Origin of the sequence: Thauera phenolivorans, from assembly GCF_001696715.1 — a bacterium.
GTDB classification, from domain to species: Bacteria; Pseudomonadota; Gammaproteobacteria; order Burkholderiales; family Rhodocyclaceae; genus Thauera; species Thauera phenolivorans.
In genome coordinates this window covers 34532-91647 of the sequence record NZ_MBFM01000003.1, presented here as the reverse complement: position 1 = coordinate 91647, position 57116 = coordinate 34532, and the positions used below count along the sequence as shown (strand labels likewise).

General features: G+C 67.3%; 55 protein-coding genes and 1 tRNA gene (1 of these 56 cut by a window edge). 48 read left to right on the top strand and 8 right to left on the bottom strand.

Annotation, left to right across the window (positions count from 1 at the left end; translation table 11 throughout):
• Positions 1 to 849: the 5' portion of a transcription termination factor Rho gene (gene rho / locus BB334_RS07280; RefSeq protein WP_083200335.1), read on the bottom strand. It extends 606 nt beyond the left edge of the window; 849 of the gene's 1455 nt are visible here — the first part of the coding sequence; it begins with the start codon at positions 847 to 849; its stop codon lies off the left edge, out of view.
• On the bottom strand, positions 833 to 1159 hold the full coding sequence (trxA, locus tag BB334_RS07275; RefSeq protein ID WP_068806514.1) for a thioredoxin TrxA: 327 nt from the start codon (positions 1157 to 1159) through the stop codon (positions 833 to 835). The genes rho and trxA overlap by 17 nt, the downstream gene beginning before the upstream one ends.
• Before the next feature lie 261 nt (positions 1160 to 1420).
• On the opposite strand from trxA, the gene fdxA reads away from it, so the two are divergent.
• From fdxA to BB334_RS07145, 26 genes are all read left to right on the top strand, one after another.
• Positions 1421 to 1744, top strand: coding sequence for a ferredoxin FdxA (gene fdxA, locus BB334_RS07270; protein WP_068806511.1), 324 nt, complete (start codon positions 1421 to 1423; stop codon positions 1742 to 1744).
• 89 nt (positions 1745 to 1833) lie between these two features.
• Positions 1834 to 2283, top strand: a complete 450-nt coding sequence (locus tag BB334_RS07265) for a CBS domain-containing protein (RefSeq protein WP_068806508.1) — start codon at positions 1834 to 1836, stop codon at positions 2281 to 2283.
• 164 nt (positions 2284 to 2447) lie between these two features.
• Complete coding sequence (locus BB334_RS07260; protein WP_068806505.1) at positions 2448 to 4112, top strand: long-chain-fatty-acid--CoA ligase; 1665 nt, start codon at positions 2448 to 2450, stop codon at positions 4110 to 4112.
• A gap of 293 nt (positions 4113 to 4405) precedes the next feature.
• The gene (gene ilvB / locus BB334_RS07255) at positions 4406 to 6073 is read left to right on the top strand and encodes an acetolactate synthase large subunit (RefSeq protein WP_068807897.1); all 1668 of its coding nucleotides are present in this window, start codon (positions 4406 to 4408) and stop codon (positions 6071 to 6073) included.
• A complete protein-coding gene (ilvN, locus tag BB334_RS07250; RefSeq protein ID WP_068806500.1) occupies positions 6073 to 6390 on the top strand; it encodes an acetolactate synthase small subunit in 318 nt (105 codons plus the stop codon). Before ilvB ends, ilvN begins: the two co-directional genes overlap by 1 nt.
• A gap of 102 nt (positions 6391 to 6492) precedes the next feature.
• Positions 6493 to 7629, top strand: a complete 1137-nt coding sequence (aroC, locus tag BB334_RS07245) for a chorismate synthase (RefSeq protein WP_068806497.1) — start codon at positions 6493 to 6495, stop codon at positions 7627 to 7629.
• A gap of 103 nt (positions 7630 to 7732) precedes the next feature.
• Entirely contained in the window at positions 7733 to 7984 is a 252-nt protein-coding gene (locus BB334_RS07240) for a YdcH family protein (protein ID WP_068806494.1), read from the top strand.
• A gap of 76 nt (positions 7985 to 8060) precedes the next feature.
• A complete protein-coding gene (locus BB334_RS07235) occupies positions 8061 to 9218 on the top strand; it encodes an MFS transporter (protein ID WP_068806491.1) in 1158 nt (385 codons plus the stop codon).
• Positions 9219 to 9228: 10 nt separating this feature from the next.
• The gene (locus BB334_RS07230; protein WP_068806487.1) at positions 9229 to 10044 is read left to right on the top strand and encodes a M48 family metallopeptidase; all 816 of its coding nucleotides are present in this window, start codon (positions 9229 to 9231) and stop codon (positions 10042 to 10044) included.
• A gap of 78 nt (positions 10045 to 10122) precedes the next feature.
• Entirely contained in the window at positions 10123 to 11532 is a 1410-nt protein-coding gene (gene leuC / locus BB334_RS07225; RefSeq protein ID WP_068806484.1) for a 3-isopropylmalate dehydratase large subunit, read from the top strand.
• Positions 11533 to 11548: 16 nt separating this feature from the next.
• Positions 11549 to 11677: an entericidin A/B family lipoprotein gene (locus tag BB334_RS07220; protein ID WP_068806481.1), complete on the top strand. Its 129-nt coding sequence runs from the start codon at positions 11549 to 11551 to the stop codon at positions 11675 to 11677.
• Positions 11677 to 12315 (top strand): 3-isopropylmalate dehydratase small subunit, encoded by a 639-nt coding sequence (gene leuD / locus BB334_RS07215; RefSeq protein ID WP_068806478.1) that lies wholly within the window; start codon positions 11677 to 11679, stop codon positions 12313 to 12315. Before BB334_RS07220 ends, leuD begins: the two co-directional genes overlap by 1 nt.
• Before the next feature lie 29 nt (positions 12316 to 12344).
• A complete protein-coding gene (leuB, locus tag BB334_RS07210) occupies positions 12345 to 13409 on the top strand; it encodes a 3-isopropylmalate dehydrogenase (RefSeq protein WP_068806475.1) in 1065 nt (354 codons plus the stop codon).
• Positions 13410 to 13481: 72 nt separating this feature from the next.
• Positions 13482 to 14615 carry an aspartate-semialdehyde dehydrogenase gene (gene asd / locus BB334_RS07205; RefSeq protein ID WP_068806472.1) on the top strand — a complete coding sequence of 378 codons (1134 nt, stop codon included), beginning with the start codon at positions 13482 to 13484 and terminating at the stop codon, positions 14613 to 14615.
• Positions 14616 to 14827: 212 nt separating this feature from the next.
• Positions 14828 to 17389, top strand: coding sequence for a FimV/HubP family polar landmark protein (locus tag BB334_RS07200; protein ID WP_068806468.1), 2562 nt, complete (start codon positions 14828 to 14830; stop codon positions 17387 to 17389).
• Positions 17390 to 17396: 7 nt separating this feature from the next.
• A complete protein-coding gene (locus tag BB334_RS07195; protein ID WP_232756681.1) occupies positions 17397 to 18050 on the top strand; it encodes a CbiQ family ECF transporter T component in 654 nt (217 codons plus the stop codon).
• Positions 18047 to 18844 (top strand): tRNA pseudouridine(38-40) synthase TruA, encoded by a 798-nt coding sequence (gene truA / locus BB334_RS07190; RefSeq protein ID WP_068806465.1) that lies wholly within the window; start codon positions 18047 to 18049, stop codon positions 18842 to 18844. The genes BB334_RS07195 and truA overlap by 4 nt, the downstream gene beginning before the upstream one ends.
• Complete coding sequence (locus BB334_RS07185; RefSeq protein WP_068806462.1) at positions 18845 to 19468, top strand: phosphoribosylanthranilate isomerase; 624 nt, start codon at positions 18845 to 18847, stop codon at positions 19466 to 19468. It begins immediately after the preceding gene.
• On the top strand, positions 19455 to 20666 hold the full coding sequence (gene trpB, locus BB334_RS07180) for a tryptophan synthase subunit beta (RefSeq protein WP_068806458.1): 1212 nt from the start codon (positions 19455 to 19457) through the stop codon (positions 20664 to 20666). The genes BB334_RS07185 and trpB overlap by 14 nt, the downstream gene beginning before the upstream one ends.
• A 40-nt stretch (positions 20667 to 20706) precedes the next feature.
• Positions 20707 to 21531: a tryptophan synthase subunit alpha gene (gene trpA, locus BB334_RS07175; protein ID WP_068806455.1), complete on the top strand. Its 825-nt coding sequence runs from the start codon at positions 20707 to 20709 to the stop codon at positions 21529 to 21531.
• A complete protein-coding gene (gene accD / locus BB334_RS07170) occupies positions 21528 to 22403 on the top strand; it encodes an acetyl-CoA carboxylase, carboxyltransferase subunit beta (protein ID WP_068806452.1) in 876 nt (291 codons plus the stop codon). Before trpA ends, accD begins: the two co-directional genes overlap by 4 nt.
• A gap of 11 nt (positions 22404 to 22414) precedes the next feature.
• A complete protein-coding gene (gene folC / locus BB334_RS07165) occupies positions 22415 to 23722 on the top strand; it encodes a bifunctional tetrahydrofolate synthase/dihydrofolate synthase (protein ID WP_068806449.1) in 1308 nt (435 codons plus the stop codon).
• Positions 23723 to 23737: 15 nt separating this feature from the next.
• A complete protein-coding gene (locus BB334_RS07160; protein WP_068806446.1) occupies positions 23738 to 24469 on the top strand; it encodes an SPOR domain-containing protein in 732 nt (243 codons plus the stop codon).
• Between the two features lie 9 nt (positions 24470 to 24478).
• Positions 24479 to 24970, top strand: coding sequence for a CvpA family protein (locus BB334_RS07155; RefSeq protein WP_068806443.1), 492 nt, complete (start codon positions 24479 to 24481; stop codon positions 24968 to 24970).
• A gap of 10 nt (positions 24971 to 24980) precedes the next feature.
• Positions 24981 to 26525 carry an amidophosphoribosyltransferase gene (purF, locus tag BB334_RS07150; protein ID WP_068806440.1) on the top strand — a complete coding sequence of 515 codons (1545 nt, stop codon included), beginning with the start codon at positions 24981 to 24983 and terminating at the stop codon, positions 26523 to 26525.
• Between the two features lie 14 nt (positions 26526 to 26539).
• Positions 26540 to 27727, top strand: coding sequence for an O-succinylhomoserine sulfhydrylase (locus tag BB334_RS07145; protein WP_068806438.1), 1188 nt, complete (start codon positions 26540 to 26542; stop codon positions 27725 to 27727).
• Positions 27728 to 27754: 27 nt separating this feature from the next.
• Here the strand turns inward: BB334_RS07145 and BB334_RS07140 are convergent, their stop codons facing one another.
• The 3 genes from BB334_RS07140 to BB334_RS07130 are packed head-to-tail and all read right to left on the bottom strand — an operon-like array spanning position 27755 to position 29658.
• The gene (locus BB334_RS07140) at positions 27755 to 28519 is read right to left on the bottom strand and encodes a UDP-2,3-diacylglucosamine diphosphatase (protein ID WP_068806435.1); all 765 of its coding nucleotides are present in this window, start codon (positions 28517 to 28519) and stop codon (positions 27755 to 27757) included.
• A 43-nt stretch (positions 28520 to 28562) separates the two neighbouring features.
• On the bottom strand, positions 28563 to 29057 hold the full coding sequence (locus BB334_RS07135; protein WP_068806432.1) for a peptidylprolyl isomerase: 495 nt from the start codon (positions 29055 to 29057) through the stop codon (positions 28563 to 28565).
• Between the two features lie 16 nt (positions 29058 to 29073).
• Positions 29074 to 29658: a peptidylprolyl isomerase gene (locus BB334_RS07130; RefSeq protein ID WP_068806429.1), complete on the bottom strand. Its 585-nt coding sequence runs from the start codon at positions 29656 to 29658 to the stop codon at positions 29074 to 29076.
• Positions 29659 to 29839: 181 nt separating this feature from the next.
• Here BB334_RS07130 and cysS point away from each other — a divergent pair, with 181 nt between their 5' ends.
• Together cysS and BB334_RS07120 are read left to right on the top strand one after the other, a co-directional pair.
• Positions 29840 to 31225, top strand: a complete 1386-nt coding sequence (gene cysS, locus BB334_RS07125; RefSeq protein ID WP_068806427.1) for a cysteine--tRNA ligase — start codon at positions 29840 to 29842, stop codon at positions 31223 to 31225.
• Complete coding sequence (locus BB334_RS07120; protein ID WP_198531203.1) at positions 31218 to 32108, top strand: DNA/RNA non-specific endonuclease; 891 nt, start codon at positions 31218 to 31220, stop codon at positions 32106 to 32108. Before cysS ends, BB334_RS07120 begins: the two co-directional genes overlap by 8 nt.
• Positions 32109 to 32181: 73 nt before the next feature.
• On the opposite strand, the gene dnaJ is transcribed toward BB334_RS07120, so the two are convergent.
• The 3 genes from dnaJ to grpE all read right to left on the bottom strand — a co-directional run bounded on the left by dnaJ (position 32182) and on the right by grpE (position 36008).
• Positions 32182 to 33306 (bottom strand): molecular chaperone DnaJ, encoded by a 1125-nt coding sequence (gene dnaJ, locus BB334_RS07115; protein WP_068806424.1) that lies wholly within the window; start codon positions 33304 to 33306, stop codon positions 32182 to 32184.
• Positions 33307 to 33402: 96 nt separating this feature from the next.
• Positions 33403 to 35385 carry a molecular chaperone DnaK gene (gene dnaK / locus BB334_RS07110; RefSeq protein ID WP_269799001.1) on the bottom strand — a complete coding sequence of 661 codons (1983 nt, stop codon included), beginning with the start codon at positions 35383 to 35385 and terminating at the stop codon, positions 33403 to 33405.
• Positions 35386 to 35429: 44 nt separating this feature from the next.
• A complete protein-coding gene (gene grpE, locus BB334_RS07105) occupies positions 35430 to 36008 on the bottom strand; it encodes a nucleotide exchange factor GrpE (RefSeq protein WP_068806417.1) in 579 nt (192 codons plus the stop codon).
• A gap of 265 nt (positions 36009 to 36273) precedes the next feature.
• Here grpE and BB334_RS07100 point away from each other — a divergent pair, with 265 nt between their 5' ends.
• The 20 genes from BB334_RS07100 to infC form a co-directional block, all read left to right on the top strand.
• On the top strand, positions 36274 to 37212 hold the full coding sequence (locus tag BB334_RS07100; protein WP_232756680.1) for a hypothetical protein: 939 nt from the start codon (positions 36274 to 36276) through the stop codon (positions 37210 to 37212).
• Positions 37213 to 37330: 118 nt separating this feature from the next.
• On the top strand, positions 37331 to 39943 hold the full coding sequence (gyrA, locus tag BB334_RS07095; RefSeq protein ID WP_068806409.1) for a DNA gyrase subunit A: 2613 nt from the start codon (positions 37331 to 37333) through the stop codon (positions 39941 to 39943).
• Positions 39940 to 41037 (top strand): 3-phosphoserine/phosphohydroxythreonine transaminase, encoded by a 1098-nt coding sequence (gene serC, locus BB334_RS07090; RefSeq protein WP_068806406.1) that lies wholly within the window; start codon positions 39940 to 39942, stop codon positions 41035 to 41037. The genes gyrA and serC overlap by 4 nt, the downstream gene beginning before the upstream one ends.
• 59 nt (positions 41038 to 41096) lie before the next feature.
• Positions 41097 to 42161, top strand: a complete 1065-nt coding sequence (gene pheA / locus BB334_RS07085; protein ID WP_068806404.1) for a prephenate dehydratase — start codon at positions 41097 to 41099, stop codon at positions 42159 to 42161.
• A 17-nt stretch (positions 42162 to 42178) separates the two neighbouring features.
• Positions 42179 to 43276 (top strand): histidinol-phosphate transaminase, encoded by a 1098-nt coding sequence (gene hisC, locus BB334_RS07080; RefSeq protein WP_068806401.1) that lies wholly within the window; start codon positions 42179 to 42181, stop codon positions 43274 to 43276.
• A 17-nt stretch (positions 43277 to 43293) separates the two neighbouring features.
• Positions 43294 to 44187: a prephenate dehydrogenase gene (locus tag BB334_RS07075; RefSeq protein ID WP_068806398.1), complete on the top strand. Its 894-nt coding sequence runs from the start codon at positions 43294 to 43296 to the stop codon at positions 44185 to 44187.
• A 19-nt stretch (positions 44188 to 44206) separates the two neighbouring features.
• On the top strand, positions 44207 to 46162 hold the full coding sequence (locus tag BB334_RS07070) for a bifunctional 3-phosphoshikimate 1-carboxyvinyltransferase/cytidylate kinase (RefSeq protein WP_068806395.1): 1956 nt from the start codon (positions 44207 to 44209) through the stop codon (positions 46160 to 46162).
• A 103-nt stretch (positions 46163 to 46265) separates the two neighbouring features.
• Complete coding sequence (gene rpsA, locus BB334_RS07065; protein ID WP_068806392.1) at positions 46266 to 47972, top strand: 30S ribosomal protein S1; 1707 nt, start codon at positions 46266 to 46268, stop codon at positions 47970 to 47972.
• Between the two features lie 11 nt (positions 47973 to 47983).
• Complete coding sequence (locus BB334_RS07060) at positions 47984 to 48268, top strand: integration host factor subunit beta (protein ID WP_068806389.1); 285 nt, start codon at positions 47984 to 47986, stop codon at positions 48266 to 48268.
• A gap of 86 nt (positions 48269 to 48354) precedes the next feature.
• Entirely contained in the window at positions 48355 to 48648 is a 294-nt protein-coding gene (locus BB334_RS07055; RefSeq protein ID WP_068807889.1) for a LapA family protein, read from the top strand.
• Positions 48649 to 48665: 17 nt separating this feature from the next.
• Positions 48666 to 49841, top strand: a complete 1176-nt coding sequence (gene lapB, locus BB334_RS07050) for a lipopolysaccharide assembly protein LapB (RefSeq protein WP_068806385.1) — start codon at positions 48666 to 48668, stop codon at positions 49839 to 49841.
• A 76-nt stretch (positions 49842 to 49917) separates the two neighbouring features.
• Positions 49918 to 50808 (top strand): cysteine synthase CysM, encoded by an 891-nt coding sequence (cysM, locus tag BB334_RS07045; RefSeq protein WP_068806383.1) that lies wholly within the window; start codon positions 49918 to 49920, stop codon positions 50806 to 50808.
• A gap of 157 nt (positions 50809 to 50965) precedes the next feature.
• Entirely contained in the window at positions 50966 to 52888 is a 1923-nt protein-coding gene (locus BB334_RS07040; RefSeq protein ID WP_158014375.1) for a translocation/assembly module TamB domain-containing protein, read from the top strand.
• 43 nt (positions 52889 to 52931) lie between these two features.
• Positions 52932 to 53120, top strand: coding sequence for a hypothetical protein (locus BB334_RS07035; protein ID WP_068806376.1), 189 nt, complete (start codon positions 52932 to 52934; stop codon positions 53118 to 53120).
• On the top strand, positions 53117 to 53527 hold the full coding sequence (locus BB334_RS07030; RefSeq protein ID WP_068806373.1) for a YdbL family protein: 411 nt from the start codon (positions 53117 to 53119) through the stop codon (positions 53525 to 53527). Before BB334_RS07035 ends, BB334_RS07030 begins: the two co-directional genes overlap by 4 nt.
• The gene (locus BB334_RS07025; protein ID WP_068806370.1) at positions 53527 to 54315 is read left to right on the top strand and encodes a 3'-5' exonuclease; all 789 of its coding nucleotides are present in this window, start codon (positions 53527 to 53529) and stop codon (positions 54313 to 54315) included. Before BB334_RS07030 ends, BB334_RS07025 begins: the two co-directional genes overlap by 1 nt.
• 37 nt (positions 54316 to 54352) lie before the next feature.
• Complete coding sequence (locus tag BB334_RS07020; RefSeq protein ID WP_068806367.1) at positions 54353 to 54595, top strand: GlsB/YeaQ/YmgE family stress response membrane protein; 243 nt, start codon at positions 54353 to 54355, stop codon at positions 54593 to 54595.
• Positions 54596 to 54671: 76 nt separating this feature from the next.
• A tRNA-Val gene (locus BB334_RS07015) sits at positions 54672 to 54748 on the top strand.
• A gap of 176 nt (positions 54749 to 54924) precedes the next feature.
• Positions 54925 to 56844 (top strand): threonine--tRNA ligase, encoded by a 1920-nt coding sequence (gene thrS, locus BB334_RS07010; RefSeq protein WP_068806364.1) that lies wholly within the window; start codon positions 54925 to 54927, stop codon positions 56842 to 56844.
• Positions 56845 to 56871: 27 nt separating this feature from the next.
• A partial coding sequence (infC, locus tag BB334_RS17510; protein ID WP_083200370.1) for a translation initiation factor IF-3 occupies positions 56872 to 57116 on the top strand: 245 nt, incomplete at its 3' end.

Genomic DNA, 57116 nt, shown 5'->3' with positions numbered 1-57116 from the left:
CATCTCGGTCACTTCCTCGGGGCGCTCGTCGATCAACAGCACGATAAGCGCGACCTCGGGGTGGTTGGCGGTGATCGCATGGGCGATGTGCTGGAGCATGATCGTCTTGCCGGTCTTCGGCGGGGCGACGAGCAGGCCGCGCTGGCCCTTGCCGATCGGCGCGATCATGTCGATCACGCGGCTGGTGATGTTCTCCTCGCCGCGGATTTCACGTTCGAGCCTGAACACCTCCTGCGGATGCAGCGGTGTGAGGTTCTCGAACAGGATCTTGCTCTTGCACTCCTCGGGAGGGCGGCCATTGATCTTGTCGAGCTTTACCAGCGCGAAGTAGCGCTCGCCGTCCTTAGGCGTGCGGATCTCGCCCTCGATGGTGTCGCCGGTGCGCAGGTTGAAGCGGCGGATCTGCGACGGCGACACGTAGATGTCGTCTGTGCCCGCGAGATACGAGGTGTCGGGCGAGCGCAGGAAGCCGAAACCGTCGGGCAGTACCTCGAGGGCGCCGTCACCGTAGATCGGCTCTCCCTTGCGGGCGCGGTTCTTCAGCAGCGCGAAGACGAGTTCCTGCTTGCGCAGCCGGTTCGCGCCCTCGACGTCGTTCTCGATCGCCATCGCCAGCAGTTCGCTGACGTGCAGTGCCTTGAGCTCGGAAAGGTGGAGCGCGGCGGCCGCGGTCGATTCGGAGGAGGAGGCGTCGCCCTCCTCGAGCGAGGTGTCGACATCGAGCACTTCGCCGTCGGCGGGACCATTATGTGGGGGATTACCGTCGCGGTTGCGGGGGCCGCGCCGACGGGCGCGGGACGGACCGCGAGAACGGGCCGGAGCCTGGTCCGGCTTAGAGGTTGCTGTCAATGAAGGCGGTCAGTTGAGATTTGGAGAGGGCGCCCACCTTGGTGGCCTCGACGTTGCCGCCCTTGAAGATCATCAGGGTCGGGATGCCGCGGATGCCGTACTTCGCGGGCGTTTCCTGGTTGTCGTCGATGTTCAGCTTGGCGACCTTGAGCTTGCCGGCGTAATCCTTGGCGACATCGTCGAGGATCGGCGCGATCATCTTGCAGGGGCCGCACCATTCGGCCCAGTAGTCGACCAGTACCGGCGTCTGGGACTGCAGCACTTCGGAGTCGAAGTTGCCGTCGGTCACATAGTGAATATGCTCGCTCATGTTTCCTCGCATTGGGGGGGCAGTGTTGCTGGTGTCGCGGACGCGGGCCGGGAGGCCCGTGCGACGCGAAGCGACGGGATCGCTCCGCGGAAGGTTTTCGAAAGTTATGCGAAGCCGGCCGCGGCGTCAACAGAATCTCGGCGCGGCGGCGCGCATGCCGCGGTGCCGACGTGGCGAAAACGCAAACGGCTGGACTATATTGTCCGTCCGAGTGCCGGCGTGGGTCCCATTGCCGGACGAACGACAACAGGAGGTGGAGAAATGACTTACGTCGTGACCGAAGCGTGCATTCGCTGCAAATATACCGATTGCGTGGATGTATGTCCGGTGGACTGCTTCCGCGAAGGCCCCAATTTCCTCGTCATCGACCCGGATGAGTGCATCGACTGCACGCTGTGCGTGGCCGAGTGCCCGGTCGAGGCGATCTATGCGGAGGACGATGTGCCGGCGGACCAGCAACAGTTCATTGCACTCAACGCCGAACTGGCGAAGCAATGGAAGCCGATCGTCGAGCGCAAGGATGCATTGCCCGACGCCGAGGAGTGGGCGAAGGTGAAGGACAAGCTCGGCGAGCTCAAGCGCTGAGTGGTGGGGCGGACTTTCCGCTCCGCGGGCCTTGCTCTAAGATCGGTCGTCGATAGCCGTCAAACGAAATCCGTGCAGGGGAAAACGAAATGCTGGTGAGCGAGATTCTCGCGATCAAGGGCAAGGTGCTCTATACCATCGCACCGCACAAAAGCATCGCTGAAGCGGTGACGGTGATGACCGAGCAGGACGTCGGTTCGCTCGTGGTGTTCTCGCACGGGCGAATGACGGGTCTGCTCACCTTCCGGGAAGTGCTCAACGCGGTGCACAAGGCGGGGGCAGCGTGGGAGGCGGTCCCGGTCGAGGACGCGATGGTCAAGGATCCCGAGGTCGCCACTGGTGATATGGAGATGGATGAGCTCCGCCGCCTGATGGTTGCGCATCACCAGCGCTACCTGCCGGTGATGGACGAGGGTACGCTGCTCGGTGTGGTGAGCTTCCACGATGTCGCCAAGGGCGTGCTCGAGGAGCAGAGCTTCGAGAACCGCATGCTGAAGAACTACATCCGCAACTGGCCGGCCGGGGAAGGCGAGGCCTGAAGCGAAGCCGGGCGCACGTCGAGGACGTGCGCCCGGCGGCGGCGTGAGGGTCGCGCTTTCGACGCCCGTCGACCGAAGCGGGCGCGAAGGCTGTTGGAATCCGGCGGCGCATCCTCCCAGGGGTGGGAGCGCTGCGTTTCGTTCCAGCGAGAGGAGGAGGCAGCATGGAGAGGATCTGGCTGCAGAGCTATCCGCCGGGGGTGCCCGCCGAGGTCGATGTCGACCGCTATCGGTCGATCGGCGAGTTGTTCGACGAAGGCGTGCGGGCCTTCGCCGCCAAGACCGCCTATGTGTGCATGGGCAAGAGTCTGAGCTATGGCGAGCTCGACATCCTGTCCAGCCGTTTCGCTGCCTACCTGCAGGGCGAGCTCGGCCTGCCGAAGGGCGCTCGCGTGGCGCTGATGATGCCCAACGTGCTGCAGTATCCGGTGGCGATGTTCGGCACGTTGCGGGCCGGCTATACGGTGGTCAACGTCAATCCGCTATACACGGCGCGCGAACTCGAGCATCAGCTGCAGGATGCCGACGTCGATGTGATCGTCATTCTGGAGAACTTCGCTCACACCCTTCAGCAGGTTCGCGCGCGCCTGCCGCTGAAACACCTCGTGGTCACCAGCCTGGGCGAAATGCTCGGCTTCGCGAAGGGCGCGATCGTCGATTTCGTCGTGCGGCGGGTCAAGAAGATGGTGCCGGCCTGGCAGCTCGACGGCGCGCTCAGCTTTTCCGACGCGCTCGCGCAGGGCGCGCGCCACGCCCTGCGCCCGGTCGAGGTCGGCCACGATGACATCGCCTTCCTGCAATACACCGGCGGCACCACGGGCGCGCCGAAGGGCGCCATCCTCAGCCACGGCAACATCGTCGCTAACCTGCAGCAGGCGCACGCGTGGGTGAAGCCCTTCATCACGGAGGGCGAGGAGCTGATCATCACCGCCTTGCCCCTGTACCACATCTTCTCGCTGACAGCGAACTGCCTGACCTTCTTCAAGGTCGGCGCCACCAACGTGCTGATCACCAATCCGCGCGACATCCCAGGCTTCGTCAAGGAGCTGGGCCGGCACCGCTTCACCGCCATCACCGGGGTGAATACGCTTTTCAACGCATTGCTCAACAACCCCGAGTTCGCCAAGCTCGATTTTTCTTCGCTGCGCATCGCGCTCGGCGGCGGCATGGCCGTCCAGCAGGCGGTGGCGGAAAAATGGAAGTCGGTCACCGGGCAGGCGCTGATCGAAGCCTACGGCCTCACCGAGACCTCGCCCGCGGTGACGATCAACCCGCTCGATCTCGCCGAGTTCAATCACTCGATCGGCCTGCCCGTGCCCTCGACCGAGATCAGCATCCGCGACGATGACGGCCTCGAACTCGGCGTCGACCAGCGCGGCGAGCTGTGCGTGCGCGGGCCGCAGGTCAGCCGCGGCTACTGGAACCGGCCGGAGGACACCGCGCGTGCGTTCACGTCCGACGGCTTCCTGCGCACCGGCGACATCGCCGTGATCGACGAGAAGGGCTACATCCGGATTGTCGACCGAAAGAAGGACATGATTCTGGTGTCGGGTTTCAACGTTTATCCGAACGAGGTGGAGGACGTGCTCGCTAGCCATCCCGGCGTGCTCGAGGTAGCCGCCGTCGGCGTGCCCGACGAGCACAGCGGGGAAGCGGTGAAGGTCTTTGTGGTGCGCAAGGATCCTGCGCTGACCGAGCAGGCGCTGATCGCCTACTGCAGGGACAAGCTCACCGGCTACAAGGTGCCGCACCGCGTCGAGTTTCGGGAGGAGCTGCCGAAGACCAATGTCGGCAAGATCCTGCGGCGCGCCTTGCGCGACGGCGGCTGAGAGCGGGTGACAAGGGGGCTTCCCGCAGCGCAAAAAACGCTTGTCTGTGCCGTCGATCCGTGTTTTCATCCTGACATCACAGAAGCCGTGAAACCATGAACCGTTCCAGCCTGTCCCTCGTTGCCTTGGTCGTACGCGTAGTAGGCGTAGGCGGTCGCGCGTCGTAGCGGGTCAGGTAAACGGTCAAACGAATCCAGAACCCCCGTCGGCGCGCAGTGCCGACGGGGGTTTTTTCATTCGATCTCCGCCGGAACCGCAGGGCCACCATCGGGATGCAAAGCAAGGAGATGAAGATGATGCAGATGACCGGCGCACAACTGATTGTGCGTCTCCTCGAACGACAGGGTGTGCGCACGATCGCGGGCATTCCCGGCGGGGCGATCCTGCCGCTCTACGACGCGCTGGGCGGCAGCGAGCTCATCCATCACGTGCTTGCACGCCACGAACAGGGTGCGGGCTTCATGGCGCAGGGCATGGCGCGCGCCTCGGGTCAGCCCGCGGTGTGCTTCGCCTCGAGCGGGCCCGGGGCGACCAATCTCGTCACCGCGATCGCCGACGCCTTCCTCGACTCCATCCCGATGGTCGCCATCACCGGTCAGGTGCCGCTATCGATGATCGGGACCGACGCCTTCCAGGAAGTCGACATCTACGGCATCACGGTGCCGATCACCAAGCACAACTTCCTCGTGCGGTCGGTCGAGGAGCTGCTCACCGTGATTCCCGATGCCTTCCGTATCGCGATGTCCGGGCGTCCCGGGCCGGTGCTGGTCGATGTGCCGAAGGACGTTCAGAACCAGCTCATCTCCTTCACCGACTTTCCCCCGCGCGTCGTCTCCGACTCGCTGCCGCCCGTCGATGCGGAGGCGATCGAGGAGGCTGCCCGTCTGATCAACGAGGCCGAACAGCCGGTGCTCTACCTCGGTGGTGGCGTGGTGCACTCGGGCGCCTCCGCGCTCGCGGTCACCCTCGCAGAGCAGGCCTGCATGCCGACGACGATGACACTGATGGGCCTGGGCGCGATGCCGGTCGACCATCCGCTGTCGATCGGCATGCTCGGCATGCACGGCGCGCGCTATACGAACTTCGTGCTCGAGGAGGCGGACGTGCTGGTGTGCGTCGGCGCCCGCTTCGACGACCGCGCGGTGGGCAAGGCGGCGCAGTTCTGCCCGCGCGCTAAGATCGTGCACATCGATGTCGATCCGTCCGAACTGCACAAGATCAAGCGAGCGCATGTCGCGATCCATGCCGACGTCGGCAGCGCGCTCGAGGCCCTGCTGCCACGCATCCGCAAGTCGATGCGAAAGCGCTGGCTCTCCCATGTCGACAGCCTGCGCTCGCGCTTCCCGATGCAGCTGCCCGGGATGGACGATCCGCGCACCCATTACGGCCTGGTGCGCGCCGTCGCCGCTGCGCTCGACGATGATGCGATCATCACCACCGACGTGGGCCAGCACCAGATGTGGGTGGCTCAGGCCTACCCCTTCCGCCGTCCGCGCCAGTGGATGACGTCGGGCGGCCTCGGCACGATGGGCTTCGGCGTTCCGACCGCGATGGGCGCTGCGCTCGCCGAGCCGGATCGCACCGTGGTGTGCTTCTCGGGCGACGGCAGCCTGATGATGAACGTGCAGGAGTTCGCCACCCTGGCGGAGGAAAACCTGAACGTGAAGATCGTGCTGATGAACAACAGTTCGCTCGGTCTCGTCTATCAGCAGCAGAACCTGTTCTATGGCAAGCGGGTGTTCGCCTCGAAATATGGCGCCGGCCCCGACTTCATCAAGATCGCCGAAGGCTTCGGCATCGGTGCGGTCGACCTCGACCAGGCCGCCAACCCGCGCGCGGCGCTCGCTCAGGCGCTGCAGACGCCCGGGCCCTGCCTGATCCATGCATCGATCGACCGCGAGCAATTCGTCTATCCCATGGTGCCGCCGGGTGCCGCCAATACCGAAATGATCGGAGGCTGATGATGATCGAACAGGTTGCCGACCCCTTGCCCCAGACCGGTTTCGCCAAAGTCGTACTCGAACTCGAGGTGAACAACCACCCGGGGGTGATGAGCCACATTTGCAATCTCTTTGCCCGCAGGGCGTTCAACATGGAAGGGATCCTCTGCATGCCCGTTGCGGGCGGCGAGCGCAGCCGGATCTGGCTGCTGGTGTTCGAGGATCAGCGCCTCGAGCAGATGATCCGTCAGCTCGAGAAGCTGGAAGACGTACTCGCCGTGCGCCGCCACGGGGCGGAGCACGAGGTGTTCGAACGTCTCGAGGACTTCTTCCACTGAGCCGTGCCGCCGGCCTGTGGGGCGGCGGGCGGGCAGGGCGGCTGTGCTAAACTCGGCCGCTTTTCGCGCCCCCGCTTCAGTCCCGTTTCGAGCGAGTTTTCCATGTCCGGCAATACCTTCGGCAAGTTGTTCGCGGTCACTTCATTTGGCGAATCGCATGGTCCGGCGATCGGCTGCGTGGTCGACGGCTGCCCACCGGGGCTGGCGATCACGGCTGAGGAGATCCAGCGCGAGCTCGACCGCCGCAAGCCGGGCACCTCGCGTCACGTCACCCAGCGCCGCGAACCGGACGAGGTCGAGATTCTCTCCGGCGTGTACGAGGGCGTGACCACCGGCACGCCGATCGCGCTACTGATCCGCAACCAGGACCAGCGCTCGCGCGATTACGGCAACATCGCGGAGACCTTCCGCCCCGGTCACGCCGACTATCCCTACTGGCACAAATACGGCGTACGCGACCCGCGCGGGGGCGGCCGCTCCTCGGCGCGCGAGACCGCGGTACGGGTCGCTGCGGGCGCGATCGCGCGCAAGTGGCTCGCTACCCATCACGGCATCGTCATTCGCGGCTACATGGCCCAGCTGGGACCGATCGTGATTCCCTTCGTGTCCTGGGACGAGGTCGATCGCAATCCCTTCTTCGCCCCTAATGCGGGCATCGTTCCCGAACTCGAGGCGTTTATGGACGAGCTGCGCAAATCGGGTGACTCGATCGGCGCGCGGATCAACGTCGTCGCCAGCGGCGTGCCGCCAGGCTGGGGCGAGCCGGTGTTCGATCGTCTCGACGCGGATATCGCCCACGCGATGATGGGCATCAATGCGGTGAAGGGTGTGGAGATCGGCGCAGGCTTCGACTCGGTCGCCCAACGGGGCACCGAGCACGGTGACGAGCTGACGCCGGAGGGCTTCCTCTCGAATCACGCCGGCGGCGTGCTCGGCGGCATCTCGAGCGGCCAGGACGTCGTCGCCAGCATCGCGATCAAGCCGACGTCGAGCATCCGCCTCGACCGTCGCTCGATCGACAAGCAGGGCCGGCCCGTGGTGGTCAACACCCATGGCCGCCACGATCCCTGCGTCGGCATCCGCGCCACGCCGATCGCCGAGGCGATGCTGGCGCTGGTGCTGGTCGATCATGCACTTCGCCATCGCGCGCAGTGCGGCGGGGTCGATTGCGGTACGCCGCGGATCGCCGCGCTCGCGCCCGGCACCAGTCAGCCGGTGCCGTCGCCCCGCGCGCGCTGAGGTGCTGCAGCGCAGCTTGATCGTCGTCAACCGCCCCCGCGGGGCGCACGAGTAGGCTTGAAACGTCTCGCATCACCACCATCGAAAAACGGAGGAAACCCCGATGATTCTCGAACCGCATGACCTCTTCCACGAGTTTCCCGAATACAAGGAACAGATCGAGGCCCTCAAGACGTCCGACGAGAAATTCGCCCGCATGTGCGACGAATATCACGAGGTGAACAAGCACGTGCAGACCATCGAACTCGACGAGGAAATCGCCACCGATTTCGAGCTCGAGGACCTCAAGAAGCAGCGCCTGCACCTCAAGGACGAGCTCTACGGCATCCTGCGCACCGTCACCGGCGCCAGCTGAGCGCGTCGCCCGGGCCGTCGTCCCGGGAGCCGGAGTCGCGGCAGCGGAAACGCCGTTGCCGCGGTAGGATGGAGCGATGCTTCCCTACTGGCGCCTGTCGGCCTACTACTTCTCGTACTTCGCCTTCGTCGGCGCCTTCGCGCCGTATTTCACCCTCTACCTGCAGTCGCTTCAGCTGTCCGCCACGCACATCGCGATCCTCATGTCGCTGATGCAGCTGATGCGCATGCTCGCGCCCAACCTGTGGGGCGTCCTCGCCGAGCGCACCGGCCTGCCGCTGCCGATCGTGCGCGTGTCGGCGGCAATGAGTCTGGCCGGCTTCTCGGCCTTCTTCTTCTCCACGGAGTTCGTCGTCCTGTTCGTCGCGATGGCGGTGATGGCCTTCTTCTGGAGCGCGGCGCTGCCGCTGGTGGAGAGCGTGACCTTCGTCCATCTGGGCGAGCAGGGGCACCGCTACGGCAGCATCCGGATGTGGGGCTCGGTGGGCTTCATCGTCGCCACCCTGGCGCTTGGCCACCTGCTCGAGTCGATGCCGATCCGCGGCCTGCTCGGGGTCATCGCGGCGATCCTCGGCGCCATCTTCCTGTGTTCGCTGGCAGTGCCCGCGGCCACTCCGCGTCCGGCCGGGCGCGACGGCGGCAGCTTTGGCGCGACCCTGCGCCGCCCCGAGGTGCGCGCCCTGTTCGGGGCCTGCCTGCTGATGTCGGCTGCACATGGCGCGCTCTATGTCTTCTACTCGATCCACGTGGTAGAACTGGGCTACGCCAAAGCTTTCGTCGGCTGGCTGTGGACGCTCGGGGTGGTCGCGGAGATCGCCGTGTTCGCCCTGATGCCGCGCCTCATGCGGCGCTACGGCGCGCGCGACATCCTGCTGATTTCATTCGCATGCGCGGTGCTGCGCTTCCTGCTCATCGGCTGGGGCGGGGAGAACCTCGGCCTGCTGCTGTTCGCCCAGCTGCTGCATGGCGCGACCTTCGGGGCCTATCATGCGGCGGCGATCGCGGTGGTGAATCGCTGGTTCCCCGGCCGGCTGCAGTCGCACGGGCAGGCCTTGTACGGCAGCCTGTCGTTCGGCGCCGGCGGCATGATCGGCGGCTTGATCAGCGGCTACACCTGGGACACCATCGGTCCCGCATGGACATACACGCTCGGCTCCGCTTTCGCCCTCGCCGGGCTGGCGTGGCTGGCCTTGGGCTGGCGCGAGGACGGCCGGCGCCTGGTGGACAGTGCTTGAGGAGGATGGAATGAAGGGAATCCCGCGTTTGCTGTTTCCGGCCGTGCTCGCGGCCACCATCGCCGTCGGTTGCCAGACGGTACAGACCACCGGCGCCGGCGTCGTCGGGGTCGATCGCACCCAGATGATGATGGTGTCGGCGCAGGAGGTCGAGCAGGCCTCGGCCAAGCAGTACCAGCAGATCATGGCGGACGCGCGCGCGAAGAACGCGCTCAATCGCAATGCCGCACAGGTGCGGCGGGTGCGCTCGATCACCGCGCGGCTCACCGCGCAGACCGGCCACTTCCGCCCGGATGCGCTGCGCTGGCAGTGGGAGACCAACGTGATCGGCTCCAATGACCTCAACGCCTGGTGCATGGCCGGCGGCAAGATGGCGATCAACAGCGGCCTGATCGAGCGCTTGCGGCTCACCGACGATGAAATCGCCGCGGTGATGGGACACGAGATCGCCCACGCGCTGCGCGAGCATGCGCGCGAGCGGGTGTCGAAATCGATGGTCACCGGGCTGGGGGTGTCGGTGGCGGGGGCGTTGCTCGGGGTGGGCGCGGTGGGGCAGGACCTGATGTCCAAGGTCGCCCAGGTCAGCTTCGAGCTGCCGAATTCGCGCGAGCACGAGACCGAGGCCGACCGCATGGGCGTCGAGCTGGCCGCGCGTGCGGGATACGATCCGCGCGCGGCGGTCAGCCTGTGGAACAAGATGGCGGCGAACTCGTCGGGGTCGCCGCCGCAGTGGCTGTCGACCCATCCGTCTCACGCCAACCGCCTTCGCGATCTCAGTGATTATGCGAATCGGGTCGTTCCGCTGTACCAGCAGGCGCGTCGCTGATATCGGCCGGGCGCTGCCGTGCGCGCGGGCGCCCTTTGTGAAATAATCGTAAGCTTTTCTTTCCTTGGAATTTAGTGGATGGAAGCCCAAACGCTGTACGAGAAGCTGTGGTCCAGCCATGTGGTCCGTGAGGAGGCCGATGGCACGGCGCTGATCTATATCGACCGCCACCTGGTGCATGAAGTCACCAGTCCGCAGGCCTTCGAAGGGCTCAAGCTGGCCGGGCGCAAGCCGTGGCGGACGAGCTCGATTGTCGCCACGGCCGACCACAACACGCCGACCGACCACTGGGAACTGGGCATCCAGGATCCGGTGTCGCGCCAGCAGGTCGAGACGCTCGACGCCAACATCCGCGCGAGCGGCTCGCTCGCGTACTTTCCGTTCATGGACGAGCGCCAGGGCATCGTGCATGTGATCGGCCCGGAGAACGGCGCGACCCTGCCGGGGATGACGGTCGTCTGCGGCGATTCGCACACCTCCACCCATGGCGCCTTCGGCTGCCTCGCGCACGGCATTGGCACCTCCGAGGTCGAGCACGTGCTCGCCACCCAGTGCCTGCTGCAGAAGAAGTCGAAGACCATGCTGGTGAAGGTCGAAGGCCGGCTCGGCCTCGGTGTCACCGCCAAGGACATCGTGCTCGCGATCATCGGCAGGATCGGTACCGCCGGCGGCACCGGCTACGCGATCGAGTTCGGCGGCAGCGCGATCCGCGCCTTGTCGATGGAAGGCCGCATGACGATCTGCAACATGGCGATCGAAGCGGGCGCGCGCGCCGGCATGGTCGGCGTGGACGAGACCACCATCGCCTACCTCAAGGATCGCCCGTTCTCGCCCGAGGACGAGGCCTGGGATCGGGCCGTCGCCTACTGGCGCACGCTGCGCAGCGACGACGGCGCGCAGTTCGACAAGGTCGTCGAACTCAGCGCCGAGGAGATCCAGCCGCAGGTGACCTGGGGCACCTCGCCCGAGATGGTCACCACCGTCGATGGCCGTGTGCCTGATCCCGCCGCGGTCACCGATCCGGTGCGTCGCGAAGGGATGGCGCGCGCGCTGAAGTACATGGGTCTCGAACCCAATACCCCGATCACCGAGATCGCGGTGGATCAGGTCTTCATCGGCTCATGCACCAACTCGCGCATCGAGGACCTGCGCGAGGCCGCAGCGGTGACGAAGGGACGCACCAAGGCCGCCAACGTCAGGCGCGTGCTGGTCGTGCCCGGCTCCGGGCTGGTCAAGCGCCAGGCCGAACGGGAAGGCCTGCACGAGATCTTCCTCGCCGCCGGTTTCGAATGGCGTGAGCCGGGCTGCTCGATGTGCCTGGCGATGAATGCCGACCGCCTCGAGCCCGGCGAGCGCTGCGCCTCCACCTCCAACCGCAACTTCGAGGGTCGGCAGGGCGCGGGCGGCCGCACCCACCTGGTGAGCCCGGCGATGGCCGCCGCGGCCGCGGTGACCGGCCACTTCGTCGACGTGCGCACGCTGGACTGACGACGCGGGCACGTACATGAAAAGACTCGCAGTGGTCCTCGCCACCGTGGTCGCCGGACTTGCCGGCGCCGCCTGCAACACGGTGCATGGCATCGGGCAGGACATCTCGGCAACCGGCGAAATCATCCAGAAGGCAGTGAAATAATGAAACCGTTTACCATTCTCGATGGTCTCGTGGCGCCGCTCGACCGTGCCAACGTCGACACCGACGCGATCATCCCCAAGCAGTTCCTGAAGTCGATCAAGCGCAGCGGCTTCGGCCCCAACGCCTTCGACGAGTGGCGCTATCTCGACGTCGGTCAGCCCGGCCAGGACTGCAGTGGGCGACCGCTGAATCCGGATTTCGTCCTCAACCAGCCGCGCTACCAGGGCGCGCAGATCCTGCTCACGCGCGACAACTTCGGCTGCGGCAGCTCGCGCGAGCATGCACCGTGGGCGCTCGAAGATTACGGTTTCCGCGTGCTGATCGGGCCGAGCTTCGCTGACATCTTCTACAACAACAGTTTCAAGAACGGCTTGTTGCCGATCAGGCTGACAGCGGTCGAAGTCGACGAGCTGTTCGCCCAGTGCGAGGCGAACGAGGGCTACCGCCTGGTAGTGGACCTGGCGGCGCAGACGATCACCCGTCCGGACGGTAAGACGCTTCATTTCGAGGTCGACCCCTTCCGCAAGGAATGCCTGCTCAACGGCTGGGACGACATCGGCCTGACCCTGCGCCACGCGGACGAGATCCGCGCCTTCGAGGCGAAGCGGCGCGCCGAGCATCCGTATTATTTCGCCTGAGACCCAGGCAACGAAGAGGAAATCGAGCAATGAAGATTTGCGTGCTGCCGGGTGACGGCATCGGTCCCGAGATCACCGCGCAGGCGGTGCGCGTCCTGAACGCGCTCGACCTGAAGTTCGAAATGGAAGAGGCGCTGGTCGGCGGCTGCGCGGTCGACGCCGCCGGCACGCCGCTGCCCGAGGCGACGCTCGCACTCGCACGTGCGGCCGACGCGATCCTCCTCGGCGCGGTCGGCGGTCCGAAGTGGGACGGCTATCCGCGCCATCAGCGTCCTGAGCTCGGCCTGCTGGGCATCCGCAAGGAGCTGTCGCTGTTCGCCAACCTGCGCCCGGCCATTCTCTACCCCGAGCTGGCGAACGCCTCGACGCTCAAGCCGGAGGTCGTTTCAGGCCTCGACATCCTGATCGTGCGCGAGCTGACCGGCGACATCTACTTCGGCCAGCCGCGCGGCATCGAGCTGCGTGAGGTCAATGGGGAGTCCCAGCGCGTGGGCTGGAACACCATGATCTACGCGGAATACGAGATCCGCCGCATCCTGCGCGTGGCCTTCGAAGCGGCGATGAAGCGCGGCAAGCGGCTGTGCTCGGTCGACAAGATGAACGTGCTCGAGACCACCCAGCTGTGGCGCGACATCGCGATCGAGGTCGCCAGCGACTATCCTGAAGTGGAGCTCACCCACATGCTGGTCGACAACGCGGCGATGCAGCTGGTGCGCAACCCGAAGCAGTTCGATGTGATGGTGACCGGCAACATGTTCGGCGACATCCTGTCGGACGAGGCCTCGATGCTGACCGGCTCGATCGGCATGTTGCCCTCGGCCTCGCTCAACGCCGACAACAAGGGCATGTACGAACCCTCGCATGGCTCCGCGCCGGACATCGCCGGCAAGGATCTCGCCAACCCGCTCGCCACGATCCTGTCCGCGGCGATGATGCTGCGCTACAGCTTCGACCAGGAAGCGCCCGCAAAGCGCATCGAGAACGCGGTCAAGAAGGTGCTCGCGGCGGGCTATCGCACCGGCGACATCTACGAGCCGGGCACGAAGAAGGTCGGCACGCGGGGAATGGGCGACGCGGTGATCGCGGCCCTCTGAGGTGATTCGTCCGCCGCAGGCCCGCCGGCCCGTGGCGGCAATGGACATTCAAGCAAGGAAATGGTGAGCAACATGAATCGAGTCGGTCTTGTCGGCTGGCGCGGAATGGTCGGTTCCGTGCTGATGCAGCGCATGGTGGAAGAGGGCGACTTCGCCTTCATCGAGCCCGTGTATTTCTCCACCTCGAACGCCGGCGGCAAGGCGCCGTCGTTCGGCGGCAAGGAGGCGGCGGAGGCGCTGCAGGACGCCTACGACATCAAGGCCCTCCAGGCCTGCGACATCGTCATCACCTGCCAGGGCGGTGACTACACGAAGGAAGTGTTCCCGACCCTGCGCGCAACCGGCTGGAAGGGCCACTGGATCGACGCCGCCAGCGCGCTGCGCATGGACGACAGCGCGGTGATCGTGCTCGACCCGGTCAACCGTGATGTCATCGACGCCGCGCTCGCCAAGGGCGGCCGCAACTGGATTGGCGGTAACTGCACGGTGTCGCTGATGCTGATGGGCCTCGGCGGCCTGTTCAGGCACGGCCTGGTCGAGTGGATCTCGGCGATGACCTACCAGGCGGCATCGGGTGCCGGCGCGCAGAACATGCGCGAGCTGATCGGCCAGATGGGTGCGATCCACGACTCGGTCAAGGACCTGCTCGCCGACCCGGCCTCGGCCATCCTCGAGATCGACCGCAGGGTCGCCGAGACCATGCGTTCGGATGGCTTCCCGAAGAAGAACTTCCGCAACACGCCGCTCGCCGGCAGCCTGATCCCCTGGATCGACGTCCCCGTCGAGCACGGCCAGAGCAAGGAGGAGTGGAAGGGCGGCGCCGAGTGCAACAAGATTCTCGGCAACGCGCCATTCCGCATGCAGGGCTCGATCCCGATCGACGGCCTGTGCGTGCGCATCGGCGCGATGCGCTGCCACTCGCAGGCGCTGACGATCAAGCTGAAGAAGGACGTCCCCATCGACGAGGTCTCGGACATCATCGCGGGCGCCAACCAGTGGGTGAAGGTGGTGCCCAACGAACGTGAGGTCACCGAGCGCGAACTGACCCCGACCGCGGTCACCGGCACGCTGTCGGTCCCCGTGGGTCGCCTGCACAAGCTGGCGATGGGGCCGGAGTACCTCGGTGCCTTCACCGTCGGTGACCAGCTGCTGTGGGGCGCCGCGGAGCCACTGCGCCGCATGCTGCGCATCCTGCTCGAGGACTGAGCGGGGATGCCCGACGGGCGGGATCGGTGTCGCTCGCGTCGCCGTTCCCGCCCTTTTTGCGTGGGGATGTGCATCGCGTCACGCGCGGGCTATGCATACGTCCTGAATGGGGCTGCTCGCGCAGTCCGTAGATGCTAGATTCCGTTCGCGGAGTCATCTTGCGATCTGGAGGATGGCCGGATTTGCGAGGGAGCGGGGTTTTGAGAAACAGCATGGATGGATCCTTCAAGGCATCGCTGGTTGCGCTGGCGCTCGCCTCTTTTCCCTTTTGCAGCGACGCAGCAGGGCTGGGCGGAATCAGCGTCCACAGCGGCCTCGGTCAGCCGCTGCGCGCCGAGATTCCGGTCAAGGCCACGACGACCGAGCTCGATTCGCTGAGTGCGCGCGTGGGCTCCCCCGAAGCCTTCCGCCAGGCCAACGTCGCTTACTCTCCGAGCGCGGCGGCCGTCCGCGTCAGCGTGGACAGGCGGGGGTCTCGCCCCGTGCTGCGCCTGAGCACCGATCGTCCGCTCAATGAACCCTTCGTCGAACTCGTGCTCGAGCTCGACTGGGCGGCGGGAAGACTGGTGCGCAACTTCACCTTCCTGCTCGATCCGATCGATCTCGCGCAACGGACGCCGGTTGCAGCCCGCGTCGATGCCCCGGCTGTGGCACCCATGGCGCGGCCGCGCGCGACGGAAGCGGCGCCGACGGTCGTCGATGCTGGCGCCGCCACCCGCTACGTGGTCAGACGCGGCGACGCCCTGCATCGCATCGCCAGCGCGCATCAGCACCCCGGTACCAGCCTCGACCAGATGCTGGTTGCAATTGCCGATGCCAACCGCGACGCCTTCGATGGCGGCAACATGAATCGCCTGCGTGCCGGTTCGGTACTCGATATTCCCGCCGCGGAGCGCGTGCGTGCGCTCGATGGCACGGCCGCGCGCCGCGAGGTGCTCGCGCAGGCGGCCGACTTCGAAGCCTACCGGCGCCGCCTTGCGGGGGTTGCCGCGCAGGCGCCAGCGACGCCCGAGCCCGCCGCGGAACAGCAGGCGACGGGCACGATCGTGCCGCGCGTCGAGGAGGCGCGCCCCGAGGTCGAAGGCGACCGGCTGCGAGTCTCCAGCGCGGAACAGTCAGGTACGGCGGCTGGAGGCGGCGACACCGCGAGCCGGCTGCAGACGCTCGAAGAGGAACTCGTCTCGCGCGAGAAATCGCTCGAGGACGCCAACGCGCGCCTCGCCCAACTCGAACAGAGCGTGCGCGACCTGCGCACCCTGCTCGAGCTGCGCAGTGAGGCCATGGGCCAGGTCGAGCAGCAGGCCGGCACGCTTTCGGCCGATGCGGGTGGCGCTAGCGTCGCCGCGGCGCCGCCATCGCCGGGCCAACCCGCCGCTCCCGCCGCCGAGCGTCCGGCTGTCGAGCCCTCGCTGGTCGACGACTCCCGCCTGCTTGCCGGCGGCGGCGCGATCGCTGCCCTTTTGCTCGGCCTGCTCGCCTACCGTTCGCGCAAGCGCAAGGCCGAGGCTTCCGGTCGCGGCGTTCCGCCCCTGTCCAGCACCGGCGGCGCGGGTCACACGGTGCTCGGCACCGCCGGCGGCCAGCAGGTCGACACCGGCGCGAGCGTGCTGCACACGGAATTCAGCCACGGCGGCCTGTCCGCGATCGACGCCGACGAGGGCGTCGATCCGGTGGCGGAGGCCGACGTCTACATCGCTTACGGGCGTGACGCGCAGGCCGAGGAAATTCTTCAGGACGCGCTCAGGACCGACCCCGAGCGTGCCGCCATCGCGCTCAAGCTGCTCGAGATCTACGGCAGACGAAAGAGCGTCAAACAGTTCGATCTGGTGGCGGCCGACCTCTATGCGCGCACCGGCGGCAAGGGGCCGGACTGGAGCAGGGCGGCGGCGATGGGACGTGCGATCGACCCCGACAACCCGCTTTACCGCGACATCGAGGCCGGGCCCCTGACTGCGGCCGAAGCGCCCACCGAGATCCCGCCGCTCGGCAAGAGTGCCGCCCTTGCCGCGACCTTCGCCGTCGGCGGCGGCGCGCGCGCGAGCGCTGACGGCGGCCAGGGCGGGCGGTCTGCCCCGGTGGCCGCGCTGTCCGACGAGCCGCGGCCGAGCGAGGAAAGCGTGCTTCCGCTGGAGTTCGACCTCGGACTCGACGTGGGCGAAACGGCGCCTGCCGCCGCGGGTGCCTCCGCGAAACCGCAGCCGGTGGGCGACGCGCAGCACGCGCCGGATTGGGCGGCGGAGGAAACCGTGCCGGCGCTCGCCTTCGACATCGACTTCGATGCCTCCGAGGCGGCGCGGGAGCAGGCCGACATTCGCGCGGCGGCGACCAGCGGGCTGGATTTCGAACTCGGCAACCTGGGCGTCGAGGCGGATGACGGCGCGGTTGAGCCGGCCGCTGAACCCGCGCCGGCGGGTGCGAAGCCGGCACACATGGGTTTCGACTTCAGTCGCCTCGACTTCGACCTCGAACTCGACGCGTCCGCCGCGGACGATGCAACGCCGGTCCCGGAACTGCCGGCCCTCGAGCGGCCGTCGCAGCCCGACGCGATGGAGCCCGATGCTACCCAGCCGGGCGACGACTGGACGGAGTCGGTCGTCGCGGCGGAGGGCATTGCCGCCGGCAGCGAGGAAGCGGCGACCAAGCTCGAGCTCGCACGCGTGTATGACGAACTCGGCGATCGCGATGGCGCCCGCGAACTCCTGGAAGAGGTGATCCGGGAAGGCTCACTCGGCCAGCAGGCGGCGGCGCGGCAGATGCTCGCCCGATTCGGCTGAGTTCGTGATGTGGGTATCGGCGCTGCGCCACGGCGGGAAGGGCCGCGTGCCGTCGATGCATTCGGGCCTGATCCTGCTGCTCTGGCTGGCCGGTGTCATCCTGCTGCAGGCCTTGCCGCTGCCGGCCCTGCTGCCGGCCGCGCTTGCCTGCCTGTTCGTAGCCCTGCTGTTCGCCCGCTTGCGGGCGCTGCGCCTGTTGCGCAGGGTGCGGGTGCTGATGCTGGCGATCGTGATCCTGTTCGCCTGGTTCACACCGGGCGAGGCGCTCCTCCTCGTCTGGCCGTCGGTGAGCCCGACGCGCGAGGGCGCGCTGATGGCGCTAGAGCACGGCGCCCGCCTCGCGGCGGTCGTCTGCATGGTCGCCCTGCTGCTCGAGCGGCTGCCGACCGAGCGCCTGGTAGGCGGGATGTACGCCCTGTGCCGGCCGCTCGCGCTGTGCGGCGTGTCGCCCGAGCGCCTCGCGCTGCGGCTGCTTCTGGTGCTGCGCTACGTCGAGAGCACGGGGCCCGGCGCGGCACGTGATTGGCGCCACTGGCTGGCCGAAGACGCCGGGCCGGTCAGCGCCGAAGTGGTCCATCTGCGGCGTGAGCGTCTCGGCGCGGCCGACTGGCTGCTCGGTGGCGCGCTGATCGGCCTCGTCTGCTGGTGGGCGCTGGCATGACGCGCATTGCGCTCGGCCTGGAGTATGCGGGCGACGCCTTCCTCGGCTTTCAGAGCCAGCGGCACGGACGCACCGTGCAGGACGTGCTCGAGGCGGCGCTGGCCCGGATCGCCGGCGAGCCGGTGCGGGTACATTGCGCTGGACGTACCGATGCGGGAGTGCATGCGAGCGCACAGGTCGCGCATTTCGACACGGGTGCGCGACGTCCGGTTTCGGCCTGGGTGCGCGGCGTCAATGCGCTGCTGCCGGCGGCGGCGGTGGTGCGCTGGGCGGTGGAGGTCGACGAAGGCTTCCATGCGCGCTTCCTCGCCTACGAGCGGCAGTATCGCTACCTGCTGTTCAACTCTCCCACCCGGCCGGCGCTGCTGGCGGGAAGGGTGGGCTGGTTCCACCTCCCGCTCGACGAGACGAAGATGGCGGAGGCGGTGCGCCTGCTGCTGGGCGAGCACGATTTCTCCGCCTTCCGCGCCGCCGGCTGCCAGGCGCGCACCCCGGTGCGCCTGATGCACGAGGCCCGCGTGCGCCGCGACGGCAACATGCTGGTGTTCGACTTCCGGGCCAACGGTTTCCTGCACCACATGATCCGCAATCTGGTCGGCGCGCTGGTATACGTCGGCAAGGGCCGGTATCGGCCGGAGTGGATCGGCGAGCTGCTGGAGGTGCGCGACCGCAAGCTGGCGGCGCCCACCTTCGCGCCCGACGGACTCTATCTGTGCGGGGTCAGCTACCCGCCGCGCTGGCCGCTGCCGGGGGATGGGCGTATCATCGCGCTGCCCGAATTACCCCGCCTCTGAATGCACCGAACCCGAATCAAGATCTGCGGCCTCACTCGCGAGGAGGACGTGCATGCGGCCGTTGCCGCGGGTGCCGATGCGATCGGCTTCGTCTTTTACCCCCCGAGTCCGCGCGCGGTGAGCTTCGAGTGCGCTGCCCGGCTCGCCGGCCTCCTTCCCCCCTTCGTCACCGCGGTGGGTCTGTTCGTCAATCCCGAACCGGCCTTCGTGCGCGAGGCGCTCGCCCAGGTGCCACTGCAGCTGCTGCAGTTCCATGGCGACGAAACCGACGCCGAGTGCGCGCGCTACCGCCGCCCCTGGATCAAGGCGGCTCGCGTGCGTCCCGGGGTCGATCTGATAGAATTTGCGGCTTCCCATCCGGGCGCGAGCGGGATCCTGCTCGACGCCTTCGTCGACGGTTACGGCGGCGGCGGGAAGACATTCGATTGGTCCCTGATTCCCGACGGCTTCGAGCGGCCGCTGATCCTGTCCGGCGGCCTCGATGCGGACAACGTCTCCCAGGCGGTGCGCCGAGTGCGCCCGTGGGCGGTCGACGTCTCGAGCGGGGTGGAGATCGCCAAGGGAATCAAGGATGCGGCGAAGATCGCCGCATTCGTTGCCGGAGTTCGACATGCAGAAGGCTGATACGCCCTACCAGTATCCCGATGCCCGTGGGCATTTCGGCCCCTACGGCGGCGTCTTCGTCGCCGAAACTCTCGTTCCCGCCCTTGAGGAACTGCGCGAGGCCTATGACGCCGCACGCCGCGACCCCGAGTTCATGGCGGAGTTCGAGTACGAACTGAAGCACTACGTCGGTCGTCCGAGCCCGATCTACCACGCCAGGCGGCTCTCCGAGCGCTTTGGCGGCGCGCAGATCTATCTCAAGCGCGAGGATCTCAATCACACCGGCGCGCACAAGATCAACAACTGCATCGGCCAGGCCCTGCTCGCGCGGCGCATGGGCAAGCCGCGCGTGATCGCGGAGACCGGCGCCGGTCAGCATGGTGTGGCGAGTGCGACCGTGGCCGCTCGCTATGGGATGGAATGCGTGGTGTACATGGGCTCGGAGGACGTCAAGCGCCAGGCCTCCAACGTCTATCGGATGAAACTGCTCGGTGCCAGCGTGGTGCCGGTCGAGTCCGGCTCGAAGACGCTGAAGGACGCCCTCAACGAGGCGATGCGTGACTGGGTCACCAATGTCGCCGACACCTTCTACATCATCGGCACGGTCGCCGGCCCGCATCCCTACCCGATGATGGTGCGCGACTTCCAGGCGGTGATCGGCCAGGAGTGCATCGCCCAGATGCCCGAGATGGCCGGCCGCCAGCCCGATTGCGTGATCGCCTCGGTGGGCGGCGGATCCAACGCGATGGGCATCTTCCATCCCTACCTCGACGTGCCGGGGGTGCGCCTGATCGGCGCCGAGGCGGCGGGCGCGGGGATAGACACCGGACGCCATGCGGCCTCCCTGAGCGCAGGGCGCCCAGGCGTGCTGCACGGCAACCGCACCTATCTGCTGCAGGACGAAGACGGCCAGATCATAGAGACGCATTCGGTGTCGGCCGGTCTCGACTACCCGGGCGTCGGTCCGGAGCACGCCTGGCTGAAGGACTCGGGCCGTGCGGAATACGTCGGGGTCACCGACGACGAGGCGCTGCAGGCCTTCCATGACCTGTGCCGCCTCGAGGGCATCATCCCCGCGCTCGAGTCCGCGCATGCGATCGCCTGTGCCACCAGGCTGGCACCGACGCTGTCGCGCGACCAGATCCTGCTGGTCAATCTTTCCGGCCGCGGCGACAAGGACATGCACACCGTCGCCGAGCGCTCCGGCATCCAGTTCTGAGCCGGCGCGGTCTGCAGGCCGGCCCGCCACAGGAAACCCTATGTCCAGAATCCAGAACCGCTTCGCGCGCCTGCAGGCCTCCGGCCGGCGGGCGCTGATCCCCTTCATGACCGCCGGATTCCCCGACGCCGCGCTGACGCTCTCGCTGATGCGCGCGCTGGTGGCCGGCGGCGCCGACGTCATCGAGCTCGGCGTCCCCTTTTCCGACCCGATGGCCGACGGCCCCACCATTCAGCGCGCCTCCGAGGCGGCACTGGCCGGCGGCATGTCGCTGCGGAAAGTGCTCGATATCGTTCGCGCGTTCCGTGCCGAGGATGGCGACACCCCGGTGGTCCTCATGGGCTATGCCAACCCGATCGAGGCGATGGGCGTCGATGCGTTTGCCGCCGCCGCCAGTGACGCCGGCGTCGATGGCGTGCTGGTGGTCGATTATCCGCCGCAGGAAAGCGAGGCTTTCAGCGCAGCGATGCGCGCCAACCGGCTCGATCCGATCTTCCTGCTCGCGCCGACCTCGACCGAGAAGCGCTTCGCCGAGGTGGCGACTCTCGGCAGCGGCTACATCTATTACGTCTCGCTGAAAGGCGTGACCGGCGCAGGCAATCTCGACTTCGACGAGATCGCTCGACGCATTCCGCAGATCCGTGCGGTGGTCGGCATGCCGGTCGGCGTCGGCTTCGGCATCCGCGACGCCGACAGCGCGCGCCGGATCGGCGCGGTCGCCGACGCCGTGGTGATCGGCAGCCGCATCATCGAAGAGATCGAACAGAGTCCGCGCGATGCGGTGGTGGCCAACGTCACCGCCTTCATGCGCGACATCCGTCAAGCGCTCGACACCCTCGAGCCCGTACAGGGAGCAACCCGATGAGCTGGCTCCAGAAGCTTCTTCCGCCTCGCATCAAGCGCAGCGATTCCTCCGCCCGCAACAAGTCCATTCCCGAAGGCCTGTGGAGCAAGTGCACCGCCTGTGAGGTGGTGCTCTACCGCTCCGACCTCGATAGCAACCAGGGCGTGTGCCCGAAGTGCGGCCACCATCAGCGGCTGCGCGCGCGCCAGCGGCTCGAGCTGCTGCTCGACAAGGAGGGGCGCTTCGAGATCGGTTCCGAGGTGTTCCCGGTCGATGCGCTCAAGTTCAAGGACTCGCGCCGCTATCCCGACCGCCTCTCGGCGGCGACCGCCGATACCGGCGAGACCGACGCGATGGTCGTCATGCAGGGCGCGATTCTCGGCCAGCCGCTTGTCGTGGCCTGCTTCGAATTCGAGTTCCTCGGTGGCTCGATGGGATCGGTGGTCGGCGAGCGCTTCGTCCGTGGGGCGCGCGCCGCGCTCGAACAGCGCCTGCCCTTCATCTGCATCACCGCGTCGGGCGGCGCTCGCATGCAGGAGGGTCTGTTCTCGCTGATGCAGATGGCCAAGACCACGGCGATCGTGACCCAGCTCGCCGAGCGCAAGCTGCCCTTCATCACCATACTCACCGATCCGACGATGGGCGGGGTGTCGGCGAGCTTCGCCTTCATGGGCGATGTGGTCATCGCCGAGCCGGGCGCGCTGATCGGCTTCGCCGGCCCGCGCGTGATCGAGCAGACGGTACGCGAGACCTTGCCCGAGGGCTTCCAGCGCGCCGAGTTCCTGCTCGAGAAGGGCGCGATCGACATGATCGTCGACCGGCGCCAGCTGCGCGACAGGCTCGCCGGCCTGTTGACGCTGCTGATGCGCCAGGCGCCGGCTGCCGCGGCGTGAGCGCGGCCGCCATGCAGGAGGCTGCGCTGCCGGCCACGCTCGATGATTGGCTTGCGCTGCTCGAGGGGCGCCATGCGGCCGCGATCCAGCTCGGGCTCGAGCGTGTGCGCAAGGTGCGCGATGCGCTCGCGCCCGGCCCCGATGCAGTGGTCATCACCGTGGGCGGTACCAACGGCAAGGGGTCGACGGCGGCGATGCTGGAGGCGGTGCTGCTGGCCGAGGGTTACCGGGTCGGCTGCTACACCTCGCCGCACCTTCTCCGCTACAACGAGCGGGTGCGGGTCAATGGCAACGAGGTCGGTGACGAAGCCCTGGTCGCTGCCTTCGCCACGGTCGAAGCGGCGCGTGGCGATACCCCGCTGACCTATTTCGAGCACGGCACGCTCGCGGCGTGGGAATTGTTCCGCAATGCCACACCCGATGTGATCGTGCTCGAGGTCGGCCTCGGCGGGCGGCTCGATGCGGTCAACGTCTTCGACGCCGATTGCGCGATCGTCACCAGCGTGGCGATGGACCACATGGACTACCTCGGCAACGACCGCGAATCGATCGGCCTCGAGAAGGCCGGGATCTTCCGCAGCGGCCGCCCGGCGGTGTGCGGCGATCCGCAACCGCCTGCGAGCCTGGTCTCGCACGCCGAGTCGATCGGTGCGCCGCTGTGGATCAGCGGGCGCGATTTCGGCTTCGGTGGCGACCGCCAGCAATGGGGCTACTGGCGCTACGAGGCGCCGCCCGCCCAGGGCCGCCTCCTGCGCAGGGGCGGACTGGCCTACCCGGCATTGCGCGGCGCCAACCAGCTGCTCAATGCCTCGGCGGTGCTGACCACGCTCGAGCTCCTGCGCGAGCGCATTCCCGTTTCGATGCAGGCGGTCCGCGAGGGTCTGTCGCTGGTCGAAGTGCCGGGCCGCTTTCAGGTGCTGCCGGGCCGGCCCTCGATCGTGCTCGACGTCGCCCACAACCCTCAGGCGGCCGGCGTGCTCGCCGAGAACCTCGGCAGCATGGGCTTCTTTCCGGAGACCTGGGCGGTGTTCAGCATGCTCTCCGACAAGGACGTCGAAGGGGTGGTGGAGCGCGTGCGCGGCCGTGTTGACCACTGGCTTCTGGCCGACTTGCCCGGGCCGCGCGGCCTGCCTGCCGAGCAGCTGCGTCAGCGCCTCGAAGCCGTCGGCATCAGCGCCGACGTCCGCTGCTTCGCGAGTCCTGCGCAAGCCTTTGTTGCAGCGCGAGAGAGCGTTGCCGAGGGTGATAGAATCGTCGCTTTCGGATCCTTCCTGACGGTGGGCGAGGTGCTCGCAGCCTCACGCGCCGTCCGGCAATGACACAGAGCCTTTGCGGTGAGCGACCAAGACGACCTCGAAATCAAGAAGCGCGCGCGGCGCCGCCTGGTGGGCGCAGCAGCGCTCGCCCTGGCGGCCGCGATCGTGCTGCCGATGATGATGGAGCAGGAGCCGCGACCGGTGGATCAGGACATCCAGATCGCCATCCCCGAGCGTGATGCGGACAGCGCGCTGGCGCGGCCGATCGCCGGGCCCGGGCCGGATGCGGAGATCGCCGCAGTCGATCCCGAGCTCGGCGTGGCGGTGCCCGAGGCGCCTCCCACCGCCGAGGCGTTGAGCGAGCCGGAGCCGCCGCCGCCGCCGCCGAAGCCCGAATCGCCGCCGAAGCCCGAACCCAAGCCGCAGCCGGCACCTTCACCCAAGCCCGAGCCCAAGCCGTCACCGACGCCGAAGCCTAAGCCGACGCCGCCCAAGGCAGCGCAAAAGTCGGCCGAGGAGGCCGAGGCCGAACGCGTGCGTGCGATCCTGCGGGGCGAGAATCCGCCACCGGTCGCCGCTGCGGCGCCGAAGAGCGCATCCTTCCTGGTCCAGGTGGGGGCCTTCGGCGACGCGGGACGGGCGGCCTCGATTGCCGCCGAGCTGAAGAAGGCGGGCATCGGAGCCTACACGGAGAAGGCAGGAGGCGTGACCCGGGTGCGGGTCGGGCCCTTTGCCAACCGCGCCGCGGCCGATCGCGAGGCAGGCCGGGTGCGTGCGCTGGGCCATGCGCCGGTCGTGGTGAGTCGCTGACCGGCGTCGATGACTGTCTTCGACTACGTTTTTCTCGGCGTGCTCGGCCTGTCCGCAGCCGTCGGCCTCTGGCGTGGCCTGATCAGCGAGGTGATGGCGGTGCTCGCCTGGGTGGCGGCACTGCTCGCGGCCTGGCTGTGGCACCCGCACGCGGCGGGCCTCTTCGTCGGCATGATCGCGGAGCCAGTCTGGCGGCAGGTGGCCGGCGTGGCCGTGATCGTGGTCGGCGTGCTGCTGCTGGCCGCGCTCGTGCGCTACCTGTTGCGGCAGCTGCTCAGAGCCGCCGGGCTGGGACCGGCCGACCGCTTCTTCGGCGCGATCTTCGGTCTCGCCCGCGGTCTGGCGATCGTCTTCGTGGCAGTGCTGCTCGGCGGTCTCGTCGGCATGTCACGCGAGGCTTGGTGGGCGCAATCCCTGTTCGCGCCCCCGATGGAAAGGGCGGTGATTGCCGCCAAACCCTGGCTGCCCGACGCGGTGGCCAACCGGATCCGATTCAGATAGGCAGAAACCCATGTGCGGAATTCTTGGTGTCGTTGCGACCACCCCGGTTAATCAGTTGCTCTACGACGGTCTCCAGGTGCTCCAGCACCGTGGTCAGGATGCCGCTGGCATCGCCACCTGCGCAGGCGGGCACTTCAACATGCACAAGGGGTCGGGCCTGGTGCGCGACGTCTTCCGGACGCGGAACATGCGCAACCTGGTCGGCAACTGGGGCATCGGCCACGTTCGCTACCCGACTGCCGGCTCGGCCTATAATGCCTCCGAGGCGCAGCCCTTCTACGTCAACTCGCCCTTCGGCCTTCTGCTGGCGCACAACGGCAACCTGACGAACTCCGAGGCGCTCAAGCGCGAGATGTTCGTCTCCGACCTGCGCCACATCAACACCAGCAGCGACTCGGAGGTCCTGCTCAACGTCTTCGCGCACGAACTGCAGGCGGCGTGCAACGGCCTCAAGCTCGACGAGGAAGCGGTGTTCCGCGCCGTCGCCGGGGTGCATCGGCGCTGCCGCGGCGCCTACGCGGTGGTGGTGATGATCGCCGGTTACGGCCTGCTCGCCTTCCGCGACCCCTTCGGCATCCGCCCGCTGGTCATCGGGCGAAACGACACCGAAACGGGCGTCGAGTGGATGGTCGCCTCCGAATCGGTGGCGATCGACGTGCTCGGCTTCAAGCTGCTGCGCGACGTCGCCCCTGGCGAGGCGGTGCTGATCGATACCGCGGGCAACTTCCATAGCCGGCAGTGCGCGAGCAAGACCACGCTCGCGCCCTGCATGTTCGAGTTTGTCTACCTCGCCCGGCCCGATTCGATCATCGACGGCGTGTCGGTGTACGACTCGCGGGTCAAGATGGGCGAGTTCCTCGCCGACCGGATGAAGCGCATTCTGCCGGACGCTCAGATCGACGTGGTCATCCCGATTCCCGACTCGAGCCGCCCGTCGGCGATGGAAATGGCGCACCGGCTCGGGCTGCCTTACCGCGAGGGTTTCGTCAAGAACCGCTACATCGGCCGCACCTTCATCATGCCCGGCCAAGCGGTGCGCCGTAAGTCGGTGCGCCAGAAGCTCAACACCGTGCGCCAGGAGTTCGCCGGCAAGAGCGTGCTGCTGGTGGACGATTCGATCGTCCGCGGCACCACCAGCCGGGAGATCGTCAACATGGCGCGTGAAGCGGGCGCGACCAAGGTCTATCTGGCCTCGGCGGCGCCCCCGGTGCGCTACGCGAATGTCTACGGCATCGACATGCCGACCCGCGGCGAGCTGATCGCCTCCGACCGCGACGAAGAGGAAATCCGTCGCGAGATCGGCGCCGACGGTCTGATCTATCAGGATCTCGAGGACCTGAAGGCGGCGGTGCGCGCGATCAATCCGTCGATCGCCTTCTTCGAAACTTCCTGCTTCGACGGGATCTATGTCACCGGCGACATCACCGCCGAGTACCTCGACGGAGTCGAGAACCGGCGCGGCGCGGGCGAGGCCGAGCCCGCTGCGCAGGACGAGCAGGACGAGGCCGAGGGCGGGCAGCTCGACCTCAATCTCGGCTCCGGCCGCAACGATTGAGCAGGAAGACGACGATGACACCGCAACCGGACGGTCACGAGCCTCATTTCGACACCCTCGCGGTCCGCGCCGGCATTGAGCGCAGCCAGTTCGGCGAGCACAGCGAGGCGCTCTACCTCACCTCGAGCTTCACCTTCGAGAGCGCGGCGCAGGCGGCGGCGCGCTTCTCGGGCGCGGAGCAGGGCAACGTCTACGCGCGCTTCTCCAACCCCACCGTGAGCGCGATGCAGACGCGGCTGGCGGCGCTCGAGGGCGCCGAGGGCTGCGTCGCCACCGCCTCCGGCATGTCGGCGATCCTGTCGCTGGCGATGGCGCTGATGCAGGCGGGCGATCACGTGGTGGCCTCGCGCGGCCTGTTCGGTGCCACCCAACAGCTGTTCGGCAACATCCTGTCGAAGTTCGGCATCGAGACCACCTTCGTGCCCGCGACCGATCTCGACGCCTACCGCGCCGCGATCCGCCCGCGCACCCGGCTGTTCTTCGTCGAGACCCCATCGAACCCGCTCACCGAGGTGGTCGACATCGCCGCGGTGGCCGCGATCGCGCACGAGGCCGGCGTGCTGCTGGCGGTGGACAACTGCTTCTGCACGCCGGCGCTGCAGCGCCCGCTCGCGCTTGGCGCCGACGTCGTCGTGCATTCGGCGACAAAGTACCTCGACGGCCAGGGACGTGTGCTCGGCGGCGCGGTGGTCGGCGCGAAGGCGGTGACCGACGAGGTGTACAAGTTTCTGCGTACCGCGGGGCCGAGCATTTCGCCCTTCAACGCCTGGGTGATCCTGAAGGGCCTGGAGACGCTGCGCATCCGCATGGAGGCGCAGTCGGCGAGCGCGCTCGAGCTGGCGGGCTGGCTCGAGGCGCAGCCCGGCGTGTCGCGCGTGTTCTATCCCGGGCTGGCCTCGCATCCGCAGCACGCGCTGGCGATGCGCCAGCAGAAGAGCGGCGGCGCGATCCTCAGCTTCGAGGTCAAGGGCGGCCGCGAGGCGGCGTGGCGGGTGGTGGATGCGACCCGCACGATCTCGATCACCGCCAACCTGGGCGACACCAAGAGCACGATCACCCATCCGGCGACCACCACCCACGGCCGCATCTCGCCCGAGGCGCGCGCCGAGGCGGGGATCGGGGAGGGGCTGCTGCGCGTCGCGGTGGGCCTGGAGTCGGTCGAGGACCTGCAGGCCGACCTGGCGCGCGGCCTGGCGGGCTGATACGTCGGGACGCGCCCGCTGCCACGTTCAGGCGGCGCCGCCGCCTTCTGCGCTGAGCGTGCGGCCGTCGAAGCGCAGCCAAGTGGCGGTGTCGTGCCAGTCGGCCAGCACCCAGCGCACGCATTCGCGACCGTCGACCGCGTGCACGTGGCGCGCCGGACGGTGGGTGTGGCCGTGAACCAGGGTCGGGCCGCGATGGGCGCGCAGCAGGGCCTCCACCGCGGCGGCGTTGACGTCCATGATTTCCGTCGCCTTCGTCTTCTTGGCGCTCTCGCTCTGCTGGCGCAGGCTCTCGATGAAGGCCTTGCGTGCCGCCAATGGCTGGGCAAGGAAGCCGGCCTGCCAGGTGGGATCATTCACCTGGCGACGGTAGGCCTGGTAGGCGAGGTCGTCTGTGCACAGGGCGTCGCCGTGGCTGAGCAGCAGGCGGGGCGCGTCCTCGCCGTCGCCGAAGGCGACGATCGACGGATCGGGCAGGAGGTGGAGACCGGCGGCCTCGGCGAAGCCTTCGCCGGCGAGCAGGTCTCGATTCCCGCGCATGAAGAACACCCGTGTGCCGTGCCCGGCGAGCGCCTTCAGCGCCGCACACAGCTCGCGGTTGAACGGCGACTCGAGGTCGTCGTCGCCGGCGAGGTACTCGAACAGGTCGCCGAGGATGAGCAGGCTCGCCGCCTCGCGTGCCGGACCGTCGAGGAAGTCGAGGAAGGCGGTGGTCGTCGCCGGACGTTCCTCGCACAGGTGGAGGTCGGAGATGAACAATGCCGGAAGCGCCGCGCGGGCGGCTTCCGGCACCGGGGCAGCCGCCGCCGGGGCGGGGCCGCGCAACGACTTCGAATCAGACAACTTCGGCGCGCTCGATGATCACGTCTTCCTTCGGCACGTCCTGGTGGAAGCCGCTCGAGCCGGTCTTCACCGCGCGGATCTTGTCGACCACGTCCATGCCTTCGCTGACCTTGCCGAACACGCAGTAGCCCCAGCCCTGCAGGTCGGGCGAGCGGTAGTTGAGGAAGTCGTTGTCGGCGATGTTGATGAAGAACTGGGCGGAAGCGGAGTGGGGCGCCTGCGTGCGCGCCATCGCGATCGTGCCGCGCTCGTTCTTCAGGCCGTTGTCGGCCTCGTTCTTGATCGGCTCACGGGTGGGCTTCTGCTGCATGCCGGGCTCGAAGCCGCCGCCCTGGATCATGAAGCCGTCGATGACGCGGTGGAAGATGGTGTTGTCGTAATGGCCGGCCTCGACGTAGGCGAGGAAGTTCTCGACCGTGACCGGGGCCTTGTCGGCGTCCAGTTCGAGGGTGATCGTACCGTGGTTGGTGTGCAGCTTGACTGCCATGTGATGCTCCTTGGGGTTATTGCCTGCCGGCGGCCGGGGCGTCGGCGCCGTCGACGCGGGCGCTGCGGACGACGACCGGGTCGACCGGGACGTTCTGGTGGAAGCCGACGCTGGTGGTCGGCAGCTTGCCGATCTTCTCGACCACGTCCATGCCGCGCACGACCTTGCCGAACACGGCGTAGCCCCAGCCGTCGCGCGAGGGGTAGTCGAGGAAGGTGTTGGGTGCGAGGTTGATGAAGAACTGCGCGCTGGCCGAGTGCGGGTCGGCGGTGCGCGCCATCGCGATCGTGCCCGGCAGGTTCTTGAGGCCGTTCTTCGCCTCGTTCTCGATCGGCGGGCGGGTGGCCTTCTGCTTCATCTTTTCATCGAAGCCGCCGCCCTGGATCATGAAGCCGTCGATCACGCGGTGGAAGACGGTGCCGTCGTAGTGGCCGTCCTTCGCGTACTGAACGAAGTTCTCGGCCGACTTCGGCGCCTTGTCGGCATCGAGCTCGAGCACGATTTCGCCGTGGCTGGTGTCGAGCGTGACCGTCGGGCCGGCGGCCCACGCGCCGAGACTGACGCTGGCGAGGGCGAGCAGGGCAAGAGCGGATTTCTTCATGCGGACTCCGTGGGTGGAGGCGCCATGGCGGCGCCTGAAAGGGGGGCGGGAGCCCCGTGCTATACTCGACCGGCTTGAATCGGGGCGGCCGGTGGACAGGTTCGGCGCAAGCCCCGGATTTTACCAACAAGCACAGGACTCCCACAATCGCGCGTCCCGCGCGGTGTTTCCGCCCTCTCCCATGCTGACCATCTACAACACCCTCTCCCGCGGCAAGGAAGCCTTCCAACCGATCGAACCGGGCAAGGTCCGCATGTACGTATGCGGCATGACCGTGTACGACTTCTGTCACCTCGGCCACGCCCGCGTCATGGTGGTGTTCGACATGGTCGCGCGCTGGCTGCGGGCGAGCGGGTACGACGTCACCTACGTGCGCAACATCACCGACATCGACGACAAGATCATCCGTCGCGCGCAGGAAAACCACGAGTCGATCCGCAGCCTCACCGACCGCTTCATCGCCGCGATGCACGAGGATGCCGACGCCCTCGGCGTGCTGCGTCCCGACTTCGAGCCGCGCGCCACCGATTACGTCGCCAGCATGCAGGGCCTGATCTCGCGGCTGGAGCGGAACGGCCTGGCCTACGTCGCCGCCAACCGCGACGTGTGCTATTCGGTGCGCAAGTTCGAGGGTTACGGCAGGCTGTCGGGCAAGTCGATCGACGAACTGCGCGCTGGAGAGCGGGTGGACGTCGCCGGCGACAAGAACGATCCGCTCGACTTCGTGCTGTGGAAACACGCAAAGACCGAGGAGCCCGTCGAGGTGAAGTGGCCCTCGCCCTGGGGCGAGGGCCGGCCCGGCTGGCATATCGAGTGCTCCGCGATGAGCTTGGATCTGCTCGGCGAGCACTTCGACATCCACGGCGGCGGCATGGACCTGCAGTTCCCGCACCATGAGAACGAGATCGCCCAGTCCGAGGGCGCGCACGGCCACACCTTCGTCAATTACTGGATGCACAACGGCTTCGTCCGCGTCGACGACGAGAAGATGTCGAAGTCGCTCGGCAACTTCTTCACCATCCGCGAGGTGCTGCAGAAGTACGATCCCGAGGTGGTGCGCTTCTTCATCCTGCGTGCGCACTACCGCAGCGCGCTGAACTATTCCGATGCCCACCTCGAGGACGCGCGCAACGCGCTCACCCGGCTCTACACCGCGCTCAAGAACGTGCCGGCACAGGGCGCGGCAGCGGTGAACTGGAACGAACCCCATGCGCAGCGGTTCCGCGCGGCGATGGACGACGACTTCAACACCGCGGAGGCGGTGGCGGTGCTGTTCGAGCTCGCCAACGAGCTCAACCGCAGCGCCGATGTCGCGCTGGCGGCGCAACTGAAGGCGCTCGGCGGGGTGCTCGGCCTGCTCGGTCGCGAGCCGATCGTCTTCCTGCAGGCGGGTACGCCGGCGTCCGGCGGACTCGGGGCGGAGGCGATCGAGGCGCTGATCGCCGAGCGTGCCGCGGCGAAGAAAGCGAAGGACTACGCCGAGGCCGACCGCATCCGGGCCGCGCTGCTCGAGGCCGGCATCGTGCTCGAGGACGGCCCGGGCGGCACGACCTGGCGGCGTGGCTAGGCGCAAGGTCCGGCGCGCGCGCAAATCCGGCTTCACCCTTTCGCTGCTGCGCAGCCGCGGTTCGACGCTGCTCGGCTTCGTGCTCGGGCTCGGCGGCTCGCTCGGCGGCGGGCTGTGGTATGGCCAGGAGCTGGTGATGTCGCGGCCGACGACGGTGTACCTGGGCGTGCCCCGCTCGCAGCCGGACGGTCCGGCGGGCTGGCAGCGGGTGCTGCACAATGACGCCTTCGCCGCTGGCTATTCGGAATGGCGGGGTGGTGCCGCGTGGGTCGCTTACCGGGCGACGCCGCGGCCGCCCGGCGCGCGTGGGCTGGCGCGGCCCGATCGCTTCGAGCACGACTGGCGCACCCTGCGCTGCCTGACCATCGTCGCCTGCGTGCGCCACGAGGACTACACCGGCAGCGGTTACGACCGCGGCCATCTCGCGCCTAACCACCTGATCGCCACCCGCTACGGGCGTAAAGCCCAGCACCAGACCTTCCTGATGAGCAACATCGTGCCCCAGCGGCCGGCCCTCAACCGGGGCGTATGGCAACGGCTGGAGGCGGCCGAGGACGCGCTGTCCAACCGCTTTGGGCCGCTGTGGGTGTTCACCGGGCCGATCTACGACGCGCGTCCGGCCTATCTGCCGGGCTTCAAGCTGATCGCGCTGCCCAGCGCCTTCTACAAGATCCTGGTGCGCGAGGATTCCGCCGGCGGGGCGCCGCGGATGCTCGCCTTCGCGGTGCCGCAAGACGTGGAGGGCGGCGAGGATCTGCGCCGCTTCCTCGTCAGCGTGGCGGACGTCCAGCGCTGGACCGGGCTCGACTTCTTCCACCAGCTGCCCGACGCGGTCGAGGCCCGGGTGGAGGCCCGCATCGACACCTCGAGCTGGGGCTTCTAGGCCGCAGCCGCGCGGCACGGGCCGACACGCCCGCCGATGTCGCCTCGGCGGGTGCTGCGGCCCGGTCGTCGGATCAGCTGGCGAAGAACTCGCGCACCTTGTCCATCCACGACTGCGCCTTCGGGTTGTGGCGCACCGCGTTGCCGCTCGAGATCTCCTCGAACTCGCGCAGCAGTTCCTTCTGGCGGTCGGTGAGCTTGACCGGGGTCTCCACCACGACGTGGCAGAGCAGGTCGCCGTGGACGTGGCTGCGCACGTTCTTGATGCCCTTGCCGCGCAGGCGGAAGACCTTGCCGCTCTGGGTCTCGGCCGGGATCTTCAGGCGCGCCATGCCATCGAGGGTGGGAATCTCGATCTCGCCGCCGAGTGCGGCGGTGCTGAAGCTGATCGGCATTTCGCAGTGCAGATCGTCGTGCTCGCGCTGGAACACCGAGTGCGCCCGGATGTGGATCTCGACATAGAGATCGCCCGCGGGGCCGCCGTTGATGCCCGGCTCGCCGTGGCCGGCGTGGCGCAGGCGCATGCCTTCGTCGATGCCGGCCGGGATCTTCACCTCGAGCGTCTTCTGCTTCTTCACTCGGCCGGCGCCGCCACAGTCGCGGCAGGGATCGGGGATGATGCGGCCCGCGCCATGGCACTTCGGGCAGGTCTGCTGGATCGAGAAGAAGCCCTGCTGCACCCGCACCTGGCCGTGGCCGTTGCAGGTCGGGCAGGTCTTGGGCTGGGTGCCCGGCTTGGCACCGGTGCCGTCGCAGGTGTCGCATTCCTCGGTGGTCGGGATGCGGATCGTCTTCTCGGCACCGCGCGCCGCTTCCTCGAGCGAGATCTCAAGGTTGTAGCGCAGGTCCGCGCCGCGATAGACGTTCGAACGCCCGCCGGCACGGCCGCCGCCGAAGATGTCGCCGAAGATGTCGCCGAAAGCGTCGGCGAAGCCGTCGAAGCCCTGCGCACCTGCACCGGCGCCCATCGAAGGATCCACCCCGGCGTGCCCGTAGCGGTCGTAGGCCGCCTTCTTCTGCGGGTCGGAGAGAACCTCGTAGGCCTCCTTGGCCTCCTTGAACTTCTCCTCTGAATCCTTGCTGTCCGGATTGCGGTCCGGGTGGTGCTTCATGGCCAGCTTGCGGTAGGCCTTCTTGATCTCGTCGTCGCCCGCATCGCGATTGAGGCCGAGGACTTCGTAGTAATCCCGTTTGGACATGGTGCTTCGCTCAGTCTGGTATCAAGCAAAGGCCGAGCCGGCGCCGGAGCAGCGCTCCGGCGGGGCTCGGCCGAGAAGGATTCGCCAGAGCGACGATTACTTCTTGTCCTTCACTTCGGTGAATTCGGCATCCACCACATCGGCGTCGTCGGACTTGCCACCTGCGGACTGCGCACCCGCATCAGGCTGCGCGGCGCCCTCGGCCTGAGCCTGGGCGTACATGTGCTCGCCGAGCTTCTGCGCAGCCATCGCCAGCGCCTGGCTCTTGGCCTCGATGCTGTCCTTGTCGTTTGCCTTGATGGCGTCTTCGGCGTCCTTGATCGCGGCTTCGATCTTCGACTTTTCGTCGTCGGAGAGCTTGTCGCCGTACTCGGTCAGGGCCTTGCGCGTCGAATGGATCAGGGCGTCGCACTGATTGCGCGCGTCGACCAGCTCATGCGCCTTCTTGTCGTCTTCCGCGTGTGCCTCGGCGTCGCGCACCATGCGCTCGACTTCGTCATCCGACAGGCCGGAGTTGGCCTGGATCTTGATGCGGTTCTCCTTGCCGGTGGCCTTGTCCTTGGCCGACACGTGAAGGATGCCGTTGGCGTCGATGTCGAAGGTGACCTCGATCTGCGGCATGCCGCGCGGCGCCGGCGGGATGTCGGAGAGGTTGAACTGGCCGAGGCTCTTGTTGCCCGAGGCCATCTCGCGCTCGCCCTGCAGCACATGGATCGTCACCGCGCTCTGGTTGTCGTCGGCGGTGGAGAACACCTGCGAGGCCTTGGTCGGGATCGTGGTGTTCTTCTGGATCAGCTTGGTCATCACGCCGCCCAGGGTCTCGATGCCGAGCGACAGCGGGGTGACGTCGAGCAGCAGCACGTCCTTGACCTCGCCCTGCAGCACGCCGCCCTGGATGGAAGCGCCGACCGCGACCGCTTCGTCCGGGTTCACGTCCTTGCGCGGGTCCTTGCCGAAGAAGGCCTTCACCTTGTCCTGCACCATCGGCATGCGGGTCTGGCCGCCGACGAGGATGACGTCGTCGATGTCCGAGACCTTCAGGCCGGCATCCTTCAGCGCGACGCGGCAGGGCTCGATCGAGCGCTCGACCAGATCCTCCACCAGCGACTCGAACTTGGCGCGGGTCAGCTTGACGCTCAGGTGCTTCGGACCCGAGGCATCGGCGGTGATGTAGGGCAGGTTGATGTCGGTCTGCTGGCCCGAGGACAGCTCGATCTTCGCCTTCTCGGCCGCTTCCTTCAGGCGCTGCAGCGCGAGCACGTCGTTCTTCAGATCGACGCCCTGTTCCTTTTTGAACTCGGTGACGATGTAGTCGATGATGCGCTGGTCGAAGTCCTCGCCGCCGAGGAAGGTGTCGCCGTTGGTCGCGAGCACTTCGAACTGGTGCTCGCCGTCAAGGTCGGCGATCTCGATGATCGAGATGTCGAAGGTGCCGCCGCCGAGGTCGTAGACCGCGATCTTGGAGTCGCCCGGCTTCTTGTCCATGCCGAAGGCGAGCGCGGCCGCGGTCGGCTCGTTGATGATGCGCTTGACCTCGAGGCCGGCGATGCGGCCGGCGTCCTTGGTGGCCTGGCGCTGGCTGTCGTTGAAGTAGGCCGGCACGGTGATGACCGCCTCGGTCACTTCCTCCCCGAGATAGTCTTCGGCGGTCTTCTTCATCTTGCGCAGGATCTCGGCCGACACCTGCGGGGGGGCGATCTTCTTGCCGCGCACTTCCACCCAGGCGTCGCCGTTGTCGGCCTTGACGATGGCGAAGGGCATCATGGCGATGTCCTTCTGCACTTCCTTCTCTTCGAAGCGACGGCCGATCAGGCGCTTGATCGCGAACAGGGTGTTCTTGGCGTTGGTGACCGCCTGGCGCTTGGCCGGCGCACCGACCAGGATCTCGCCGTCTTCGGCGTATGCAACCACCGACGGGGTGGTGCGCGCGCCTTCGGAGTTTTCGATGACCTTCGGCTTGCCGCCTTCCATTACGGCAACGCAGCTGTTGGTGGTGCCGAGGTCGATACCGATGATCTTGCCCATGTGTTTTCCTCTGGATGTTTGATTTCGATGCCGGACGCCTCGGCCCGGCCTGATGCGAATATGGGGTTCGCCCACCGGCTTTCAAGCCGGTCGCACACTTATTCGGCTTTGGCCTTCGAGACCATCACCATCGCCGGGCGGATCACCCGGTCGTGCAGCAGGTAGCCCTTCTGCAGTACGTGGACCACGGTGTTCGGCACGCCTTCGGCCTCGACCATGCCCATCGCCTGATGCTTGTTGGGGTCGAACTTCTGGCCCATCGGGTTTTCCTCGGCGAGGCTGGCACTGGCGAAGGCCGATACCAGCTGGCGCAGGGTCAGCTCGACGCCTTCGCGCAGGCTCTCCAGGGTCTGGTTCTCGGTAGCGAGCGCGGCTTCCAGACTGTCCTTGACCGGCAGCAGTGCGGTCGCGAACTTGTCGGCGGCGAACCGGGAGGCCTTCAGGATGTCCTCCTGCGCGCGGCGGCGCACGTTCTCGGTCTCGGCCTTCGCGCGCAGCCACGCGTCATGGTGTTCCTCGGCCTTGAGTTCGGCCTGGCGCAGGCTCTCCTGGAGGCTGGGGACGACGTCGGCAACGTGCGGATCGCTGGCCTCGGTCGCCTCGGATGCGGCATCGACCTGCTCGATCGGCTTGTCTTCGATCTCGGGCGTGTCCTGCTGCTGTTTCGGTTCCTGCATTGGCCTTGCTCCCTGTGTATTCCGTCGGACCGCGATTCAACTGGGGTCGGCGGACCGGTTTTCAAGAGGGCGACCGAATTTTTGTCTGGCGCGCACCCGTTGCCCGGTTCTCCGTGGGGCACGCCGATGGCAATATGACGGCGTGGCCCGTGTGCGGCGGGCCGGATCATGCGCCGGCTCGCCCCGACTGGCTGGCGGCGCCCAACCGGAGCTTCCGATCTTGCCGTCCCTTCTTCATTCATCCTCGCTCGCACTGATGCTATCCATGGCTGCTTCGACTGCGCTCGCGGCTAACCCCGAGCCCGATTCGTCCCCGCAAACGGTCGTCGAGGACGCGGCGGCCGAAGACGACGATATGCTCGACACCAGCCGGGCCTCGATGCGATCGGCCACCGAGTGGCTGGCGAGCGGAATCAACAGCTGGTTCGGCGAGCGCCCGTTCGAGGATGGCGGCAGCGTGACCGCTGGCCGCTTTGCGGTGCGCTCGCTGTGGCGGCAGGACGACGGCTGGGACTTCAACGTGCGTTTCCGTGCCCGGGTCGAGTTGCCGAACCTGCGCGACAAGGCCTACTTCTTCTTCGGTCAGGAGAACGAGGAGGAACTGGTCAGCGACCGGCCCGAGGCCTTCACGCGCGAGCAGCAGCTGCTCAAGACCGATCGCAGCGACGACCAGACGGCCTTCGCAGGGCTCGGCCTGCTGCTGCGCGATAACCTCGATTTCCGCATCGGCGTTCGCAGCGCCTACAAGGTCTATGCGCAGGCGCGTTACCTGCACGACTGGCGCCTTTCCGAGCGGAACCACCTGCAGTTCCGCGAGACGGTGTTCTGGCGGGTGCACGACGGCTTCGGCTCGACCACCTCGCTCGACTACGAGCACCTGCGCACGCCGACGCTCGCGTTCCGGTGGCAGAACGGGGTGACCATCACCGAGGAGACCAACGATTTCGCATGGGGGTCGAGCCTCGGCGCCTTCAAGTCCTACGGCGACGACCGCCTGCTGTCGACCGAACTCGTCATTACCGGCGAGACCGGCTCGCGCCACGATGTCGGCGAGTACGGGGTGAGGCTCAAGTGGCAGCAGCCGGTGCTGCGTCGCTGGCTGATCGGCGAGCTGATCGTGGGGCACTACTGGCCACAGGACGAGGAGGACGAGGAGCGCGAACGCAGCTGGGCGCTCGGCGCAGGCGTCGAGATGCGCTTCTGAGAACGTGCGCACGCCGGACGCCGCGCACGCCGCCGCCGCCTGGCGCGAAGGCGTGCGAGGGGGTGCGCGTGTTACCATTCCACCCTTTTGATTCAAGCGGCTTTCACCGCTGCCGAGCATGACTCAGTTCGCCAAGGAAACATTGCCGATCAGCCTCGAGGAGGAAATGCGCACCTCCTACCTCGACTACGCAATGAGCGTCATCGTGGGGCGCGCGCTGCCCGACGCGCGCGATGGTCTCAAGCCCGTCCATCGACGGGTGCTGTTCGCGATGCACGAGCTGTCGAACGACTGGAACCGGGCCTACAAGAAGTCGGCCCGTATCGTCGGCGACGTCATCGGCAAGTACCATCCGCACGGCGACACCGCGGTGTACGACACCATCGTGCGCATGGCGCAGGACTTCTCGCTGCGCTATATGCTGGTCGATGGCCAGGGCAACTTCGGCTCGGTCGACGGCGACAACGCGGCGGCGATGCGTTACACCGAAATCCGCATGGCACGCATCGGCCACGAGCTGCTCGCCGACATCGACAAGGAAACGGTCGACTTCGGGCCGAACTACGACGGCTCCGAAAAGGAGCCGCTGATCCTGCCCTCGCGCATCCCGAACCTGCTGATCAACGGCTCGTCGGGCATCGCGGTCGGCATGGCGACCAACATCCCGCCGCACAACCTCGGCGAGGTGGTGGATGCCTGCCTGAAGCTGCTCGCGGAGCCCGATACCGATATCGAGGCGCTGATCGAGATCGTGAAGGCGCCGGACTTCCCCACCGCCGCGCTGATCTACGGCCTTTCCGGCGCGCACGAGGGCTATCGCACCGGCCGCGGCCGGGTGGTGATGCGGGCGCGCACCCATTTCGAGGACATCGGCAAGACCGACCGCCAGGCGATCGTGGTCGACGAGCTGCCCTACCAGGTCAATAAGCGCACCCTGCAGGAGCGCATGGCCGAGCTGGTGAACGAGAAGAAGATCGAGGGCATCAGCGAGATCCGCGACGAGTCGGACAAGTCCGGCATGCGCCTGGTGATCGAGCTCAAGCGCGGCGAGATGCCCGAGGTGGTGCTGAACAAGCTGTTCAAGCACACCCAGATGCAGGACACCTTCGGCATGAACATGGTGGCCCTGGTCGACGGCCGCCCGCGGCTGCTGAACCTCAAGCAGATGCTGGTGTGCTTCCTCGAGCACCGCCGCGAGGTCGTCACCCGTCGCACCATCTTCGAGCTGCGCAAGGCGCGCGAGCGCGGCCACATCCTCGAGGGCCTCGCGGTGGCGCTGTCCAACGTGGACGAGATCATCGCCCTGATCAAGGCGGCGCCGACGCCAGCCGACGCCAAGCGCGGCCTGATGGAGCGCACCTGGCGTTCGGCTCTGGTCGAGGAGATGCTCGTCCGCGCCGCCGCCGAAAACTACCGTCCCGACGGGCTCGCCCCCGAATTCGGCTTCGGCGAACATGGCTACCGCCTCTCCGACGCCCAGGCCCAGGCGATCCTCGAGCTGCGCCTGCAGCGCCTGACCGGACTGGAGCAGGACAAGATCGTCGCCGAGTACCGCGAGGTCATGTCGTTGATCGCCGACCTGCTCGACATCCTCGCGCGCCCCGAGCGCATCACCGCGATCATCGTCGAGGAGCTCACCGCGGTGCGCAACCAGTATGACGATCCGCGTCGCTCCGAGGTGGTGCTGAACACGGCCGAGATCAACATCGAGGACCTGATCACCCCCGAGGACATGGTCGTCACCCTGTCCCACACCGGCTACTTCAAGCGCCAGCCGCTCGCCGACTACCGCGCCCAGCGCCGCGGCGGCCGCGGCAAGCAGGCGACCTCGATGAAGGACGAGGACTTCATCGACCACCTGTTCGTCGCCAACACCCACGACACCGTGCTGTGCTTCTCCAGCCGTGGCCGCTGCTACTGGCTGAAGGTGTACGAGGTGCCCGAAGGCACGCGCAACTCGCGCGGCAAGCCGATCGTCAATCTGTTCCCGCTTGTCGAGGGCGAGAAGATCACCGCGGTGCTGCCGATCAAGGAATTCGACGAAGAGCACTTCGTGTTCATGGCGACCTCGGAAGGCACGGTCAAGAAGACCGCACTGACTGCCTTCTCCAACCCGCGCAAGGCCGGCATCATCGCGGTCAGTCTCGACGACGGCGATCACCTGATCGGGGTCGCGATCACCGACGGCGATTCCGACGTGATGCTGTTCTCCGACGCCGGCAAGGCGGTGCGCTTCGCCGAGAGCGACGTGCGGCCGATGGGGCGCGAGGCGCGCGGCGTGCGCGGCATGACGCTCGAGGAAGGGCAGCGGGTGATCGCGATGCTGGTGGCCAAGGATGAGTCGCAGTCGGTGCTGACCGCGACCGAGAACGGCTATGGCAAGCGCACCCCGGTGGCCGAATACACCCGCCACGGCCGCGGCACCAAGGGCATGATCGCGATCCAGACCTCGGACCGTAACGGCAGGCTGGTGGGCGCGGTGCTGGTCGAGCCGAACGATGAGGTGATGCTGATCTCGACCGGCGCGGTGCTGATCCGCACCCGGGTCGAGGACATCCGCGAACTGGGCCGTGCCACCCAGGGCGTGACCTTGATCAACCTCGACGAGGGCACCTCGCTGGCAGGCATCGAGAAGGTCGCCGAGTCCGACGTCGATGTCGTGATGAGCGAGGGCGAGGAGCCGCAGGACGCCGGCGGCGAGCCCGCCCCCGAGCAAGGAGACGAGGCGTGAGTCGCGTGTGGAACTTCAGCGCCGGACCCGCGGCGCTGCCCGAGGAGGTGCTGAGGCAGGCCGCCGCCGAGATGCTCGACTGGCACGGCGCCGGCATGGGCGTGATGGAGATGAGCCATCGCGGCGAGGCGTTCACCGCGATCGCCGCGCAGGCCGAGGCCGACCTGCGCGAGCTGCTCGCGGTGCCGACGAACTACCGCATCCTGTTCATGCAGGGCGGGGCGATCGCGCTCAACGCGATCATCCCGATGAACCTGATCGGCGACAAGGGCGTGGCGGACTACGTCGTCACCGGCTCGTGGTCGACCAAGTCGCTCAAGGAGGCGCGCAAGTACGGCGAGGCGCACCTCGCGGCGAGCGCCGAGCCGAGCGGCTTCACCAGCGTGCCGCCGATGGCGGCATGGCGCCTGTCGCACGATCCCGCCTACCTGTTCGTCTGCACCAACGAGACCATCGGCGGCGTCGAATACCCCTTCGAGCCGGACCTCGCCGGCATCGGGCACGCCGAGGTGCCGGTGGTCGCCGATATGTCCTCGCACATCCTGTCGCGCGCCATCGATGTCTCGAAGTACGGCCTGATCTTCGCCGGCGCGCAGAAGAACATCGGCCCCGCCGGGCTCACCATCGTCATCGTGCGCGAGGACCTGCTCGGGCGCGCGATGCCACACTGTCCGACCGTGTTCGACTTCAAGGTGCTCGCCGAACACGGCTCGATGTACAACACACCGCCGACCTACGCGATCTACGTCGCCGGCCTGGTGTTCCAGTGGCTCAAGCGGCAAGGCGGCGTGGCCGCGGTCGAGGCGAGCAATGTCGCCAAGGCGAAGCTGCTGTACGACTTCCTCGACGCCAGCGACTTCTACGAGAATCGGGTCGACCCGGCGTGCCGCTCGCGCATGAACGTACCCTTCTTCCTGAAGGACGAGGCGCTCGATGCGGCCTTTCTCGCCGAGGCGACGGCCGCGGGCCTGGTCCAGCTCAAGGGCCACAAGTCGGTCGGCGGCATGCGGGCGTCGATCTACAATGCGATGCCGCTCGCCGGCGTTCAGGCGCTGGTGGATTTCATGCGCGACTTCGCCGCGCGCAAGGCCTGAGCCCGAGCGCCCGGGCGAGCCACGCACGACACACTATCGGACTGGACTGACGATCGAGCATGAGCGACGAACTGCTTAACCTGCGTAACCGCATCGACCACCTCGACGAGGAAATCCTCGCCCGCCTCAGCGAGCGCGCCAAGTGCGCGCAGCGCGTCGGCGAGATCAAGCACGGCAACGTCTACCGCCCCGAACGCGAGGCCCAGGTGCTGCGCCGGCTGGCCGAGATCAATCCCGGCCCATTGCCGCCCGAGGCGGTGAAGAAGATCTTCCGCGAGGTCATGTCGGCCTGCCTCGCGCTCGAGCAGCCGCTCAGGGTCGCCTATCTCGGTCCGGCGGGCACCTTCTCCGAGAGCGCGAGCCGCAAGCACTTCGGCTCGGCGCCGAATTTCATCCCGCTGGCGACGATCGAGGACGTGTTCCGCGCGGTCGAGGCGGGTAATGCCGACTACGGCGTGGTGCCGGTGGAAAATTCCACCGAAGGCGCGGTCGGCGGCACGCTCGACCTGCTGCTCGCCAATCCGCTCAAGGTCTGTGGCGAGGTGAAGCTGCGCATCCACCAGCAACTGATGTCGCAGGCCGACGGCATCGGCGCCGCGCGGCGGATCTACTCCCACGCGCAGTCGCTCGCCCAGTGCCACGAATGGCTCAACCGCACCCTGCCGCACCTGCCGCGGATTCCGGTGTCGAGCAATGCCGAGGCGGCGCGCATGGCGTCCGAGGATCCCGAATCCTGCGCGATCGCGGGCGAAGCCGCCGCCGAGCTCTACGGGCTGAAGATCCTCGCCGCCAACATCGAGGACGATCCGGGCAACTCGACCCGCTTCCTCGTGATTGCCGAACACGACGCCGGCCCCTCGGGCGATGATCGCACCTCGCTGGTGCTGTCCACCCCGAACCGCCCGGGCGCGGTGCATACCCTGCTCGAGCCGCTCGCCCGCCACGGCGTGGACATGAGCAACCTGCAGTCGCGCCCCGCACGCGCGGGGCTGTGGGAATACGTCTTCTACGTCGATTTCAAGGGTCATCGCGAGGACGCGGCGGTCGCCGCGGCGCTCAGGGAGCTCGACGAGCGTGCCGCCTTCGTGAAGGTGCTCGGCTCCTACCCGGTGGCCGCGATCTGAGAACCAAGGAGCTGCAAATGACCGTCGCCAACCAGGCCCCGGACTACATCCGTTCGATCACGCCCTACCAGCCGGGCAAGCCGATCTCCGAACTCGCGCGCGAGATGAACCTGATCGAGGCGAGCATCGTCAAGCTCGCCTCCAACGAGAACCCGCTGGGCATGAGTGCCGCGGCGCGCGATGCCGCGCAGCAGTCGCTCGGCGATCTCGCCCGCTATCCGGATGGCAACGCCTTCGCGCTCAAGGCGGCGCTGTCGCGCAAGTTCGACCTCGCCCCCGAGCGGCTGGTGATCGGCAACGGCTCGAACGACATCATCGAGCTGGCGGCGCGCACCTTTCTCGCGCCCGGGCGTTCCTCGGTGTTCTCGCAGCACGCCTTCGCCGTCTATCCGCTGGCGACCAACGCCACCGGCGCGAAGTGCATCGAGGTGGCGGCGAAGCACTTCGGCCACGACCTTGAGGCGATGCTCGCGGCGATCGAGCCCGACACCCGCATCGTCTTCATCGCCAACCCGAACAACCCGACCGGCACGCTGGTCAGCGGGGCCGCGCTCGAGGGCTTCCTCGAGCGCGTGCCGGCCCAGGTCCTGGTCGTGCTGGACGAGGCCTACACCGAGTACCTCGACGCCGGACAGCGCTATGACGCGCTCGCATGGCTGGCGCGCTTCCCCAACCTGCTGATCTCGCGCACTTTCTCCAAGGCCTATGGCCTCGCGGGCCTGCGTGTCGGCTACGGTATCGCTCACCCCGAGGTGGCCGACCTGATGAACCGTGTGCGCCAGCCCTTCAACGTCTCCAGCGTCGCGCTGGCGGCGGCCGAGGCGGCGCTCGGCGACGAGGAGTTCATCGCGCGCAGCGCCGAGATCAACCGTCGCGGCATGAAGCAGCTCACCGAGGCCCTCGCCGAACTCGGCCTCGAGTGGATTCCGTCGGCGGCCAATTTCGTCACCTTCAAGGTCGGCGATGCGGCGGGCGTCAATCTCGCGCTGCTGCGCCAGGGCGTCATCGTGCGTCCGATCGCGGGTTACGGCATGCCGGAGTGGCTGCGGGTGTCGATCGGCCTGCCCGAAGAGAACGCGCGCTTCATCGAGGCGTTGCGCAAGGCGCTCGGCTGAGCGGGGGCGCGGAGCGGATGGCAGCGATCGGCAAACTCGTCGTCTGCGGCGTCGGCCTCATCGGCGGCTCCTTCGCGCTGGCGCTCAAGCGCGCCGGCGTGGTTGGCAGTGTGGTCGGGATCGGGCGCAGTCGTGCCACGCTCGAGTGCGCGCGTGGGCTTGGCATCATCGACGGGATCGCGTCCGACTGGGCCGAGGCGCTGGTCGACGCGGACATGGTCCTGCTCGCCGCGCCGGTCGGCCAGATGGACCCGATCATGGCGGCGATGGCGCCCCATCTGCGTCCCGGCACCCTGGTCACCGACGCCGGCAGCACCAAGCGCGATGTGGTCGCGGCGATCGAACGCCGGCTCGGCGCCCACCTCGCCAACGTCGTGCCGGCGCATCCGATCGCCGGCGCCGAGAAGAGTGGGCCGGAGGCCGCCTTCGCCGAGCTTTACGATGGGCGAAAGGTGGTGCTGACGCCCTTGTGCGCCAATGCCCCCGATGCGGTAGAACGGGTCAGGGCGGCGTGGGCGGCCTGCGGCGCGACCGTGGTCGACATGTCGCCGCCCGAGCACGATCAGGTCTTCGCCGCGGTCAGCCATCTGCCGCACTTGCTCGCCTTCGGTTTGGTCGAGGACCTCGCCCGTCGCCCGAACGCCGAGCTGCTCTTCTCGCACGCCGCCGGCGGTTTCCGCGACTTCACCCGCATTGCCGCCAGCCATCCGGAGATGTGGCGCGATATCTGCCTCGCCAACCGGGTGGCCCTGCTCGGTGAACTCGACCAGTACGTGGTCGAGCTCGGCCGTCTTCGCGACCTGCTCGAGGCGGGCGATGGCGGCGGGCTCGAGCAGGTGTTCGACTTCGCCCGGCGCGCGCGCGTGGCATGGGGCGAGGGCCTGCCGATCAACTCTCATTCCGGTGAATGATTCCCTGCGCGAGGCGATGATGGAATTTCTCGATCTGCCGCCGATGCTCGGCGCCGCGGGCAGCGTCCGCCTGCCGGGCTCGAAGAGCATCTCCAACCGTGTGCTGCTGCTGGCCGCGCTGGCGGAAGGCGAAACCGACATCCGCGACCTGCTCGCGTCCGACGACGTCGAGCGCATGCTCGAGGCGCTCAGCGCGCTCGGCATCGAGTGGTCCGGCGCGGAGGAAGCCAATCGCTATCGCGTGCGCGGCGTCGGCGGACCTTTCCCGGTCAAGCGTGCCGAGCTCTTCCTCGGCAACGCCGGGACCGCCTTCCGGCCGCTGACCGCGGCGCTCGCGCTGTCAGCGGGCGAGTACCGACTGTCCGGGGTGCCGCGCATGCACGAGCGGCCGATCGGCGACCTGGTCGACGCCCTGCGCCAGCTTGGCGCCGACATCAGCTGCCTCGGCAACGAAGGCTATCCGCCGCTGCTGGTGCGTCCGGCGAGCCTGCGCGCGGGCGGCGTGGTGCGGGTGCGCGGCGACGTCTCCAGCCAGTTCCTTACCGCGCTGCTGATGGCGCTGCCGCTGAGCGGGGTCGAGACCACGGTCGAGGTCGTCGGCGAGCTGATCTCAAGGCCCTACATCGCGATCACCCTCGAATTGATGGCACGCTTCGGCGTGCGCGTCGAGCGCGAGGACTGGTCGCGCTTCGTCGTCCCGGGCGGAGTGCGCTACCGCAGTCCGGGCACCGTCTTCGTCGAGGGCGATGCCTCGTCCGCGTCCTACTTTCTCGCCGCCGGCGCGATCGGCGGCGGTCCGGTGCGGGTCGAAGGGGTGGGCGTGAACAGCATCCAGGGCGACGTGCGCTTCGCGGAGGCGCTCGCGCAGCTCGGTGCCCGGGTCGCGATGGGCGACAACTGGATCGAGGCTCGGGCGCCTGCGGAGGGCCGGTTGAAGGCCTTCGATCTCGACCTCAACCACATTCCCGATGCGGCGATGACGCTCGCGGTGGCGGCGCTGTTCGCCGACGGCCCGTGCCGGCTGCGCAACATCGCGAGCTGGCGGGTGAAGGAGACGGATCGCATCGCGGCGATGGCGACCGAGCTGCGCAAGGTCGGCGCAGAGGTGGAGGAGGGGGCGGACTACCTGCGGGTCACGCCGCCGCCGCGCCTGTGCCCGGCCGCCATCGACACCTACGACGATCACCGCATGGCGATGTGCTTCTCGCTGGTGAGCCTGGGTGGCTGCCGGGTGCGGATCAACGACCCGAAGTGCGTCAACAAGACCTTTCCGGGCTACTTTCGCGCCTTCGCCCAGGTGGTGAGGCCGGTCCCGGTGATCGCGATCGACGGTCCGTCGGCTTCGGGAAAGGGCACCGTCGCCGCCGAGGTGGCGGCCGCGCTCGGCTGGCACCACCTCGACAGTGGCTCGCTCTACCGGCTGGTCGCGCATGCGGCGACGCGGGCGGGCATCGCGCTCGGCGACGAACCGCGGCTCGCTGCGCTGGCCGCCTGCTTGCCCGCGCGCTTCGAGGGTGGGCGCATCCTGCTCGACGGCGAGGATGTCGGCGACGCGATCCGCAGCGAGGCCTGTTCAGCGGGTGCCTCGAAGGTGGCAGTGCTGCCGGCGGTGCGGGCGGCGCTGTTCGACCGCCAGCGCGATTACCGCGCCGCGCCTGGCCTCGTTGCCGAAGGGCGGGACATGGGCTCGGTGATCTTCCCCGATTCGGCGCTCAAGATCTTCCTCACGGCGTCGGCCGAGGCGCGTGCGGAACGTCGCTATAAGCAGTTGATCGAAAAGGGGTTGGCTGCTAGTATGATTGACTTGCTGCAGGATCTTCGGGAGCGGGATGCGCGTGACGCGGCCCGCACCGTGGCCCCGTTGCAGCAATTGCCGGACGCGGTCCTGCTCGACACCACTTCCATGGGGGTCGCGCAAGCCGTGGCTTTTGTCCTTGATCTCGCCCGCGAACGGGGTCTCGAGATCAGAGGCTGAAGACCGGCTAAACCGCGCATCCGTGGGGCACAGGCTCCGGGGGTGTGAATTTAAAACCTACTTTCCATGCCGCCGCGAGGCGGTTCCGGGTTTCTTCCAATCTATGACCACTGACACCCCCGTTTCCTTCGAAGAAAGCTTTGCCGATCTTTTCGAGGAAAGCCTTGCCCTGCAAGAAATGCGTACCGGCGAAGTCATCACCGCCGAAGTGGTGCGCATCGACCAGAACTTCGTCGTCGTCAATGCCGGCCTGAAGTCCGAAAGCTATGTTCCGGTCGAAGAGTTTCGCAATGACCGTGGCGAACTCGAAGTCGAAGTCGGCGACTTCGTCCACGTCGCCATCGACGCCCTCGAAGACGGCTTCGGCGAGACCCGCCTGTCGCGCGACAAAGCCAAGCGCATCTCCGCCTGGAACGACCTCGAGAAGGCGCTCAACGAAGGCTCGCTCGTCAAGGGCGTGATCACCGGCCGCGTCAAGGGCGGCCTGACCGTGATGACCAACAGCATCCGCGCCTTCCTGCCCGGCTCGCTGGTCGACATGCGTCCGGTCAAGGACACCACCCCCTACGAGGGCAAGGAATTCGAGTTCAAGGTCATCAAGCTTGACCGCAAGCGCAACAACGTCGTCGTCTCGCGTCGTGCTGTGCTCGAAGAGTCGATGGGCGAAGAGCGCGAAAAGCTGCTCTCCACCCTCAGGGAAGGCACCGTCATCAAGGGTATCGTCAAGAACATCACCGACTACGGTGCGTTCGTCGACCTCGGTGGCATCGACGGCCTGCTGCACATCACCGATCTGGCCTGGCGCCGCGTCCGTCACCCGAGCGAAGTGCTCAACGTCGGTGACGAGATCGAAGCCAAGGTGCTCAAGTTCGACCAGGAAAAGAACCGCGTTTCCCTGGGCCTCAAGCAGCTGGGCGAAGATCCGTGGGTCGGCATCTCGCGCCGCTACCCGCAGGGCACCCGACTGTTTGGCAAGGTCACCAACATCACCGACTACGGCGCCTTCGTCGAGGTCGAGCAGGGCATCGAGGGCCTGGTCCACGTGTCCGAGATGGACTGGACCAACAAGAACATCCATCCGACCAAGGTCGTCCAGCTCGGCGACGAAGTCGAAGTCATGATCCTCGAGATCGACGAAGACCGTCGCCGTATCTCGCTCGGCATGAAGCAGTGCATGTCCAACCCGTGGGACGATTTCGCGATCAACCACAAGAAGGGCGACAAGGTCCGCGGTCAGATCAAGTCGATCACCGACTTCGGTGTGTTCATCGGCCTGGAAGGCGGTATCGACGGCCTGGTGCACCTGTCCGACCTGTCGTGGAGCGAGTCGGGCGAGGATGCCGTGCGCCGCTTCAAGAAGGGTGACGAGGTCGAGGCCGTGGTGCTGGCGATCGACGTCGAGCGCGAGCGTATCTCGCTTGGCATCAAGCAGCTCGAGGGTGATCCCTACACCAGCTTCATCGCCACCCACGAGAAGAACACCCTCGTGCGCGGCACGGTGAAGTCGGTCGAAGCGCGCGGCGCGGTGGTTGCGCTGCCGGACGGTGCCGAAGGCTACTTGCGTGCTTCCGAGGCCGCCGCCCACCGGGTGGACGACCTGACCACGATGTTCAAGGTCGGCGACGAAGTCGAGGCCCTGATCATCAACGTCGATCGCAAGACCCGTTCGATCAGCCTGTCGATTCGCGCCAAGGATCAGGTCGAACAGAGCGAAGCGATGCAGAAGCTGGCCTCGGAGAGCTCCGCTGCTTCGGGCACGACCAACCTCGGCGCGCTGCTGAAGGCAAAGCTGAACGAGCAGAACAAGTGATCTGACCGGTCATGACCAAATCGGAGCTGATCGCCCAGCTGGCGGAGCGTTTTCCGCAACTGGTCGCAAAGGACGCCGATTACGCGGTCAAGATGATCCTCGATGCGATGACCGACGCCCTCGTGCGCGGTGATCGCATCGAAATCCGCGGGTTTGGAAGCTTTGCGCTGAATTACCGTCCGCCTCGCGTGGGGCGCAATCCGAAATCCGGCGAGAAGGTGCACGTACCCGAAAAGTACGTGCCGCACTTCAAGGCCGGCAAGGAACTGCGCGAGCGGGTGGACATCGTTCAGTGACCGTGCGGCAATCGGCAGGTTGAGCAGTACGGAAGGCGGCTTTGGCCGCCTTCTTTTTTGTCTCGGCCTCGGGGATAATGCGCGACATGCGCACAGTCATCTGGATCATCCGCCTCGTCCTCTTCTTCCTGCTGTTCGGCTTTGCGGTGAAGAACGACCATCTCGCCAACCTGCGCTTCTTCTTCGGCGCCGAGTGGCAATTGCCGCTCGTCTTCATCATCGTGATCAGCTTCGCTGCGGGCGCGCTGCTCGGCGTGAGCGCGACCTTCGGCTCGCTCTTCGGTCAGCGCCGCGAGATCTCCCGCCTGCGGCGGCAACTCGAGCGTGCAGAGCGCGAAAAGCCGGTGGTGGTGGTCGATACGCCTCCGCCGCAGCCCTGAGCGCGGCCGGGTCACAGATGGAAATCGAGTTCTGGTGGCTCCTCGCGCTGCCACTTTTCTTCGCGCTCGGCTGGCTCGCCGCGCGCATCGACATCAGGCAGGTGGTGCGCGAGTCGCGCGCGCTGCCCCGCTCCTACCTCAACGGGCTCAACTTCCTCCTCAAGGAACAGCCCGACAAGGCGATCGACGCCTTCATCGAGGCGGTTCGCATCGATCCGCAGACGATCGAGCTGCACTTTGCCCTAGGCAGCCTCTTCCGGCGCCGCGGCGAGACCGACCGTGCGATCCGCATCCACCAGCTGCTGGTTGACCGCGAGGATCTCAGCCAGGAGCAGCGCCTGCAGGCGCTCGCCGAACTGGGCGAGGATTTCCTCAAGGCCGGTCTGCTCGACCGCGCCGAGGCAGTGTTCCTGAAGCTGCGCGACAGCGGGGCGCAGGACGTGGCGCTGCCCTTCCTGCTCGAGATCTACCAGCAGGAAAAGGACTGGGCGAAGGCGATCGAGGTCGCGCGCGCCCTGCCGAACCACGAGAGCGTGATGTGGCGCCGGGAGGTGGCCAATTTCCACTGCGAACTGGCTGCCGGTGCGCTTGCCAATTCCCGCTTCGACGAGGTGCGTGCCCATCTTGACGAGGCCTTCGCGATCAACCGCGGCTGCGTGCGGGCGAGCATGTTGCTCGGCGACCTGCTGCAGGCCGAGGGGCGCGACGAGGCGGCGCTGGAGGCCTGGAAACGGGTCGAAAATCAGGATCCGGTCTATCTTTCGCTCGTGGCCGAGCGCGTGATGGAGGCCTACGAGCGCCTTGGCCGGGTGGATCAGGGGCATCAGTTGCTGCGCTCGTGGATGGAGAGCCACGCCTCGCTCGGCCTCCTCGACGAGCTCTTCCAGCGCGAGCTCGAGAAGGCGGGGCCGCCCGCCGCTTATGCGATGGTGCGTGAGGAGCTCAGGCGCAATCCCACCCTGCTCGGCCTCGAAAAGATGCTCGAGGCGGCCGTGCTGAGCGCACCCCCCGAGCTGCGCAGCGACATCGAGATGGTGAAGCAGCTGATCCACGGGCACACCCGCAAGGTCGCGCGCTACCGGTGCAGCGCCTGCGGTTTCAAGGCGCGCCAGTTCCAGTGGCGCTGTCCCGCCTGTGGCGGCTGGGAAACCTACCCGCCGCGGCGCACCGAGGAGTTCGATCTCACGCCCTGAACCTCCTGGCGCCCGCCGGGTCTGGTGATCATCGGTCGCGCGTCGCGTGCGGCCGCTCACGGGAAATTTTCAGCAAATGGAATTCAAGACCCTCGAAGACTACGTCGGCCAGACGCCGCTCGTACGCCTGAAGCGCATCGTCGCCGGGCGCAACAACACCATCCTCGCCAAACTCGAGGGCAACAATCCGGCCGGTTCGGTAAAGGACCGCCCTGCAGTGTCGATGATCGTGCGCGCAGAGGCGCGCGGTGACATCAGGCCGGGCGACACCCTGATCGAGGCCACCAGCGGCAACACCGGCATCGCGCTGGCGATGGCCGCGGCGATGCGCGGCTACCGCATGATCCTGGTGATGCCCGAGAACCAGAGCGTCGAGCGTCGCCAGACGATGCGCGCTTTCGGCGCCGAGCTGGTGCTCACGCCGACTTCGGGAGGAATGGAGATGGCGCGCGATGTCGCCGCGCGCATGCGCGACGAGGGCAAGGGCATCATCCTTGACCAGTTCTCCAACCCCGACAATCCGCTCGCCCACTACGAGGGGACCGGCCCCGAGATCTGGCGCCAGACCGGCGGCAAGCTGACGCACTTCGTCAGCTCGATGGGCACGACCGGCACGATCATGGGGGTGTCTCGCTACCTCAAGGAGCAGAACCCGGCGATCACGATCGTCGGCTGCGAGCCCGAGGAGGGCTCGTCCATCCCCGGCATCCGCAAGTGGCCCGAGGCCTACCTGCCGAGTATCTTCGACCGTGCCCGGGTCGACCGCGTCGAGCCGGTCAGTCAGGCTGCAGCGGAGGAGATGACGCGACGGCTGGCACAGGAAGAAGGCATCTTCGCCGGCATTTCGTCCGGTGGCGCGCTGCATGTGGCCTTGCGCATCGCCTCGCAGGTCGAGGATGCGGTCATCGTGACCATCGTCTGCGATCGTGGCGACCGCTATCTCTCCACCGGCGTCTTTCCCGCCTGATTCATTCGGTCCGCGCGGGGTGCTCGTCGCCGCCCGCGACCCGGCGGGCCGCGCGTTTGCACGCGGGCGCCGCCCGCGGGGCGGGTCCGTCCGGTGCTTCCACTTCCTTGTGCTGCTCCTGCTGATCGCGTCGCCCCCGGCGTCGGCCTTCGGTCCGATGCGGCTGAGCGTCGAGCGGGTGAGCCATCCTGCGCTCGAAGTGCGCGACCTTCGCTTCGAATATGAACCGGATGAGGGGCGCGCCCGGCTCGAGATCGCGGCGCTGCGGCTGGCCGGGCAGCGGTGGTCGAGGCTGCGGCTCGACTGCCCGCAGGCGCGCATGTCGCTGCAGGCGCTCGAATGCCGTGGCGGCCGGCTGCGTGCCGACGGTCGACCGCTGCCCTTCAGGCTCGAGCTGACGCTCGACACCGCCGGACGCCGCGGCCAGCTGGTGATTGCGGATGGGGCTGGTGGCCGCGTCGTCGCCCGACTCGCGACCGACGGCAGCCTACGGGCGAAGCTGTCCCGTCTGTCCCTGCAATCGCTGGCGAGCTGGCTGCCGGCGCTCGCGGACTGGCAGGCGGAGGGGCATTTCGATGGCGAGGCCGAATGGCTGGACCGCGGCGGTGCGGAGCGTATCCGGGTGCGTGGGACGCTGACCGGGGGCGGCTTCTCCAGCGCCGACGGTCTGCGCGCGGGCGAAGCGCTCGGTGTCGAACTCGAACTCGATGCGCACACGCGCAGTGGCGGGTGGGACTGGTCGGCCTCACTCGGGTGGCATGAAGGCGCGAGCTTCTGGGATCCCTTCTATCTCGAGGCAGGGCCGGTGCTCGAGGCGAGCGGTCGCCTGCGCGGCGACCGGCTGGAGGTGCGCCAGGCGAACGTGACGCTGGACGGGGTCGAGCGTCTGGCGGCGAGCGCGAGCGTGGATCTGGCGCGAGCGCATGTCGATGAAGCGGCGCTTTCGCTTGCGGGGGCCGATCTTGCCCGCGTCGGGCCTCGCTTCCTCGCGCCGCTGCTCAGCCCCGCGCGGGCGGACCAGCTACGTTTCGCGGGCAGCGTGAGCGCCGGACTGCGTCTGGTCGATGGCACCCTCGTCGAGCTCGATGCGGTGTTCGTGGAGGCCGGTTTCAGCCTCGCCGCCCCGGGCGGCGGAGTCGCCTTCGGGCCGCTGAGTGGGCATCTGCCCTGGCGTGCCGGGGAGGCGACGCGCGCCCGTCTGCAGATAGAGGGTGGGCGTTGGGGCAAGCTCGCGCTCGGTGCGTTCGACCTCGAGGTGGCGCTGGCCGGCACGGGCGCGCACGTCGAACGGGCGCGCGTGCCCCTGCTTGACGGCGCGGTGGTGCTCGAGGGCCTCGCGCTGCGCCGCGAGGAAGCGGGCTGGAGCGGCAGTGGCAGCGCCTTCGTCGAGCCGCTGTCGATGCCCTTGGTGAGCGAGGCGCTCGGCCTGCCCGCGATGACGGGCACGCTGTCGGCCTCGCTCCCCGGCTTGCGCTTGCGGCCCGGCGAGATCGTGCTCGACGGCGCGCTGGTGGTGTCGGTGTTCGACGGCTACCTGCGGGCGAGCGGGCTGCGCGTGCGCGAGCCGTTCGGCGTCGGCGCCTACCTCAGCGCCGACGTCGTCGCCCGCCATCTGGACCTCGCCCAGCTCACCGACACCTTCAGCTTCGGCAGCATCAGCGGCTTCATCGACGCCGACGTGCTCGGCCTCGAGCTCGCGCACTGGCGGCCGCAAGCCTTCGACGCCCGCATCGTGAGCAGCGAGGGCAGGTATCGCAAGCGGATCAGTCAGCGCGCGGTGCAGAACATCAGCGCACTCGGCGGCGCCGGGGCGATGGCTGCGCTGCAGCGCAGCCTGCTCGGCCTCTTCGAGACCTTCGGTTACCGCGAGCTCGGCCTGCGTTGCGTGCTGCGCGGCGCCGTATGTGAAATGAGTGGGATCGAGGACGGCGACCTCGCCGACGGTGGGTTTCGCATCATCCGCGGCGGCGGCGTGCCGGCCCTGGATGTCATAGGCTACAATCGACGCGTCGACTGGAAGGAGCTCGTCGACCGGCTTCAGCGCGTGCTCGCCGAGAACGTCTCGCCAGTCGTGCGCTGATCTCGCGCGCCGCTCGGACGGTGCGCTCAACCGGAGCAATCCCATGCGCCTCGCGCTCGCAGCGGTCCTGCTGACGACGGCTACGGCCTGCGTCACGATCAATATCTACTTTCCCGCCGCTGCGGCGGAGAAGGCGGCCGACCGCATCATCGAGGAAGTCTGGCAACTGCAGGAGTCCTCGCGTCCCGCCGCTGAGGCCTCCGATGCCGCCGAAGGAGAAAGCAAGCAATGAACATCAAGCGCTGGATCGCCGTGCTCCTGCTCGCGTTTTCGAGTGCGCTCGCCGCACAGGGTAACCTCGAGATCGACTCACCCGCGATCGCTGCGCTGAAGGGGGCGATGCAACAGCGCCACGCGCGGCTCGCGCCGCTGTATGCCGCAGGCGCGGTGGGGCAGGCGGCCGACGGCACGATCGCGCTGCGCGACGCCTCCAGCGTTCCGCTCGCCCAGCGCGGCCAGGTCAACAGCCTGATCGCTGCCGAGAACGCTGACCGCCTCGCCCTCTATCGCGAGATCGCCCGCGCCAATGACCATCCGGAGTGGGAGGCGGACGTGCGCCGCACCTTCGCCCAGCGCTGGATCGATCGCGCGCAGCCGGGCTGGTGGGTGCAGCGCGGCGGAAGCTGGGTGAGGAAGTAATGGCGGTTATCGTCTTCGACATCGAGACCATCCCCGACGTCGCGGGCATTCGAGCCCTCAACGAGCTGCCGGACGAGCTGTCGGACTACGAGGTCGCCGAGTTCGCCTTCCAGCAGCGTCGCGTGGCGTCCGGGTCGGATTTCCTCCCGCATCACCTGCACCGTGTGGTGACGATTTCCTGCGCGATGCGCGACGCCCGCCAGTTCCGGGTGTTCTCGCTGTCCGAGCCCGACACGGGGGAGGGCCAGATCATCCAGCGCTTCTTCGACGGCGTCGAGCGCTTCACGCCGCAGCTGGTGTCTTGGAACGGCGGCGGCTTCGACCTGCCCGTGCTGCACTACCGCGGCATGCTCCACGGCGTCGGTGCGCCGCGCTACTGGGACCAGGGCGAGGGCGATTACGCCGATTCACGCGACTTCAAGTGGAACGGCTACATCAGTCGCTACCATTCCCGCCATCTCGATCTCATGGATCTGCTCGCCCTCTACCAGCCGCGCGCCAATGCGCCGCTCGACCAGCTGGCGAGGCTTTACGGCTATCCGGGCAAGGTGGGCATGGACGGCTCGCTGGTGTGGCAGGCGTTCCAGGACGGCCGGATCGGCGAGATTCGCGACTACTGCGAAACCGACGTCGTCAATACCTATCTCGTGTACTTGCGTTTCCAGCGCATGCGCGGCCAGCTCGATGCCGCGGGACTCGCGGCGGAAGAGCAGGTGGTGCGAGAAGCGCTGGCGGCGATCGATGCGCCACACTGGCAGGAATTCCTTGCCGCATGGCCCGAAAAGTGAACCGCGGCACCCGCCGCATAATAAGGAGAGTATCCGCATGTCCATCATCGCAACCATCATCGTCGGCCTCATCGTGGGCCTCATCGCGCGCCTGCTTTTCCGTGGCGAGCAGAAGATCGGCCTGATCCTGACCGCGCTGCTCGGCATCGCCGGCTCGATGCTGGCCACCTTCGGGGGACAAGCGCTCGGCCTGTACCACGCGGGCGAGGCGGCCGGGTTCATCGGCGCGGTGATCGGCGCGATCGTGATCCTGTTCATCTGGACCCGCGTGAGGCGCTGAATGCGTCCGGGGTAAGCCGGATCGTAAAAAATCTTTGACAAGCGGAACGCATTCTCTATAATGCGTGGCTTGCAGCAGGCGCGTAGCTCAGTTGGTTAGAGCACCACCTTGACATGGTGGGGGTCGTTGGTTCGAATCCAATCGCGCCTACCAAAATTTCTGGAGTCGATCCGTAATGTTCCGAACTAGCACTCAGTACGGAAGCTGAAACTGGTCGGTTCCGCTTGTCTGCTGAAGGGAAAAAAGCGCGGCCACCGCGCTTTTTTTTCGTCCACGTTTTCATCTGTTACGCTGTTTTGCGCCCAACCCCCGCACGAGGCCAGAGAAACATGCCCAACATCACGCTCCCCGATGGGGCCGTCCGCAACTTCGAACATCCGGTCTCGGTCGGCGAGGTCGCGACTTCGATCGGCGCCGGGCTGGCGAAGGCCGCGCTCGCCGGTCGCGTCGGAGACCGGCTGGTCGATCTGTCGCACAGCATCGAAGGCGACGCCGAGCTGGCGATCGTCACCGACAAGTCCCCCGAGGGGCTGGAGATCATCCGGCACTCGACCGCCCACTTGCTGGCGCACGCGGTCAAGGAACTGTTCCCCGACGCCCAGGTGACGATCGGGCCGGTGATCGAGAACGGCTTCTACTATGACTTCGCCTACAAGCGCCCGTTCACCCCGGAAGACCTGGTGGCGATCGAGCAGCGCATGGCGGAGATCGCCCGGCGCGAGCTTCCGGTGCAGCGCGAGGTGTGGCCGCGCGACAAGGCGGTCGCTTTCTTCGAATCGATCGGTGAGCACTACAAGGCGGAGATCATCGCCTCGATCCCCTCGGACGAAGACGTCTCGCTGTACCGGCAGGGCGATTTCATCGACCTGTGCCGGGGGCCGCACGTGCCGTCGACCGGCAAGCTCAAGGTGTTCAAGCTCACCAAGCTGGCGGGTGCATACTGGCGCGGCCGATCCGACAACGAGATGCTCCAGCGCGTGTATGGCACCGCCTGGGCGAAGAAGGATGAGCTCGACGGCTATCTGCACATGCTCGAGGAGGCCGAGAAGCGAGACCACCGCAAGCTCGGCCAGCAGCTCGACTTCTTCCACTTCCAGGACGAGGCGCCCGGTTCGGTGTTCTGGCATCCGAAGGGCTGGCGCCTGTTCCAGACCCTGATCAACTACATGCGCGATCGCCAGGAAGAAGCGGGCTACGTCGAGGTCAACACGCCCGACGTGATGGACCGCGCGCTGTGGGAAACCTCCGGTCACTGGCAGAACTACCGCCAGAACATGTTCACCACGACGACCGAGGACGAGCGCGTGTTCGCCCTCAAGCCGATGAACTGCCCGGGCGCGGTGTCGATGTTCGCCCAGGGGCTGAAGAGCTATCGCGATCTGCCGCTGCGCATGGCCGAGTTCGGCAAGGTGCACCGCTACGAGCCGTCCGGCGCGCTGCACGGCCTGCTTCGGGTGCGCCACTTCACTCAGGACGACGCCCACATCTTCTGCACCGAGGCGCAGATGGAGCAGGAGTGCAAGGATGTCGTCGGGCTGATTCTCGACATCTACAAGGATTTCGGCTTCGATAGCGTGCGAATCAAGCTGTCGACCCGGCCGGAGAGCCGCATCGGTTCAGACGAGGTGTGGGACAAGCTGGAAGGGGCGCTCGCCTCCGCGCTCGACCACATGGGCATCGCCTACGAGCTGTTCCCGGGCGAGGGCGCCTTCTACGGGCCGAAGCTCGAGTTCGTGTTGCGCGACACCATCGGACGGGACTGGCAGTGCGGCACCCTGCAGGTCGACATGAGCCTGCCGGAGCGGTTCGACATCGACTACGTCGCCGAGGACAACAGCCGCAAGCGCCCGGTGATGCTGCACCGTGCCCTGTTCGGCTCGCTCGAGCGCTTCACCGGCATTCTCATCGAGCACTACGCCGGCGCGATGCCGTTGTGGCTGGCGCCGGTGCATGCGGTGGTGATGAACATCTCCGAAGGCCAGGCGGAATACGCGACCGAGGTGGCGAAGGCGCTCAAGCACGCGGGCTTCCGGGTCGAGGCGGATTTGCGCAACGAGAAGATTAACTATAAAATTCGCGAACATAGCGTGCACAAGCTTCCTTACCAGATCGTGATCGGCGAAAAGGAAAAGGCCGCGCGAGTGGTCGCTGTGCGTGCCCGGGGTGGTCAGGATCTTGGCCAAATGTCCCTCGATTCGTTGATCGAACGCTGGCGTCGCGAGATTGAAGCGAAAGCCGGGTCGGTCTGATTTTTTGTCTTCGTGGAGAGTTGAACCATCGCTCAAGAAAAAAAGCAGCGCGTAAATGGGGAGATCAGCGCGCCACAGGTCCGGCTGGTTGGTGAAGAAGGTGAGCAGCTCGGTATCGTGTCCCTGAGGGAAGCCCTTGCAGCAGCCGACGAAGCAGGGCTGGATCTTGTCGAAATCGCACCGATGGCGGCGCCGCCGGTATGCAGGTTGATGGATTTCGGCAAGTTCAAGTATCAGGAACAGAAGAAGGCCCACGAAGCCCGAAGCAAGCA

Coding starts and splice junctions, on each gene's coding strand:
- trxA (WP_068806514.1), bottom strand. CDS start 1,159: ATGAGCGAGCATATTCACTATGTGACCGACGGCAACTTCGACTCCGAA.
- fdxA (WP_068806511.1), top strand. CDS start 1,421: ATGACTTACGTCGTGACCGAAGCGTGCATTCGCTGCAAATATACCGAT.
- BB334_RS07265 (WP_068806508.1), top strand. CDS start 1,834: ATGCTGGTGAGCGAGATTCTCGCGATCAAGGGCAAGGTGCTCTATACC.
- BB334_RS07260 (WP_068806505.1), top strand. CDS start 2,448: ATGGAGAGGATCTGGCTGCAGAGCTATCCGCCGGGGGTGCCCGCCGAG.
- ilvB (WP_068807897.1), top strand. CDS start 4,406: ATGATGCAGATGACCGGCGCACAACTGATTGTGCGTCTCCTCGAACGA.
- ilvN (WP_068806500.1), top strand. CDS start 6,073: ATGATGATCGAACAGGTTGCCGACCCCTTGCCCCAGACCGGTTTCGCC.
- aroC (WP_068806497.1), top strand. CDS start 6,493: ATGTCCGGCAATACCTTCGGCAAGTTGTTCGCGGTCACTTCATTTGGC.
- BB334_RS07240 (WP_068806494.1), top strand. CDS start 7,733: ATGATTCTCGAACCGCATGACCTCTTCCACGAGTTTCCCGAATACAAG.
- BB334_RS07235 (WP_068806491.1), top strand. CDS start 8,061: ATGCTTCCCTACTGGCGCCTGTCGGCCTACTACTTCTCGTACTTCGCC.
- BB334_RS07230 (WP_068806487.1), top strand. CDS start 9,229: ATGAAGGGAATCCCGCGTTTGCTGTTTCCGGCCGTGCTCGCGGCCACC.
- leuC (WP_068806484.1), top strand. CDS start 10,123: ATGGAAGCCCAAACGCTGTACGAGAAGCTGTGGTCCAGCCATGTGGTC.
- BB334_RS07220 (WP_068806481.1), top strand. CDS start 11,549: ATGAAAAGACTCGCAGTGGTCCTCGCCACCGTGGTCGCCGGACTTGCC.
- leuD (WP_068806478.1), top strand. CDS start 11,677: ATGAAACCGTTTACCATTCTCGATGGTCTCGTGGCGCCGCTCGACCGT.
- leuB (WP_068806475.1), top strand. CDS start 12,345: ATGAAGATTTGCGTGCTGCCGGGTGACGGCATCGGTCCCGAGATCACC.
- asd (WP_068806472.1), top strand. CDS start 13,482: ATGAATCGAGTCGGTCTTGTCGGCTGGCGCGGAATGGTCGGTTCCGTG.
- BB334_RS07200 (WP_068806468.1), top strand. CDS start 14,828: ATGGATGGATCCTTCAAGGCATCGCTGGTTGCGCTGGCGCTCGCCTCT.
- BB334_RS07195 (WP_232756681.1), top strand. CDS start 17,397: ATGTGGGTATCGGCGCTGCGCCACGGCGGGAAGGGCCGCGTGCCGTCG.
- truA (WP_068806465.1), top strand. CDS start 18,047: ATGACGCGCATTGCGCTCGGCCTGGAGTATGCGGGCGACGCCTTCCTC.
- BB334_RS07185 (WP_068806462.1), top strand. CDS start 18,845: ATGCACCGAACCCGAATCAAGATCTGCGGCCTCACTCGCGAGGAGGAC.
- trpB (WP_068806458.1), top strand. CDS start 19,455: ATGCAGAAGGCTGATACGCCCTACCAGTATCCCGATGCCCGTGGGCAT.
- trpA (WP_068806455.1), top strand. CDS start 20,707: ATGTCCAGAATCCAGAACCGCTTCGCGCGCCTGCAGGCCTCCGGCCGG.
- accD (WP_068806452.1), top strand. CDS start 21,528: ATGAGCTGGCTCCAGAAGCTTCTTCCGCCTCGCATCAAGCGCAGCGAT.
- folC (WP_068806449.1), top strand. CDS start 22,415: ATGCAGGAGGCTGCGCTGCCGGCCACGCTCGATGATTGGCTTGCGCTG.
- BB334_RS07155 (WP_068806443.1), top strand. CDS start 24,479: ATGACTGTCTTCGACTACGTTTTTCTCGGCGTGCTCGGCCTGTCCGCA.
- purF (WP_068806440.1), top strand. CDS start 24,981: ATGTGCGGAATTCTTGGTGTCGTTGCGACCACCCCGGTTAATCAGTTG.
- BB334_RS07145 (WP_068806438.1), top strand. CDS start 26,540: ATGACACCGCAACCGGACGGTCACGAGCCTCATTTCGACACCCTCGCG.
- BB334_RS07135 (WP_068806432.1), bottom strand. CDS start 29,057: ATGGCAGTCAAGCTGCACACCAACCACGGTACGATCACCCTCGAACTG.
- BB334_RS07130 (WP_068806429.1), bottom strand. CDS start 29,658: ATGAAGAAATCCGCTCTTGCCCTGCTCGCCCTCGCCAGCGTCAGTCTC.
- cysS (WP_068806427.1), top strand. CDS start 29,840: ATGCTGACCATCTACAACACCCTCTCCCGCGGCAAGGAAGCCTTCCAA.
- dnaJ (WP_068806424.1), bottom strand. CDS start 33,306: ATGTCCAAACGGGATTACTACGAAGTCCTCGGCCTCAATCGCGATGCG.
- grpE (WP_068806417.1), bottom strand. CDS start 36,008: ATGCAGGAACCGAAACAGCAGCAGGACACGCCCGAGATCGAAGACAAG.
- BB334_RS07100 (WP_232756680.1), top strand. CDS start 36,274: ATGGCTGCTTCGACTGCGCTCGCGGCTAACCCCGAGCCCGATTCGTCC.
- gyrA (WP_068806409.1), top strand. CDS start 37,331: ATGACTCAGTTCGCCAAGGAAACATTGCCGATCAGCCTCGAGGAGGAA.
- pheA (WP_068806404.1), top strand. CDS start 41,097: ATGAGCGACGAACTGCTTAACCTGCGTAACCGCATCGACCACCTCGAC.
- hisC (WP_068806401.1), top strand. CDS start 42,179: ATGACCGTCGCCAACCAGGCCCCGGACTACATCCGTTCGATCACGCCC.
- BB334_RS07075 (WP_068806398.1), top strand. CDS start 43,294: ATGGCAGCGATCGGCAAACTCGTCGTCTGCGGCGTCGGCCTCATCGGC.
- BB334_RS07070 (WP_068806395.1), top strand. CDS start 44,207: ATGGAATTTCTCGATCTGCCGCCGATGCTCGGCGCCGCGGGCAGCGTC.
- rpsA (WP_068806392.1), top strand. CDS start 46,266: ATGACCACTGACACCCCCGTTTCCTTCGAAGAAAGCTTTGCCGATCTT.
- BB334_RS07060 (WP_068806389.1), top strand. CDS start 47,984: ATGACCAAATCGGAGCTGATCGCCCAGCTGGCGGAGCGTTTTCCGCAA.
- BB334_RS07055 (WP_068807889.1), top strand. CDS start 48,355: ATGCGCACAGTCATCTGGATCATCCGCCTCGTCCTCTTCTTCCTGCTG.
- lapB (WP_068806385.1), top strand. CDS start 48,666: ATGGAAATCGAGTTCTGGTGGCTCCTCGCGCTGCCACTTTTCTTCGCG.
- cysM (WP_068806383.1), top strand. CDS start 49,918: ATGGAATTCAAGACCCTCGAAGACTACGTCGGCCAGACGCCGCTCGTA.
- BB334_RS07040 (WP_158014375.1), top strand. CDS start 50,966: ATGCGGCTGAGCGTCGAGCGGGTGAGCCATCCTGCGCTCGAAGTGCGC.
- BB334_RS07035 (WP_068806376.1), top strand. CDS start 52,932: ATGCGCCTCGCGCTCGCAGCGGTCCTGCTGACGACGGCTACGGCCTGC.
- BB334_RS07030 (WP_068806373.1), top strand. CDS start 53,117: ATGAACATCAAGCGCTGGATCGCCGTGCTCCTGCTCGCGTTTTCGAGT.
- BB334_RS07025 (WP_068806370.1), top strand. CDS start 53,527: ATGGCGGTTATCGTCTTCGACATCGAGACCATCCCCGACGTCGCGGGC.
- BB334_RS07020 (WP_068806367.1), top strand. CDS start 54,353: ATGTCCATCATCGCAACCATCATCGTCGGCCTCATCGTGGGCCTCATC.
- thrS (WP_068806364.1), top strand. CDS start 54,925: ATGCCCAACATCACGCTCCCCGATGGGGCCGTCCGCAACTTCGAACAT.